Genomic DNA, 55813 nt, shown 5'->3' with positions numbered 1-55813 from the left:
GTGTTGCCTTGCAGGCGGTCGGAACCATCGGCAGCGACGGTGTTGCCTTGCAGACGGTCGGAGCCATCAGCGGCGACGGTGTTGCCTTGCAGGCGGTCGGAACCATCGGCAGCGACGGTGTTGCCTTGCAGGCGGTCGGAGCCATCGGCAGCGACGGTGTTGCCTTGCAGGCGGTCGGAGCCATCGGCGGCGACGGTGTTGCCTTGCAGGCGATCCGAGCCATCGGCAGCGACTGTGTTGCCTTGCAGACGATCAGAACCATCAGCAGCGACGCGATTCTCGATCAGGCGATCCGAACCGCCTTCAGCTACACGATTCTCGACCAAACGATCCGAACCACCTTCAGCGACAACAGGCTGAACAGAGGTAGCGGCAAAAGCGTTAACTGCAAAAACCGAGAATGCGATGCTGAGGAGGGTTTGGCGTTTCATGATCGTGTGCTCCGGGGTGTTGTTGGTTGGTATGGAGCTGATGTTACGCCGCGGATTTTTTAAGAGAACTTCATTGACGTGATGTTGAACATCGATGCGATTGATAGGGCCAGCGCGAGCCCCCTGGTGAGCGTGATGATATGGCACGGAGCATTGATTACATTGCGTATCAACTGTAATGCCCGATCACGCCGTTATCATTAATGCCAATCGCCCATAGAGTCAGCCTGACGATTTTGTTTATGGCGTAGTCAAGGTGCCTCTCATGGTTCAAAGCATTATGAAAACAACTGCCCTGGCAGCACTTCTTGTCGCAAGCGCAGCCATCCCGCCCGCACAGGCACAACCCTTGCCACTCGATAAAACCGGCGCCTTGCATAATGAAGACGTGGAATGGCGCAGCTTCCCCGCCTTCCCCAAAGAAGTAAGACTGGCGGTTATCGCCGGCGACCCGGGCAAACCAGCCCCCTACGTGGTGCGAGTCAAAGTGCCGAACGGCACCCGATTAATGCCCCACACCCATCCGGAAAACCGTATCTACACCGTCATGTCCGGCGTTTTCCATATTGGCTTCGGAACGGTGTTTGATCCGGACAAGCTGGTTGCCTATGGGCCGGGCAGCGTCGTGATACTCCCGGCCAATACGCCACACTTCCATTGGGCGAAATCAGGAGAGTACATCTCACAAGTCTACGGGACGGGGCCGTTGGGGCTTGAGTACGTGGATGGCCATGATGATCCTCGTAATGCGTCGAAGCGATAAGGATTCAAAGTTCCTGACAACTATTCCCCGACGCCAACACCCGATCCTCCCAATTCTTTCGGCACATCCCTCAGCTTCGGCAACCCGTCCTTAATACGCAGCACCGACTCCTGATAATGCACATGAACCCCAGGCGTGTACTCAAGATCCGGGATGACCGCGGCATACACATCGATGAGCCCCATCCCCGGGTGCTCGGTGAAGAGATGCCCGCCGCAAATCTTGCACCACTTGCGGTAACTCTGGGGTGTCTTGTTGTAGGTGCCGATGTTGTCGGCCCCGCGAGTCACTTGCAGCGCCTCGGGTTTCCACAGGGTGAAGGCATTGACCGGCCCTGCGGACCAGTGCCGGCACGACTCGCAATGGCAATAGCCCATCGCGGCCGGCTCACCGCTCACGGTGAACTCGACGGCACCGCAAAAACAACGGCCTTTGTAAGATTGTTCAATGTTCATGGCATGACTCCTTGATCAATGGTCAGGCGATTGCTCGCACGAACGTTACCTGCCTTCATTCGTCGACGTAGTGCACCGTTGTTGCCGGTGTGCGCCGCACCTGCAGGCTGAAAATGTCCGGCCGCGCATAGTGCCCGGTGACGTCGAGGGCCCGTCGTGCCGGGGCCACGAGTGAGACGTCGATGTCCGCGTACAGAATGCCTGCCTCTCGGTGCAATGGGCCGGCGACGATCCGGCCTTGTGGATTGACCACCACCGAGTCGCCGTCATTGATCCATTCGTCCGGATCGGCAAACAGTTGCGCACGGGACGGGAAGTCGTCGGGGATGTCGCTGCCGCGCAGTGCGGAGCCACTGCCGAGCACCCAGCAGCGGCCCTCGAGGGCAATGTGGCGCATCGTACAGATCCAGCCCTCGCCGGTGTCGTAGGTGGGCGCGACGTAGATTTCCACCCCTTGGGCATACAGCGAATAACGCGCCAGCGGCATGTAGTTTTCCCAGCAGATGAGCGCGCCCACGCGGCCGACCGGAGTATCGACCGGACGCAACCCGGACGCATCACCAAAGCCATGCACCATGCGCTCGGGATTGGTGGGCATCAGCTTGCGGTGTCGATTGAGCACGGCGCCACTCGGGCCGATAACGACTACGCTGTTATAGAGCGTGCCGCCACCATTGCGCCGGTCGCACTCATTGATGCCGCACACGATCGTCACCGCGTGGACGCGGGCCGCCTCGCACAATTGGCTCAGGTCACCGTTGGCGATATCGACGGCGTTGGCCAGCAGCCGGGCATGCAACTGGCCCATTACCGCCCCGTCCTTTCCCGCCGCCAGTCGCCAGATCCACGACGGGTAACCTGGAATGAACGATTCGGGCAGAACAATCAGCGAGGCGCCCGCCGCCGCGGCCTCGGCGACCGATTGCACGGCCCGGGCGATCGTCGCACTGCGATCGAGCAGCACGGGCGGGCGCTGAATGATGGCGATCTTGGTCATGGCGTTCTCCTGGGGCGGTTGGCTGTCGGAGACTTGAGCGTGCGCGTGGCAGAGTCGCGGGGCTAGTTCAGAATCTGAAGCGTTGCAGCGGTGGGAGTGCAGGCGATGGACGAAAGCTATGGTCAGTTCTGCACGGTTGCGCGCGGTGCCGAGGCGCTGTGCGAGCGCTGGACGCCCTTGGTGGTGCGCGAACTCTTGTGCGGCAGCAAACGCTTCAATGAACTGCACCGCGGCGTACCCCGGATGTCCACCGGTTTGCTGGCACAGCGGCTGCGCCATCTGGAAGAAATCGGTGTGGTGCATCGCACGGCGGTCGGCAAAGTCTGGGAATACAGCCTGACCGAGGCGGGCGAGGAATTGCGCCCCATCATCATGGCGCTGGGGCATTGGGGCGCGCGCTGGATCGGCAGTCGCCTGCGCGACGACCAACTCGACGCAGGCCTGCTCATGTGGGACGTGCGCCGGTTCGTGTGCCTCGAGACGTTCCCGTCCCGGCCGGTGGTCATCCAGTTCAAGTTCCGCGATGCGCGGTCCGGCGAGCAAGCATGGTGGCTGGTGGTCGAGGAGGGTGTGGCAGACCTGTGCCGCGACGACCCCGGGCGTGAATTGACCCTTGTTGTGGATTCAAGCGTGCGTGCCTTGACCGAGGTTTGGGCGGGCGACCGTACACCCCGGGAGGTGCTTGAGTCGCGAGAGCTGCGTGTAGACGGCTCAGCGCAGGATGCACAAAACCTCTGGCGCTGGCTGGGCACGAGCGCGTTTGCCGGTACCCGGAGCGCGGCGCGTTAGCCATTCAAACAAACGGGCCGCTACAGCCCACTGAACATCCCGATAATCACGGCATTGACCAGATCAATGAAAAAACCGCACACCAGCGGCACGATGAGAAAGGCCTGGTGAGCCGCACCGTATTTCTGGGTCACGGTCGTCATATTGACGATGGCTGTCGCAGTAGAGCCCAGCGCAATACCGCCGAAGCCTGAAGCGATCACGCTGGCTTCGTAATTGCGGCCCATGAAGCGGAACACCAGAAAATACGTATAGAGGACCGTCAACAGGATCTGCAGGGTCAATGCGCAAGCAATGAACAGCAGCGCGCCGCTGAGCTGCCACAGCTGCAAGCCCATCAGCGCCATGGTCAGGAACATGCCCAGGCAAACGTCGGAAATCAGCGACAGGCCCTGGCTGGCGCCGCTCCAGGATTTCAGGCGCTGCTCGCCGAGCACTCCCCGGACAAGGTGGTGAATGACGATACCGGCGAACAGACAACTGACGAACTTGGGCAGGGTGATCCCGCTGTCGACCAGCAGCAGGTTGAGTCCATAGCCGAGCATCAAGGTCAGATTGAGCCACATCCACGCCCAGAGCACGTCGTAGTAGTCCAGTGGCTTGCTCTGCTGTTGCTCGAGAATGCCGACTTCCAGCGCCGCATCCAGGGATGGCGTCAGTTGATGGCGACGGATCAACCGATTGGCGATGGGGCCGCCAATCACACAAGCGGCAATCAGGCCGACAGTGTTGCTGGCGATCCCCAATTCATGTGCGTTCTCGATGCCCAGCCTTTCGACAAACAGCGGTGCCCAGGCCAGGGTCGTGCCCACCCCGCCGGTGAGGGAGATGGAGCCCACCATCAGGCCAGCCTTGGGATCAAGCCCGAATACCTCGGCCATGCCCATGCCCAGCGCGTTCTGCAGGAAGATGAACACTGCGGCGAGCACCAGCAGGATCAACAGCGGTCGCCCACCCTTGACCAGCTGGCGCATGTCCGACCTCAAGCCGATGCCGGCAAAGAAATACAGCAGCATGGTGTCGCGAACTTGCAGGTCGAACTCGACCTGGATGTTGAGACCGAAGTACAACAGGCTCGTGACCGCCGCACAGACAAAGCCACCGACCACCGATTCTGGAATACAGTATTGACGCAGCAAGGTGCTGTGCTGCACCAGCGTCTTGCCCAGGAAGAGCAGCAGGATGGCCAGGGTGAAACTCACCAGGCCATGAACAGCAAAGAGTTGGGCGGTCATCTATAGCCTATTGAAAAACCTGAAAAAAATATTATCCAGAGTCGATCGCACGGCTTTGCGACCTGGATCAATGAAAGTACAGATCGCGGATGAATCCGGATGCAGTCAAGGCCCGGGTTCGCCGAAGTGAGTCAAGCACCTGATCCCGGAACACGCAATCGCCGGGGCAGGGGGGGCGTACATCCTTGAGACTGGCCAGGAGCCCTGAATGAAAGTTGGCGTGATCTCCGATACCCATGGCCTGCTTCGCAAAGAAGCGCTCGCGGCGTTGCAGGGCTGTGAGCGGATCATTCACGCCGGCGACATCGGCAAGCCGGAAATTCTCGATCAACTGGCGTTGATCGCGCCGCTGCATGTCGTGCGCGGGAACAATGACCTGGCGGCTGCGTGGGCGGAACATCTCGCCGACCACCTGAGTTTCGAGCTTGAGGGATGGCAGATTCTGCTGGTGCATGACATTGCCGATGTCCCGGCAGTGCTGGATTCAGGCACGAAGCTGGTGATTACCGGGCATTCCCACAACCCGCGCATTGAGTGGCGCGGTGAACGGCTGTTTCTCAATCCAGGCAGTGCAGGGCCGCGACGGTTCAAGTTGCCGGTGACGTTGGCGTTGCTTGACGTGCAAGCGGGGGTGATTGAACCGCGTCTGGTTTCGTTGCTGGAGTGAGCGTTTTATTAGGGGCGGGTGTTGCATGTCTTTGATAAAGGGGGCGACAAGCAAGGCTGGACTGAGGGGCAAAGGGGGCTGGGAAAGCGTGTATGTTTCAGCCAGTGGCTGAATCAGACCGAAAGGGACTTTTTTGGAAGGCAGCAATCGGCCAGAAGCGGACACGGCTTAAGACAGCTTTCAGCCCGAACGATCAATTCCCATACCCCGTTTACAGGGGGCATGCCCCCAGAGTTGGCTGTATTTCCCCATTAATTTCATTTGCCCATGCTGACAGCATTGCCAAAAAAAATTCAGCTTGCTCCGTCTCAAGCGTTAAAACGTTACAAACACTAGGTGGGTTGTCAACGCGACTAAATCCTGAGTTGTTGGCATAGAGAATGCTGGGACCTCATCAATGATTCTCTGAGTGATTCAAGCGGCTACAACTGGCCAAGCGGCACGCACAGGACACTCCCATGCAAACAATATCAGATCAATTCATACGTCAGCCTCGGGAAGCGGTCGACTCAATTGCGCCGACCAAACCACCCAACCTCCTGCGCTGGTTTTCGATCATCAGCTTCATTCTGATCAGTGCCATAGCTATTGGGCTGGGCTTCGTGTCGACGCGTTTCCTGGTCATCGAAAGCCTGGAGCGCGACGCCCTGTTGTCAGCGCAATTTATTCAGACCATCGCCAAGGGTGAAATCCGTCACCACGGGTTGTCCGGGATGCGTATGGGCGACGTTTTGGCAGCCACCCAATATGGAATGATGTCGGATGAAATGGCACTGAATCGGCAACGGGCGCGTTCGGAGTTCCTCGACCACTTATCACACCTCCCCGATTCACTTTTGATCAGCATCTACTCCCCGCTCAGGACGGTGATGTGGTCAACCAACCCGCAGTTGATTGGGCAAAAAATCTTCAACGACGAGGCACTCGAAGCGGCATTCAGCTCGAAAGACCGGGTTTCGACCAAGTACAGCAATGCTGATGAACTCCGGCCCGAACAGCAGTTTTTACTCGCACCCAAAATGTTCTTCATCGAGAGCTACATCCCCTTGGTCGATGACCTGGGGAATACCCTGGCAGTGGTTGAGATTTACAAAGAGCCAGCCGATTTGATCGAACGACTCAACCGGGGCCACTGGATCATCTGGCTGTCTACAGCGCTGGGCGGTCTGCTGCTTTATTTCGGACTGTATTGGATTGTTCGACGGGCATCGATTCAGCTCGCGTCACAGGAGGCGCAACTTGTCGCCAACAAGACGTACGTGGGCTTGGTCGAGATGTCCACCGCGGTCGCTCACAGCCTGCGCAACCCCCTGGCCTGCATCCGCTCCAGCGCAGAACTGGCGAACGAAATGGATTGCCAACCCGTCAAGAAGAACATCGACGATATTGTCAGCCAAGTGGATCGGATGTCGCAGTGGGTGCATGAATTGTTGCTGTGCTTGCGACCGATTCGTGGAGAGGCGGAACTGGTGGAGCCGATGAATATGGTACAGGCCACTTTGGCCGGCTACAGCGCACAACTGGCTCAATCAAGAATCCAAGTCGAATTCAACAATGAGCCAACCCCCCGGATCATCAGTAATCCACTGTTACTTTCTCAAGTATTGAATAGCGTTATCGCCAATGCCATCGAGGCGATGCCTGGGGGCGGAAAGCTAACTGTCCAGGTGAGTGTCGATGACACCCATCAATGGCTGCATCTCGTAATTGCTGACACCGGAGATGGAATGTCACGGCAACAGGAAATGATGGCTTTCAAGACCTTCTACACCACCAAGCAAGGCAAGCTAGGTATAGGGTTGATCATGGTGAAGCAGATCATGGAAAGTTTTGGAGGAGAAGCCACTCTGACCCGCCATGAAGACAAGGGAACATCCGTGCACCTGAGTTTCAGGGTGGTGGAAAGAAGAGTCAGTGGGTTGCGCTAGTCTTCGCGCAACAGTTCCTCCAGATCGGCAGACAGTGGCATGACGGAAAATGCACTGATGCGCGCTCTTCCCGTGTTGCCGACGGGCCCCAAAATCCTGGAAAACAACAACGCGGCAACGATTCGAGGATCCTGGCCCGCAGTCACCCGCCAATCTTTCGTCATCCGCCCCAGATTCAACATGAACCAATGAGATTTTGCATGAGCCAACGGCATACGCTGGGTGAGTATGTGAGCAGGCTCAATCCAGCAGTAGGCAGCCTGAAAAATTATGGCTCCTCTTAGCGAGCCCAGCCTCATGGAACGCTTCGTTTATGGCGTTACGCAAAACCTCCTTCATCGCGACCTCCAACTCTACTACTTCAGCAATCGAAGTCCGTTGAGCACCACCAACAAGCTGACTCCCCCGTCGGCGAATACCGCCAACCACATGGTGGCCAAGCCCATCAAGGTGATCACCAGAAACACGGCTTTGATGCCTAGGGCGAATCTGATGTTTTGTTTGAGGATCGATGCGGTCTGCCGTGACAGGCGAACAAAGGGCGGAATCTTGCTTAGGTCATCGTCCATCAACGCAACATCAGCCGTTTCAATGGCGGTGCCCGTACCAGAGGCAGCCATGGCAAAACCAATCTGCGACTTCGCCAGTGCCGGTACAGCGTTTATCCCGTCACCGACCATCCCCGCCACGTGGTTGCGGCCCTGCAACTCGCCAATGACCGCCAGCTTGTCAACAGGTAGCAAGTTTTCTCGCGGCTCATCAATGCCAACACGTTGGGCTATAGCCTGATCCGTGCGCATGTTGCTACGTGAAATCCAAGCCCGTTAACTTCTGCAGAAGATAAGGATTTCAATCTCAGACGCGTACTTTTCTGTCGTGGAACCCACGTCCGGCTTTTTCAACGGAATCGGCCGATTGCTGCCTGTCACGAAGGGCTGCAAGCAACTCAATGCGGACAATCAGAGGAATGCGCAGCGATCAATACATTGAACTGAATAGCTGCTCGGAGTTTTTCACTTCACATTCCGTTTCTGCTTCCGCTCGCGTTAAAAATGAAAGGGGCAGGCGACACTTTTCCTTGTTGTCGTAAATGTTGAAGCCAGAAGGCACCGTGCTGGAGTAGAAGCGGGAACCACTACGGATCGATCCCATCTCCGTAGGTATCGCCGGAACGACAACAAATCTCGATGTCATTTCACCACCTGTATTTTGGATCCTAATCCTAATGTTTAGCGGCAAATGGCTATCATATCAACTTTTCGTCATCAGCCTCGACGAGCGGGTCAACAGCAGGAGGCGCAACCAGCCTGAACGCAGAGGGAGCAGGCTCGTGAACCGAAGACTGCTTTTGGCCGATTGTTGCCTGTCGTGAAGAGCAGATCTCACCCTTAGCTGCCCTTCGCGAGGAGCAGCTAACGGCCGAAAACAGACACCCATATTTGCCTAGAAATTCAGGGGCGTGTCTCGCTGACATATTCCGGGCCTAGCCAATAATTTGATCCTGAAAGATATAGATCTGGCAGCTTTCTTCCAGCCCGTTTCTGTTGGTGCTAATTGGCCGTTTTGGGGCGAAGCCGGATTTGGTGAAGGAGGGCGTCTGAAGCAGAAGTTGTATGAGAACAGTGACATTTAACCCTGATTCGAGATTAGCCAAGGGAGTGCTTTCCAAGCGATCAAGCCAATATCATCCCCATGCAGATCCCCTCCGACTCTGGCATTGTAAGTGTCAGGCAGTGAAGCCGTTTTTGTCGGAGTGGACTTGAAAGTGGACTGGGGAAAATCTGGGCTGGACACACAGGAACAGGACACACCGGGCGCGTCTATGTTTCCCCAGCAATGGGGCGTACATCTGCATGAACTGGCTCCAACGACCGTAAATTCGCAGCACGCTCCATTGGGGGCATCTCCATTTTCGTTCAGCGAAATGAGCGGCGAGCAATTCGAGCAGCTCTGTTGGTGGCTGCTTAATAAGGACCATGACCTGGTTGGCTGCCAAGTGCTGGGCAAACAGGGAAAAAAATCTCAGGACGGAATCGATCTGTTTGCCTTCCACCGTTCGCGCCCTGACGCACTGCGAGTCTATGAATGCAAATGCTGGAAACGATTCACTCCTGGCGTGCTAAAGGACACCGTGGATCGTTTTCTATCTGGGCGATGGGCCAGCAGCACCCGGGCATTTACCTTGGTTCTTTCCCGAAGTGGTGTGCAGGGTTTAAGTGACGAGTGGATTGAGGCTCGCAGAAAACTGGCCAACCGAGGGATCGAAGCGGATCTTTGGACCGCCGAGCATCTATCGGAGAGGCTACAAGCAGCTCCTGACGTGATCAGTCGATTCTTCGGTGAGATGGCGGCGGCGCGATGGGGGGCGGATTGGATGCGTCGAGTGGCTTTTCACGATTCGTTGCTTCAGGCGCTTGAAGATTCACGGCCACACGTATCCGAGCTGGCCCGTGACTTTATCGGGCAGGATCGAGGCGCGAACGAGGAACTGGTTACCTACCACGCCAATGACCAAAGCTGGTTCATGAGGAGGCCTTGGATCGAAATTTCGGCGCTGCTACCCGTGGGCAGGAAGTTTCAGTACCCAGGCTCTGCCATCATTTCGCTAAAACTCCCTGACACTGCGGGTGTGGACGTGGTTCTGGACCAGAGGTGGATGCTGAAGAACTTGCTGGGACATTCTGGAAGCCCCGTGTCGTCTGATGCAAGGCCATTCGTCAAGGGTCCCCTGGTTGGGGACAAAGCTGGCGAAATCATCGAGCTCAATCATTGCCGGTTCATTATTCCTCCTGAGGCTCTGAAGCAGATCATCACGGCTTCGGATGCGCTTTCTGATGCGTACCTCAATGCACTGCAGCAGCAAGAGACTGAGTGGGGATCAATAGGTTTTCCGGTCGTGAATTGGAACGGGCCACAGGTAGCACTCTGCAAAGTGGATAGGTGGGCCTGGGACTGGATCCTCGCGTTCGCAAATCACCATGACGTACGTGAAGGCTCAACCCAATGGCATATTTTTCACGAGGCGCGGGATCGGCTGATGCCACAATGTGAGTTGGGCTACAGGGGCATTTTCTGGGGTGTAAGCATCCCCGAGCTTTGTGGCGAGAACGAAATAGCGATTCTTTGGGATCCATCCTTTCTTGATGGTCGCTCGGATCGCCGGGCCGCATGGGCCTGTGATGAAAGCTACACCTGGATTCATAACGAACTTTTACCCGCCATCGGGAAATGGGTTTGCATAAACCGCTTCACGCGTTCGCAGCGTTGGTTGCATCCAAAAGCAACGCGAGACGAGATGGCACAGATCGAAGAGACCTGGAACAGTGCCTGGATATCGAAGGAAGTCCGAAGCGTGCATCTGATGCTTGGAGAGGCCTTCCGCAGCCTTGGGCTCTTTCAGACGTTAAGTCGACTGCAGGGGTTCTACAACAACGCAGAACGTTGTAGTCGGGCGCATTTTAGTCTGGACGTTTGTATGGGGTTGTATCGGACACTGCTCTGCTTGCTTGAGGGGGATCGTGGGTATGCACCTTACATGGCGGCAAACCTGGGGCTAGGAGGTACTTGTCGGGATCACGCTGAACTCAAAACCCGCCTCGTCGAGCAAATGAAGAGCGGGACTATCATCACCGGACCAACTTCGGTCGAATATGTAATGCGAACCATGCTCGAGGCAATCAGCGAGGACGACGGTTGGATTGATCCGCGAACACGCGATGCGGCGTTCGACTCACTAATGCCTTGGATGGCATTTCACGACAGACAATTGCTGATTGAGCGACACAGCCGATACATCTGAGACTGCACATTTCATTTATCGACTGAAAGCGGCGCTCTCCAGTGACCGCTTTTGGCCGATTGCTGCCTGTCGCGATGGGTAGAAAACAACCCTTTGCAGACATACATATCAATCAAGCTAAAAGCCCGTCTTTAGCCGGACCCGGTGAACGTAACGAACGATTTGGCCGCCTTGTCAGGCGCATTCAACGCAATGCTCCCTTTAAAAATCTTCTGCCTCGGGCGCCCGGAAGGCCTTGCTGTAGTAGCCGGACTGGTCGAAACAGCAAACCTGCTTCTTACCGGACGCAAGCATATCGCAGGCATCACCAATACGTTTTGCGCGCGTCTTGAGTTGCTTGGCTGAAGTAATCCAGTGTATCCAGTCTACCCGTGCGAGGGTCGTCGTATTCTTCCAGACTTCATGAGCCTCAGGCGTGGCTGCCAGTACCTCCTGAAAATCGGCTGGGATGTCAGGCTCAGGTTCCTTCTTCACAGGTGTCAGCTCTAGCGTAACGACATCCCCAACGGCCGCGCCTGCGGCTTCGAGCAACTCGCGACCGACCTGCAGCCAATGGCTCAGCTTGCCATCCGGCTCAAGGGTTGCCTGGAAAGGGTGCCCATTGATTGTGCCGTCAACGGTCGTCCTTCCTCGCCTCGGAAGCTGTTCACTCACGTCTCTTGGCAGTACCACGAACGCCCACGGCGTATCACCGCCAGGCTTTGCCGGACGAAGGAGCTTTGCTTCGAATCGGGATTTCACATCGATTGTTGTCATTGCAACGCCTCCAGCTAATTCGCCTGACTACAGGAACGGGGGGAAAGATTTATGTAGTCTTACCTTCGTTTTTTAGCAAATAAAGGGCCCTTTGAGGGCCCTTTACAGTCAGCGTGTTTCAACCATTCCAGGAAGATTTCACTTCCCATCGACAGACCATCGATCGATTAAAGCGCAGCCTCCAGATTCCGCCCAAACACCCGGTTGTATTCAGCCTTGGCAGTCTGCTCGGTGAATTCCCCCGACCATTTGGAAACCACCACCGTCGCCACGCTGTTGCCGATGGTGTTGCAGGTGGCGATGGCCATGGACATGAAACGGTACACGCCAAACAGCAGGGCGAGGCCTTCCACCGGCAATACGCCAATGGCGGTCACCGTGGCGGCGAACACCACGAAACTGCCACCGGAGACGGCTGCCGCGCCTTTGGACGTCACCAGCATGATGGCGATGGTGCCCAACTGTTGCTCCCAGCTCATCGGTACGCCGTAGGCATTGGCGATGAACAGCACGCAGAGCGACATGTAGATGGAGGTGCCGTCCAGGTTGAAGGCATAACCGGTCGGCAGGACCAGGCCGACGCTCTGCTTGGAGCAGCCGAATTTCTCCAGTTTTTGCAGCAGGCGTGGCAGGGCGCTTTCCGAGGAGGCGGTGCCGAGTACGATGAAGATCTCATCCTTGATGTACTTGAGGAAGCGCCACAGGCTGAAGCCTGAAATGCGGCAGACCGCGCCCAGCACCACGAAGATGAAGAAGGCGACGCAGACGTAGAACATCAGCACCAGGTTGGCCAGCGACATCAGCACGGCGCTGCCATTGCTGCCGACGGCGTAGGCCACCGAGCCGAAGGCGCCAAGCGGGGCGAACTTCATGATCAGGTTGATGAACTCGAAGAAGCATTCGGAGACCCGGCTCAAGCCGTCCTCGATCACGCTGCGGCGCTCGGGCTTGAGGGCCAGCAAGGCAAAACCGAACAGTACCGAGATCACCAGCACTTGCAGCAACTGGCCACCGGCGAAGGCGCCGACGAAGTTGTCCGGAAAAATCCCGTAGATGAAATCCATGGTCGACGCCGGCGCGTGGCCCTTGGCGACGGCTGCACTGGCGGCTGCGGCGGTGGCGCTGCTGGGGTGTGCGTCATGCATGCCCGAGCCGATGTTCAGCAGGTTGCCCCACAGCAGGCCGATGGCCAGGGCAATGGTCGAGACGATCTCGAAATAGATCAGTGCACGCAAGCCGACCTTGCCGACCCGCTTGATGTCGCCAGCCGAGGCGATGCCATGGACTACGGTGAAAAACACCAGGGGTGCAACGGCCGTCTTGATCAGCTTGAGAAAGATATCGCCGAGAATCTTGAATTTGGCAGCCAACTCCGGGGCCAGGAAGCCGAAGGCAATGCCCAGCACCATGGCGGCGATGACTTGAAAGGTCAGGTCTTTGTAGAACGGCTTTTTGTTAACAGTGGTCATGTCTGCGATCTCGTTGTTTTTATTGGCGAGCAAAGTGCAGAAGGGCTCGACCCATGGCCGAGCCCCGTGGGATTAGCGCTTGACGGAGCCCTCGCGAGACAGGGCGATATCCACCATTTGCGGGGCAAGACCCAGATAGTTGGACGGGTCGGTAAGGCGCTTGAGTTCCTCGATATCCAGTTGCGCCGTGGCTTCACCCTGAGCGAGCAACGCATCGAGCAGGCTGGTGCCTTCATCGTTCGCCAGGCGGCAGGCGGCATACACCACGTCATGCGCAACCTGACGGCCCAGGGCCGGTGCCAGGCCCATCATCACCGCTTCAGCCACGATCAGGCCCTGGGTCATATCAAGGTTCTTGCGCATGCGCTCGGTGCGTACTTCCAGGCCTGCGAGCATGAATTTGGCTTGGCCGAGCGAGGCGGCGCTCAAGGCGAACGCTTCAGGAATGGCGATCCATTCGGCTTGCCAAGGGCCGGTCGAGCGTTCGAAGTCCTGAATCATTGCATCGAGCATCAGGCCCGCGTGCTGGCGCACACCTTTGGCTGCGGCGTACATCAACTCACAGGAAATCGGGTTGCGTTTCTGCGGCATGGTACTGCTGGCACCCCGTCCCTTGACGAACGGTTCGTACACTTCGCCCAGCTCGCTGGTCATCATCATCATGACGTCCAGGGCGACTTTGCCCAGGGAGCCGGTGACCAGTCCGAGGAAGTTCAGGGTTTCCGCCAGGCCGTCACGGGCGACATGCCACGTGGCTTGCGGCACGCCCAGGCCCAGTTCGGCCATCAACGCTTCCTGGACTTCCAGGCCTTTGTCACCCAGTGACGCCAGTGTGCCTGCGGCGCCGGCGAACTGACCGATTTCCACCCGCGGACGCAGCTCCACCAGGCGTTCGGCGTGGCGGTCGAACATGCTCAACCACACCGCACATTTGTAGCCGAAGGTGATGGGCAGGGCATGTTGCAGGTGGGTACGGCCAGCCATCGGCGTGTCGCGATAGCGCTTGGCAAGATCGGCCAGCAAGCCACGTACGGCCTGGATGTCACGCTCGACCAGTTGCAGTGCCGCGCGCACTTGCAGGACGACGGCGGTGTCCATGATGTCCTGGGTGGTAGCACCCCAATGGACATAGCGCCCGGCTTCGCCACAGGTTTTCGACAGTTGTTCAACCAACGGCAGGATCGGGTAACCGACGATTTCGGTTTCGTGCTGCATCAGCGACAGGTCGAGGGAGGCATAGGTTGCAAGTTCAGCGATCTGTTCGGCGGCCTGGCTCGGGATTACGCCACAGCGCGCTTCGGCGCGGGCCAATGCCACTTCCACCTCGATGTAGCGTTCGATCAGGGCTTTGTCGGAAAACACACCGCGCATCTCGGCGGTGCCGAACATGTCGCGAAAGAGGGCGGAATCGAAGACGGTGCTGGACATGGGGTAATCCTGATATGTTTGTTATTGATCGGACATATTAAATATGTCCGTACATAATAATTACGCCCTCACTGGTACACTGTCAACTCAGGTGAAGCTCGGGACTGATGAAAGGTATGAACCAGACGCGCTATGCGGTCGTTGCAAAAGACTTGATGGAAGGGATTTCCAGCGGGAGATTTCCGGTCGGGACCTTGCTGCCCACGGAGTTCGAGCTGTGCGAGCTGTATGACGTGAGCCGCCACACCGTGCGTGCCGCCATCACCCAATTGCAGAACCAGGGGCTGGTTTCACGACGCAAAAGGGTGGGAACCCGGGTTGAATCTGCCACCCCCAAGGGCGGCTATTCGCAGTCGCTGGCGTCGGTATCGGACCTTGTACATCTGGCTGAAACCCAGGTGCGCAGTATCCAGAGCGTGCAGCACTTCGTGGCCGACATCGCGCTGGCCAAGCGATTGGGCCTGGAACCCGGCGAGCATTACTTTTGCGTGTCCAGCATTCGGGTCGATCAGCAGAACCTGCGGGCACCGCTATGCTGGACTGACGTTTATGCCCAGGACATCTACTCAGAGGTCATCGAACTGGCCGAGCAGCATCCCGACGAGCTGATTGCCGCGTTGATCGAGCAGCACTTTGGTCGACACATCGATGTGGTGGATCAGCAGGTACGCGCGGTACTGCTGTCACCCGAGATTTCAAAGAGCCTCAACGCTGAGGCCGGCTCCCCGGGTTTGAACATTGTTCGCCAGTATCGTGACGAGGAGGGGGCTGTGATGGTGGTGTCGGAAACCACCCACCCTCAGGACAGGTTTACGCTGGTTAGCCAGATGCGCAGGGAAAAAAATCTGGCGTCTTAGGGGGGAGGGGGGCCGAATGGTTGGATCTAACCCCTCAAAGGCCTGAAGAATGCCCTGACCTCTTCAGCCAGGATTTCGGGCTGCTCCAGCGCTGCGAAATGACCACCACGCGGCATATGCTCCCAACGGTGGACATCAAACACGCGCTCGACCCAGCTGCGTGGTGGCATGGGCAGCTCTTTGGGAAACAACGCCACGCCCAACGGAGTTTCCACTCGCTCGTTGTCCTGGAAAACTAGTGGATCAAGTCGATTTTCCTTGTATAGCCGCAAGGTTGCTTGAATGCTCCCGCTGAACCAGTAAAGCGCTATGTCGCTGAGGAGCACGTCAAACGGCACCACTTGTTCAAGATCGTCGGGATGATCTACCCATGCTTGGAATTTTTCGACAATCCAGGCAGCAAGGCCCGCTGGCGAGTCTGCAAGTGCGAAAGCCAGGGTTTGTGGTTTAGTCGCGTGCAAAGCCGCGTAAGCACCTTCGGTCGCCGCAAATTGGCCGCTTCGATTCAGAAAATCCTGTTCTGCTTCGCTCATGGCGTCTTGGGCTCGCCCAAGAGGTGGCCTGAAACTACCCGGGATGTAATTGAGATGGGCACCTATCAACTTGGGGCTGAAGTTACGAGCGAGCCACATCGATACACCCGCACCGATATCGCCTCCCTGAGCGCCAAATCGATCGTAGCCCAGCTCACCCATCAACGATGCCCAGAGTCCGGCGATTTGTCTGGAGCTGATACCCGCTTTGGTCGGAGCAGGAGAGCAACCGTAGCCGGGTAGAGAGGGCACGACTACATCAAAGGCGTCTGAAGCATCGCCCCCGTATTTCGCAGGATCGGTCAGAAGTGCAAGGAGCCGTTCCATCTCCAGGAAAGAGCCCGGCCAGCCGTGGGTAATGATCAGCGGCATAGCCTTGGGCCCAATCCCCCGCTGGTGCAGAAAGTGAATCTGCTCGCCGTCAATTTCCGCCAGGAACTGTGGCAACCGGTTTATTCGCTGTTCATGAACGCGCCAATCAAATTGGTTGCGCCAATAATCCAGGAGGCGTGCAAGAAAATTCGCGCTAGTACCGTCATCCCAACTGTCCGCCGCCAAGGTGTCTGGAAAGCGTGAAGCGCGCAGGCGTCGATCGAGGTCCTCGAGCTGCTCAGGGGTAATGGCAAGCGTGAAAGGGCGGATCGACATGACGATTCTCTGTGCGATGGGATGGGGGACGCCACGGTTTTGTGATCTGCAACCTTGCCTGTTTCGAAGACAACAGGGACACAGGGGGCGGTTGAAAAAACTGCACCTTTTGTGGGCCTTCCAGTGCGGTCAACGCTATTACAAATCCCGAGCCCAGGTCTGGCTGACGAGGTCTTTTCCGAAGCTGTGGACCTGTTCCTCTTCGACCAGTTGAAAGCCTGCCTTCTGATACAGTTTTCGAGCATCGCAAAGCACGCTGGTCGTCCAGAGGATCATGCTCGTGTATCCAGCATGACGTGCAAATCTAAGGCTCTCTTCCAGCAACCGATTGCCGATTCCCATGCCTCTGGCGCTCGCATCTACGTACAGCATCCGCAGCTTGGCGGTTGTCTCGTCATGCCTGACGACAAAAACCGAACCGATGACCTTGCCCTCTTTTTCTGCGATCCAGCAGCGCTCGCAGGACGAGTCGAACTCACGAAGGTACCTGGCAACGATTTCCGCCACCAGCGCTTCGAACTCTGAATTCCAACCGTATTCGCGTGCATACAGTTCAGCTTGCTGCTGAACGACAATCCCCATGTCACCGGCTCGAGGATCGCGCAGAAGGTAGGAGCGATCGCTGCCGCCCAACAGCGTCTGTATCCGTGTCATGGCTTGGGTCAATTGCTCTTGCTGTGATTCCGGTAAGCGTTGCAGCATCTTCACGACTTCCTCACGAGCGGCTTGCTCCAGGGAGGCCAGCACCGTGCGACCAGGGCCGGTGAGCTGGATTTGTGAGGCTCGGGCATCGCTTGCCGAGCGAGTCCTGACGATCAGTCCTTTTTTCTCGAATCCTCCCATGACCCGGCTGAGGTAGCCGGCATGTCAAACCTGAAAATAACCTATTTCTCTGTGTGGGAATATGAGGGCCATCGTAAGTATAGGTATTCGTTAAGTTTTTTTGATTTCGTGCTTGACGCCACAGCAGTAAAGAACGTTTAATTGCGCCGCGGCCCAGATAGCTCAGTCGGTAGAGCAGGGGATTGAAAATCCCCGTGTCGGCGGTTCGATTCCGTCTCTGGGCACCACCTTTCGTTTTCAGGTGATGCCAAGCACACCTGAGAGCACACAAAAAACCCGCCTGGTGCGGGTTTTTTGTTATCTACGGTTCCCGAACTACAGGACCATTACGCTGGCGTGCCCAGGGTCGGCATATCGCAAATGCCCCGCTGGCCGATGCGTCTGCCGCGCCATGCCGACCTGTTTGACGAAATGCTTAAGCAATTGGGAATCGAGCAGGCCGATGTGTTCGGTGTGAGTTGGGGCGGTGCGTTGGCGCAAGAATTCGCCTTGCGTTACCCGAGCGGGGTGCGCCGACTGATCTTCGCGGCGAACGCGACACCCTGGTGCGGCGGCACAGCGCGCACATCCTGCACCGCACCATTCGCCGTGCCGAACTGCACGTCCTGCAGGGCGAGTTGGCTTTTAGCCTTGACTTGAGACCGGCTAATGGGTGTCTCCTTTGTTGCCCGAGCCCTAAAAAATCTGAGAATCACCTAGCCGGCCTTTGTACGTTGTACCTTTGTTCTCGCTCTATTTAGGTTGTACATTTTTTGAGGTTAACGTTTTCGAATGTCATTTTGGTTTTTTTGTAGTTGTGGAGCAGGCATAGCCTTGATTCGCGCAATTTGTTCACTGGAAATTTTACTGATAGCGCCGTGATGAAAATCATCCATCATTTTAAATGATTCTTGCATGCGAATTTTGTTGCTTGGGGTTAAAATGGATTTTTTCTGAGCAAGGTCATACAGGATACTGCCCTGTTCCCGTAGGGAATATTTAACGAGCTCCCGGGTACTAACTACCATGGCTTCCGTTTTTAGAGTCGGTATATCTGTAATGAATGTATCTATGTTGCTTGATACTACCTGCGCTGCCCTGCTAGTCGCGTGATTCACCAAAAAAACTTCGGGATCCATTTTGACAGATTTTGCTATTTCCCTTAAGTTTTTTCCACCGCCAAGATTTTGTTTTGCCGCTCTCAATGCGTCTTCGGTGTGCGCACCAATTGCTCCAAGGTTATCCATGAGTGATTTCACCAATGCATGCCCTGTTGGATCCTTACTGTTTATAGGGTCTGCGAGGCAATAAACGTAGGCATTTATTCCCCCCTTTCCAAACGGACTCAAACTATCCGGGCTGTTGTACCGCATCAACACCGGATTGAATTGCCGATACCCTTTCCCCAAATGATAATGCCCGGTCAGCGGGTCCGGCAGTTCGCCATTAAACCCGAGAAGGCTGAGCAAACCGCTTTCTCGTGGACGGTGGCCGTAGGGTGTGAAGGCAATGGGGTTGGGCTGATTTGCGTCGAGGACGTTCAACACCGACTGCTGTTGATCGGTTGCCAGCAGTATCGTTCTGCGTGATTGAGAAGACATCGGGTGAGCTCCGAGTGAAGTCCAAAAAACTGTTCCCCATCATCGCTCCTAATTCAGCCATTGCCTACTATCAGAACTGCTAGTTTCGACGGAGACTGCCGCGTTTTAACTTAGTCGGATTGAAGTCGGTTCCGGAGACGCAGGGGACAGATTTATTTCGAGACGCAGGGGACAGATTTATTTAGTCAGCTTCTTCGTTTTGAAAAATAAAGCTGTCCCCTGTGCAGTCGAATCGCCATTTGGGCGACGGGGCTGACTAAAGGCGGCTTCGGGATCAGCGGAGTAGGTGAGCACTTCCGAACTTCTTGTAGGATCTGTATCGATAAACCCCAGGCCATTCACATTACTGCGCTGGCATTCCAAACACAGACCTGAGATGGTCATCGCCCGTTGGTTTCAGCCACCGAAGCTATCCTCATTCAACACGCCCGCCGTCGAGATGGACCTCTGCCCAATGCAAACCCCAGCCCAACCGCAACGCGCCCTCTGGAAAACCTACCTGCTGTTCCTCGCCCCCATGGTGCTGTCCAATTTCCTGCAATCCATGTCCGGCACCGTGAACAGTATCTACATCGGCCAGATGCTCGGCACCCAGGCCCTGGCGGCCGTGTCCGGCATGTTCCCCATCGTGTTCTTCTTCATCGCTCTGGTCATTGGTCTCGGCGCTGGCGCTGGGGTGTTGATCGGGCAAGCCTGGGGGGCGCGGGAGACGCATTTGGTGAAGGCCATTGCCGGGTCGACGTTGTTGTTGGGGTTGTTGATCGGGTTGGTGGCGGCGGTGGTGGGGAGTGTGTTTGCGCGATCGTCCTTGGTGGGGTTGGGGACGCCGGGGGATGTGCTGGACGATGCGGTGGCGTATGCCCATGTGATGTTGTGGTTCATGCCGACGTTGTTGGTGTTTGTGTTGTTCACGCAGTTGCTGCGCGGGGTGAGTGATACGTTGTCGCCGTTGTTGGCGTTGGTGGTGTCGACCTGTATCGGCCTGGCGCTGACGCCGGCGTTGATTCGCGGGTGGTTGGGGTTGCCGCCGATGGGGATTCAGAGCGCGGCGTTTGCCGGGTTGGCGGGGAACCTGGCGGCGATGGGGTGGCTGGCGTGGCGTTTGATTCGCAAGGGCCATCCATTGGCGCCGGACCGGGAGTTTTTCGCGGCGATGAGGCTGGACATGGCGATCCTCGGCAAGGTGTTGCGCATCGGCTTGCCCACCGGGTTGCAGATGGTGGTGTTGTCGCTGTCGGAGCTGGTGATCCTGGCGCTGGTGAACCAGCACGGCTCCCAGGCGACGGCGGCATACGGCGCGGTGACGCAGATCGTCAACTATGTGCAGTTCCCGGCGCTGTCGATCGCGATCACGGCGTCGATCCTCGGCGCGCAGGCGATCGGGGCCGGGCGCATCGAGCGGATCGGGCCGATCCTGCGCACGGGGTTGATGATCAACGTGTGCCTGACTGGTGGGCTGGTGGTGTTGGGGTATTTGCTGTCGCACTGGTTGCTGGGGTCGTTCCTCACCGAGGACGCGACGCGCAGCATGGCCGAGCACTTGCTGCACATCATGCTCTGGAGCCTGTTGGTGTTTGGCTTCCAGGCGATCATCGGCGGCATCATGCGCGCCAGCGGCACGGTGATGGTGCCGGTGGCGATTTCGATTGTGTGCGTGGTGGGGGTTCAGTTGCCGGTGGCGTATTTGCTGGATGCGCGGTTTGGGTTGCAAGGGGTGTGGATGGCGTTTCCGGTGGCGTATCTGGGGATGCTGGCGTTGCAGACGCTGTACTACAAGCTGGTGTGGCAGCATCAGAAGATTGAGCGGTTGGTGTAGGGAGGGCCGGCGCCGAGATCGCTGCCTTCGGCAGCTCTTGCGGGGGAAATGCGTACAACAACTCGACTAGGCCGGCCGGTCGGCCGCCTCTTTTTTGCTGTGGCTGTGGCTGTGGCTGTGGCTTTTGAATTTGATTTTCTTGCCACCTCACACGCTGAGCCTGTCCGTCAACGTCAACGTCTGTGGGCGATTGTTGTCTGAGTACATATCCATTGCTACGGTAACCGCGGCTTATGGTTTCGCCCTTACGGCGAGTCCCTTTTTCAAACGCCAAAAAGGAACCAAAAGGCTTTGCCCCACCACTCGGTGCCTCGCTAGGGCTCGGCATGCCCTCTCTCCGGCATTGCTCCGTGGGTCGCCGCGATGGGCCATCCATGGCCCAGCGCGGCTAAACCGGCGTCCTGCCGGTTTACCCACTGCGCAATGCCTGCGTTCGGCCATCGTGGTTAACGGGGCACCCAGATCAAAAGCCAAAGCGAGGCGGCCTTAAAGCCGACCTAATTGGGAGCCGTACGTAATTCCCTGTAGGAGCCAGGCTTGCCGGCGAAGAACGATAACGCGGTACAACAGATACACCGCAGCGCCTGGTTCGCCGGCAAGCCTGGCTCCTACAGGGGATTGGTGTATCGGCAAAGATCAGGTCGGCTTTAAGGCCGCCTCGCTTGCGCGTTTGATCTTGATCTGGCTTTTGATTTTCTTGCCCCATCGAGAGGCCGAGTGGAGGTTCTGCGCAGTGGCTAAACCGGCAAGGATGCCGGTTTAGCCACGCTGGGCCAAGGATGGCCCATCGCGGCGGGCCCACGGAGCAGGACCGGAGCGAGGGCATGCCGAGCCCTAGCGAGGCACCGAACGCCAGGGGCAAGAGCCCTTGGTTACTTAGGGCCGGGCGGCGTTCCGTTTTTCCAAGTGACTCGCCGTAAGGGCGAAACCCTAGGTGGCCGTTACCGCAGGAATGGATATGTACGCCTGAAAGAGAATTGGTCGGCTGTGAGACGGCCTTCGCCGGCAAGCCTGGCTCCTACAGTGGATGGGGTACAGCCGTGAGAGCCTCGTCGGCTGTGGGGCCGTCTTCGCGGGCAAGCCTCGCTCCCACAAGGAATTGCGGTTGAGCATTGTCCTCGTGATCGAGCTTGCTGACCCTCACCGTCGAACCGACAATTGATGATGTGATGCGAACCGACAGGCGTTGATCGCCTGGGGAGGTTTCAAATGAATCACTCATCGCAAACCCTCCTGCGCGACCGCACCGACGCCGGTCGACGCCTGGTGGAGCCGCTGCTTCCCTATGCCCAACGCGCCGATGTGATTGTCCTGGCCTTGCCCAGGGGCGGGGTGCCGGTGGCCTATGAAGTGGCCACGGCGCTCGGTCTGCGCCTGGACCTGATGCTGGTGCGCAAGCTGGGTGTTCCGTCCCACCCGGAGTACGCCATGGGCGCCATTGCCAGTGGCGGTATCGAAATTCGCAATGAGCAGGCGCTGCGGGCACACCCCATTGACAAAGCCGCGTTCGAGGCCGTGGTCGCCCGGGAAACCAGGGAGCTGTTGCGTCGCGAGCAGGTTTACCGAGGCTCGCGGGCGCCGGTGCAGCTCAAGGACCAGGTGGTGATTCTGATCGACGACGGGTTGGCGACAGGGGCCTCGATGCTGGCGGCGGTGCGGGCGGTGCGTGGGCAGACGCCGGCGCGCATCGTAGTGGCAGTGCCGTTGGCGCCGGTTGAAACGGTCGAGTCGTTGCGCCGTGAAGTCGATGAGCTGGTGTGTCCGATCATGCCCGATTGGTTTACGTCGATCGGGCATTGGTACATGGATTTTTCCCAAACGTCGGACAAAGAGGTCATCGATCTGTTGCAGCGGGCGTGGCAGCGTGAGGCCTGAAATCGCCTTCGCAGGCAAGCCAGCTTCTGCAACAGATGGTCGCAAATCCGTGCCGCCAGTGGAATAAACGGCCGTTCTTTGCTTTAGTCCTCCTACTGCTGGCTTGCGTGTGTTCGACACTTTCCCATGAGGGCGCCCCGGCCCGGAGTGTTCCATGAACCCTCGATTCCTGCGTTTCATATCCCTGGTCGCCCTGCTTGCGTTGGGCGTTCCTGTGCAGGGTGGTGCAGTTGAATACTCGGATGTGAATGCCAAGGCCAGCACCATCAGGTTCACCTACAACCAGATGGGCACGCGAGCCTTTGGCACTTTCAAGGAATTCGTCGGGGACCTTGATTTCGATACCGCCCACCCCGAGGCAGCCCACGCCAACTTGACCATCGATCTGACCAGCATCGACGCCGGTAGTGACGACGCCAATACCGAGCTGCAAAAGCCTGCCTGGTTCGATACCGAGCGCTATCCGCAGGCCACCTTCGAATCAACGCGCGTCAAGGACCTCGCCAACGACCGCTACCTGATTACCGGCAATCTGACGCTGCGAGGCCTGACACGCAAGGTGGATGTGCCGGTTCTGCTCAAGGCCGACGGCGGTGTCGGGATCTTCGTCGGCGAGCTGACGCTCAAGCGCAATGACTTCAAGATCGGCGAGGGGGAGTGGGCCGACAGTTTTGTTTCCAACGACATCAATATCCAGTTTCGCATGGTCGCGCCACAGCGCTAGCGAGTATGCAGGGCGTGAACAAGATCGGTTGATGGCTTGGTTGTGCGGCGCCCGGTCCACATGGCGTGGACCGGGCACCAAGCGCTTCAGTGCGCCACTATCGGCACCGTAACTGTCTGCCCGAAGACCGAACGTATGGTCGCGGTCGGGCTCGGTGTCGGGCCGGCGCCGGTGGTACTCACCGACACCCTCCAGCGCGCTCCGGAGCCGGTTGGCGTGAGGATCGCGTTACCGAGGCTGAGCGGGCCGGCGGTGGTGGTGACGGTCACCGCCAACGTGTTGCCCGTGCCCTTGGACGTAGTCCCGGCCAGGTCCCAGGTGTAGCGATTGTTGCTGCGCACCGTGACAGTCGCACTGGTCGCCACCAGCTCTTCGTTGACCGTCGGTGCCGGCGTCACCGCCACGGACACCGTTGCCGGTTCCGACACCGCGTTCTTCGCGTCGCTGGCTTGATAGGTGAAGGCTGCGGTGAACGGTGCGGTGATGCTGGCCGGTGGTGTGTAGATCACGCGCACACCGTCGGTGCTGACCACGCCCTGGCCGGAGTCCGGCTGGCTCAGGCCCACCACTTTGAGCGGCAGGTTACCGTCCGGGTCGGTGTCGTTGGCCAACACGTTGATGGTCACCGGCTGGCCGTTGCTGCTGGCGGCGCTGTCGGGGTTGGCGACCGGTTTCTGGTTCTGGTTTTCGTCATCGTCACCGTTGCCATCACCGTTGCCCGGTGTACGGAAAGTCGGCAGCGCTGCGGAAGCCACATAGGTGACACCGTCCCAGCCGGGCAGGGGTGTCGGCATCAGCTGGAACTGCCCTGGATGCTCGATATCCCAGCGCAGCAACATCGAGGTGTCCTCGTGCTGGGTGTTGTGGCAGTGCTCCATGTAGGTCCCGGCGAATTCGCGGAAGCGGATCGCCATTTCCACGTCCACCGAACTGTCGATGCCTTCGCCGATGCGATACACGTCCTTGCGCGCCCATTTTTCCCATTCCGGTGGCGCCTTGCCGTCGCGGCTGAGGATAATGCCTTCTTCGAAATGCACGTGCACCGGGTGGTTCCAGCCGTTGCCGCCGTTCTTGATTTTCCACACCTCCAGCGTACCGTCGCCGCTGTAGCCGCCATCGGTCGGGCCGGTGGACAACTGCGCCGCGGCACTGATGCGCCGAGCGTCCATGTCGTAGCCAAAACCGCCGTCGGTCTTGATCGTCCACGGCGCTTCGTCGGTGCCGTCGGAACGGCCGAAAATGAACTCGCGATGCCGCGCCACTTTGATTTTGGCAAGGTCGGCGGCGTTATCGCGATCGAGGGTCAGCGGGATCATTTTCTTGCCCGCCGGTTTGCCCGGTTTGGCCGGTTCATAAGCGACCGGGTCCATGCTCAGGTCCTGGCCGGTGTAGGGCTGCACGATCATTTGCATGAACTTGCCCACCACCGGGTCGCCCTTGTCCCATTCCGGTCCTTTGCTGCCCTGTTTGATCACCGCCTTGTACTTCTCGGACAGCACATCGGCCAGGCTCAGGACATTCTTCTCCGGACCCTTGCCGGTCTTGTGTTCCATCAGGTTGACGAAGTACAGCTTGTCGCCGGTCTTGATCCCGTTTTTCGCGAAGTTGACGATGATGTCGAAGCGCTCGGCGATGCCCTGGGTCGGCAGGATGCCGTTGTGGTTCTGTTTATCGCCATCACCGTCCAGGTCCATGCTGCCGTCGAACGGCACGGCGTGTTCCATGATGTTGCCGTCGTTGCCGATCAGGTGGAACGGCACCCGGCTGTAGGACACCCCGGAACCGGAAGGCCCTGGGAACTCACCACCGTTGCCGGCGATTTCACGCACCAGGGCGATGCGGAAGTAGCGCGACACCGAGCCGTTGAGAATGCGGAAGCGGTAACTGCGGGCGCGTACTTTCAGGCGTGGCTCGTACTGCCAGTTGACCAGGATCTGATCGCCGAGGAAGCCGTCGGTGTTGAACGGGTTGAACCACAGCTGGCCGTTTGCGTCCCAGGCCTTGTCGGCGACCACCAGGTTGACGTCGTAGTCGCGGTTGCCCCATGGCATGGCCGAACCGCTGGGCAGGCGCAGGTTGACGCCGTCTTCGATCGCTTCGTTGCCGCGGTCCAGGGCGCTGTAGTAGTTCATCATCACCGCGTTGCCCTTGTAGACGTTCTGCGCGGTGAAATCGAGCATGTGGTCGTGGAACCAGTGGGTGCTCATGGTTTCGCGCCAGTCGCCACGGATCTTGATCGTGCCGTTTTCACAGGTCTTCAGGCCTGGGCTGGCGTCGTTGACGAACAGCTTCTCGCCCGGTGCGCAAGGGAACGCCGCGCGCGGGTCTTCGGCCTTGGTGTTGATGGTGTCGTAACCGGCCAGTTGCAGCGGCCAGCGATAGTCGTAGTACTGCCCGGGGAAGAAAAACGCATTGGTGTAGCCGTCGCTTTCAGCCGGGGAGTGGCCGTTGTGCTCGTGGGTGCTGATGGTGTGCAGGCCGAAACCCATGTTGGCCGCAGGGTCGATCGGCAAGGCATTGTAGTGACGCATCAGCACCGGCTGGCCATAGCGGACCATCAGCAGTTTGGCCGGGAAGGTGCCGTCGAAGGTCCATAGCGCATTGTGATTTTGCAGCGGGAAATTCGGATGGAAGCGGGTGTCGATGCCTTTGGTCGTGCCGGTCGTGGTCGGGATGTCCGAGGTCTGGTAGTAGAGTCCGCCGGGGCCGAACTCACCGACGGCGTAGTTGTGCAGTTGCCGGCGGTCGCGCATGCCGGTATTGACCCGCGCGCCGACTTGCACAGTCTTGTACGCGACCTGCGGGTAGAACTCGTTCCAGCGCTGGTGCGACCAGCCTTTTCCCGGTGGCCGCCCCTCGGCCGGCGAGCCCACGGGTTGGCGGTTGAGGAAGGCTTCGATCTGCGCCTTCCACGGGTTGCGGTCCAGCACATTGGAGAACTGCGACGGAAACGGGAACAGGCCGGGCTGGCGCATGAACGCATCCAGCGCCGAACCCGACGGGGCGCTGCGAGCAATGCTGTTGGGGTCCTGGGCCGGCGCCGGGCCGACAGTGGGTACGGGGAAGGTCAGGGGTGGGGCCGGGATCGTCGGGTCGAGTTTTTCCGTGCCGAATTCCTCGAACAGCAGCAATTGCTGGGTGAACGGTTGAGCGCCGTACAAAGGGCTGGGTTTGCCGTTGGTGGGGTAATTGAACGAGGTCTGCAAGCTCGGTGGCAGCACGTTGTCGGCACGCGGTGTGTTGCGGTCGCCATACGCGCCGTTGGGCAGGGCCAATGCGCCCTGGTTGGTCTCGGGCATGGTTTTCAGGGCTTCGAGCGCTGCCGCGGCGGCGATCGGATCGGCTGGAGGATTGTAGTAGGCCGAGGGGTCGGTCGGTGGCGGTTGGCTTTCATCGTCCAGCGGGGCTGCGCTGACGGTGGCGAGGCTGGCGCTGATCAGCATCAGGGAGGCCACACTCGACCTCCGTAAGTAGCTCAAGGAACGAAATGCGGGTGGTGCATTTTTCATTTGGTTTCCCCTTACGCATGCCAAATTGGCGAAACCCACGTCCCCGAGTGGGGGACGACTGCTGCGGTGCAAGGGCTGGTGCAACAGACGGGCCATGTCAAAAGTGGGAAAAAAATTTGTGATTAATTAGTAAGTTGTTTCAGGGTGTTTCAGTGGTGCATCAGTCGCCGGTGGGTGAAATTCCTCATTAACGGGGAAAATGTCCTTGTTTCATTGGGTTACTTTCACCAATGGCCAAACGCCGTTATGTGCACAAGGTGCTGTCGGTTCTGCTGATGGCGGGCGGGGCGCTACACCGGGATTGAATTCACACGCAGATCCTGGGAACGATCACAGGCGAGTAACCCGCTCCGGCACGCTATGATAGGCAGTCGCGCCCATTTCCCGGAGTCAATCCCAGCAATGCCCCAGATCACCCACTACAAAACCCCGTGCCCCGAGTCGGTCAACAGTCAGATCCTGCAGATGGTGGTCGATAACCTGACCGACATCAGCATGGTCTCCATCGCGCCGAGCAACCTGTTGTACAACGTCTACCAGTACGCGATCGGTTATGAAGTGCACCTGTATCTGGAGGCCTTGAACGGGACGAAAGGCATTGAGGTGGAGTTGATCGTCGCCACGGATCTGGACGATCCGGACAAGGTCGCAGGTTTCCTGTTGTACCTGCCGGTCAAGGACGATCCTGACGCGTGCAGCGTGGCCTATATGGCCGTGGATGCCGGACATCGGCGACAAGGGATTGCGCGCAGGATGCTGCGCGAGATGGTCGGCCGTTACCCGCATGCCGAGCTGGCTTGCGCCGTGGCCAAGGTGCCGTACTTTGAGTCGATGGGCTTTGAGGTGGTGGGCGCGCGCGCCACCCAGGTGCTGATGAACACCCGCGATCACGCCAGCGACGGCTTGAGGGCGCTGCTGGATGTGGCGCCGATCTACAGCTCGCTGGAGGTACGGCAGATTCATACCTACCTGCTGCAAAAGCACGGCAAGCGGGCGATGCTCGATGCTGAAAAACAACGTGACCGGCATCTGGACCAGCTGACGCGCAAGGCCGATGAGTTTGTCCGTGAGCGCTTGGAGAAACGCGGTTAAATTGTAGGAGTGAGCCTGCTCGCGATGGCGCCAGGGCAGTCAACAATGATGTTGAATGTAATACCGCCATCGCGAGCAGGCTCACTCCTACAGGGGATTTTGGGTTGGCGTGTAGAAAGCACAAAGCCCGGCCAGGTGCCGGGCTTTCAGTGTCTGGTTTTCGCGCAGTTAAAAAAGAGCCTCAAAGCTCTTTGATGGGGAGAAGTGGAGCCATTGAGGCTCAAGATGCGCATGAAGCAGGCGGTGAGCTTGATAGGGGTTCAATGCACTCACCACCTACGCAACGGCTTGGACAAGCAAGCGGCTGCGCAACTCCATCGTAGGAAGATGGGGGTTCGGTCTCAAGTACCACTAGTCGAATCCCCCCACAAGTGTCAGCTTCTGCGATTGCGCTCCCCGGGCCAACCGGCCTGGTTCAGGGCCTCCAGCAGCGTTTCGGCATCCAGCCCCGGCACCGCGTGGCCGTTACCTTCCGTCGTTTCGGCGGCGAGCAAGGCGTTGATGATGGCTTCTTCAACGGCCTCGGTGGCCGCCAGGAACAATTCGCTGATGTGATCGTTATTGACCATGCTCAGGTTGTCGCAGGTCGGCGCTTTTTTGCTCTCGTAAGCCGCTGGCGGTACATGCTGGTTGCCGGTGGCGAAAGCGATGAAGATGTCGCCGCTGTGGTCTTCATTGCCGCCGCCGGTGCGGGCCAGGCCGAGGCTGGCGCGCTGTGCCAGGCGCGTGCATTGGTGTGGCAGCAAAGGCGCATCGGTGGCCAGGCACACCACGATCGAACCCATGCCCGGGTGCGGCAGTGAAGCCTTGAGAAACGGTGAGTCGACCTGCTGCATGTAGCGCCCGACCGGGTAGCCATCGACGCGCAACTCATTGCGGATGCCATGGTTGGCCTGGACAATCGCGCCAACCGTCCAGCCGCCCTGGGCACTGTCCAGGCGTCGCGAAGCGGTGCCGATGCCGCCCTTGAACTCGTGACAGATCATGCCGCTGCCGCCGCCGACATTGCCTTCGGCTACCGGGCCGCCTGTCGCCGCGCGCAGGGCCTGGGCGACATGCTCGGGCTTCACGTGGAAGCCGTTGATGTCATTGAGCAAGCCGTCGAAGGTCTCCAGCACCACTGGCATGTTCCAGTAGAGCCGCCCGTCGTCCGGTTGCTGCTCGCGGTCCTGCACGATCAAGGCATCGCGCACCACGCCCAGGCTATGGGTGTTGGTGAAGGCGATCGGGCTGGTCAGCAAACCGGCCTCGCGAATCCACTCCAGACCCGTGGCATCGCCATTGCCATTGAGCACATGGACCCCGGCAAAACAGGGTTGCTGGCTGGTGGAACCGGCACGGGGTTCGATCACGGTCACCCCGGTCAGGATATCGCGACCCTTGGCGGTGCGACCGCGCACATCGCTGTGGCCGACCCGCACGCCGGGTACATCGGTGATGGCATTGAGGGGGCCAGGTTGCAGCTGGCCAAATTGGATATTGAGATCGCGGGCACGTGGTTTCATCGGTTCTCTCGTCTTCGATTCGTGGTGGAAAAATGCTTTTGTGAGCACCGCATCCCCTGTAGGAGTGAGCCTGCTCGCGATAGGGCCAGCAGATCCCACAATGTTGCAATTTGACCCACCGCTATCGCGAGCAGGCTCACTCCTACAGGGGGATGCGGTGTGTCTACTGGCCGTTCTTGACCTTGCTCCAGATCCGCGTACGCACACGCTCGGTGGCCGGCGGTAGGGGTTGCAGGGTGAACAACGTGGCAAGAGCCTCGGCTGACGGGTAAACAGCAGGATTGGTGCGTGTCGCTTCGGCCACCAGCGCGGTCGCGTTGCGGTTGCCGTTGGGGTAGTTGAGGTGATTAGTGACCGGGGCGATGACCTCGGCGCGCATCAGGTAGTCGATGAAGGCCAGGCCCTGTTGCGGATGTGGTGCGTCCTTGAGCAACACCAGCGTGTCGAACCACACCGGCGCGCCTTCCTTGGGCAAGCTGTAGGCGATCTTCACGCCATTGCCGGCCTGCTCGGCGGTGGCCTTGGCTTCGAGCATCGCGCCGGACCAACCCACGGCGACGCAGATGTTGCCGTTGGACAGGTCACTGATGAACTTCGAGGAATTGAAGTAGGCGATGTGCGGACGCAACTTGAGCAGTAGCGTTTCGGCCTTCCTGTAATCCTCGGGATTGGTGCTGTTGGGCGGCAGGCCCAGGTAGTGCAGGGCGACCGGCAGCATTTCCGCGGGCGAGTCGAGCATCGCCACGCCGCATTCGCCGAGTTTGGCCAGGTTCTCTTCCTTGAACACCAGGTCCCAGGAATCCACCGGCGCCTTATCGCCCAAAGTAGCGCGCACTTTGTCCACGTTATAGCCGATGCCGTTGGTGCCCCACAGATACGGCACGGCGTACTGGTTGCCCGGATCGTTGTTGGCCAGTTTCGCCAGCAGGTCGGTGTCCATGTTCTTGAAGTCCGGCATCTGCGCGTGGGGCAGCGGGGCGAGGGCGCCGGCCTTGATCAGAGTCGGCAAACTGAAGTTGCTGGCCACCACCACGTCGTAGCCGCTGCGGCTGGTCAGCAGTTTGCCTTCGAGGACTTCGGCACTGTCGAAGGTGTCGTAGACCGGCTGGATTCCGGTGTCCCGCTTGAAATCATGCAGGGTGGTGGGGCCGATGTAGTCATACCAGTTGTACACGTGCACCGTCGGGCCATCGGCGGCAACCGCTGACAGCGAGGCCACCAGGTAGGTGCCCAGCCCCAGATTGAAATACGAGCGGTGACCACTCATGATGCGGCACTCCTGGCCTGCTGCAGGCCGGTGATGATCAGGAGTGTGCAGCGTATCGAGCGGAGTGGCCGATACCCATTCCCATCATGGGTTACTCAAAAGGGGTAGTGCGTGGACGCGTTGTTGAAAGAGTTACCGCTGCACCAGGGATTGGCACGGGTATTTGGCGCGATCGGCCAGGACGGGTTCTGGCGTGCGCTGGTCGACACCCTGCGCTTGCTGGTGCCGCTGGACAACGCCCTGGTCGCGGTGCTGCGACCGGGAAGGGTGCCGCGCCTGCTGATCGATTTTGACTCCACAGGCAGCGGCGATGAGCACGAAGAACTGGCGGACTACCGCGCCGGCATGTACCTGCTCGACCCGTTTTACCTGGCGGTTTGCGCCGGCATCGCCGATGGCCTGCACAGCCTCGATTCGGTGGCCCCCGACCAGTTCCAGCAGAGCGAGTACTACCTGAGCTACTTTCGCACGGTGGTGGGCGGGGACGAGTTGCAGTTCATGGTCAACGTCGACGGCGCCGTCCTCGGGTTGTCCCTGGGACGCGCGACACGCTTCACCCTGCAAGAGCAGGGCAGCTTGCTGTGCGTGCGCGACTGGGTGCTGGCGGCGATGCGTCGGCACCTGCAATTGCTACCGCCGGAAGGCCCGGCTGTCGAAGCTGTAGCCGGGGACCTGGCGACCTTGCTCGATCGCTTCGATGCTCGCCTGTCGGTGCGCGAAATCGAAACCGCGCGCCTGATCCTCCAGGGTTTCTCCAGCAAGGCCATCGCCCAGCAGATGGGCATTTCCCCGGAGACGGTGAAGGTGCACCGGCGCAATCTCTACCACAAGCTCAACGTGAACGGGCACGGTGAGTTGTTTGCGCTGGTGCTCAATCCGCCAGGGTAAACACCAACGCCTTCAACCCACACTCCACATCGGCATCCGGGAACTCCGGCGGATTGTCCAGTCGCCGTTCAAAGCGCAGGCTCGGCGCTTCGCGGGTCACGCCGTCGATGAGGAAGTCCGCACCGAAGGCCGGGTCGTTCATGCAGGCCAATACCGTGCCTTGGGGGCCGAGCAGTTCCGGCAGGCGACGCAGCACCCGTTGGTAGTCCTTGGTCAGCAGGAAACTGCCTTTCTGGAAGGACGGCGGGTCGATGATCACCAGGTCGTAAGGGCCCTTGCCGATGACTTTGCCCCAGGACTTGAACAGGTCGTGGCCGAGAAAGGTCACCTTGCCCAGGTCATGCCCGTTGAGCCGGTGATTGTCGCGCCCGCGGCTCAGCGCCGGGCTGGACATGTCCAGGTTGACCACGTGGGTTGCGCCGCCTTCGATGGCCGCCACCGAGAAGCCGCAGGTGTAGGCGAACAGGTTCAACACGCGTTTGCCCAGGGCTTCTGCCCGCACCCAGTCGCGGCCATAGCGCATGTCGAGGAACAGCCCTGTGTTCTGTTTGCGCCCCAGGTCCACGCGATACTTCAGGCCGCCCTCGGTGATGGTCATTTCCTCGATGACGTCCCCCAGTAGCCATTCGGTGGTGCTTTGCAGCAGGTAGCGGTGTTGCAGCAGCAAGGTATGCGCGCCCGATTGCGCCCATGCCGGTGACTGTGTGAGCTCAAGCAACAGCTGCTTCAAGGCGTCCAGTTGCGCTTGTTCCGGTTCCTTGAACAGCGACACCAGCACCACGCCCTGCAACCAGTCGACGGTCAGTTGCTCGAGCCCCGGCCAGCAACGGCCGCGGCCGTGGAACAGGCGGCGGGTTTCGGCGGGAGGTGTTGTCAGTGCCGCCAGCAAGTGGTCGTGAAGAGTGGAGAGGGCGTCTGCGTTCATGGGTCTGGGTCGGCAATTTGCGGGGGCGGCATTTAACCATAGTTGCGCGTCGGGTGGACGACACAAAACCCTGTAGGAGTGAGCCTGCTCGCGATCGCGGTGTGCCTGCCAACAGTTGCATCGCCTGACACTACGCCATCGCGAGCAGGCTCACTCCTACAGGTTCTGGTTGGCCGTAATAGGCCAGTTATCACGTTTAATTTAACTTTACGTGAGGATTTGGCGATCTTCCGGCTCCCATACTTGGCTCCAACGAACCACAACCGGGAGCCGGACATGTCGCAGTCAACTGCTTCACCCAAGGCCAGCCATCCACGCTGGCTGCGGCTCACCCACTGGCTGAACGCCCTGGCGGTGCTGGTGATGGTCACCAGTGGCTGGCGCATCTACAACGCCTCGCCGCTCTACGATTTCAGCTTTCCCAAGTCGATCACCCTGGGCGGCTGGCTGGGCGGCGCCTTGCAATGGCACTTCGCGGCGATGTGGTTTCTCGTGCTCAACGGCCTCGTCTATCTGACCATCAACCTGGTCAGTGGCCGCCTGAAGCGACGTTTCTTCCCGGTTTCCCCCAAGGGCGTGCTGCAGGACCTGTGGGCCGCGCTGCGGGGCCGGTTGGCGCATGCCGACCTGAATCACTACAACCAGGTGCAGCGTGTGGCGTACCTGTTCGTGATGGTCGATATCACGCTGCTGGTGATCTCCGGGCTGGTGCTGTGGAAGTCGGTGCAGTTCCCGCTGTTGCGTGAGTTGCTCTGGGGCTACGAAGGTGCGCGCCATGTGCACTTCGTCGCGATGGCGCTGTTGGTGGCATTCGTCGCAGTGCACCTGGTGATGGTGGCACTGGTTCCCAAAACACTGTTGGCCATGATTGTCGGTCGCAAGGAGCCCGTATGAAAAAGCGCATTCAAGACTCCGGGCTGGACGAGTCGTCCATCCTGACCGACGCCCGGAAAATCCTCGCCCCGCAGATCGAAGACCGCTCGCGCCGCGCGTTCCTGCTGCGAGGCCTGACACTCGGCGGCGTGGCCATGTTGTCCGGTTGCAACCTCACCGACAACGACAGCGTCGAGACCGCGTTGTCGTCCATGTCGCGCTTCAACGACCGGGTCCAAGGCTGGCTGTTCAACCCCAATGCCATGGCGCCGACCTACCCGGCGTCGATGATCACCCGGCCATTTCCGTTCAATGCCTTCTACGGCATCGACGAGGCGCCGACGGTGGAGGAGGAGAGCTATCGGCTGGAAGTCACCGGCCTGGTGGCGGACAAGCGCAACTGGCGCCTTGAAGAACTGCGCGCCATGGCGCAAACCGAGCAGATCACCCGGCATATCTGCGTCGAAGGCTGGAGCGCGATCGGTCGTTGGGGCGGCGTACGCTTCAGCGATTTCCTGAAGCGGGTCGGGGCCGATACCGACGCCAAGTATGTCGGCTTCAAGTGCGCCGACGATTACTACACCAGCATCGACATGGCCACTGCACTGCATGCGCAAACCCTGTTGACGCTGACCTATGACGGCGCCGTGCTGCCGCGCGAATACGGCTTCCCGATGAAGCTGCGCATGCCCACCAAGCTCGGCTACAAGAACCCAAAACACATCCAGGCGATTTTCGTCAGCAACACCTACACCGGCGGCTACTGGGAAGACCAGGGCTACAACTGGTTCGGTGGCAGCTGACAAAACCCCGGCAAATCCCCTCGTTCAAACCCCATGTATCAAGGAGTTCCACCATGAAAAAGTTGACCACCGTTGTTCTGTCCATGTGCCTGGCCGTCGGCGCCGCCAGTGTTTTTGCTGGCGATACGATGAGCAAGGACAGCATGAACAAGGATTCGATGTCCAAGGACGCCATGCACAAAGACGCCATGCACAAAGACGCCATGACAAAGGACGCCATGGCCAAGGACGCGATGAGCAAGGACAGCATGTCCAAGGATGCCATGAGCAAGGACGGCATGAAGAAAGACGCCATGTCCAAGGACGCCATGAAAAAGGACCCGATGTCCCAGTAACGCAAACCTGTCATTCGGGGTGTAGCCTGAGCTCATGCCCCCATGACAGTTGATGGCTTGGTGATATTGACCGTCGCGCAAACACCGATTTCGTCGTCTGTTTGTATCAAAAATGAATTTCCGCAGATACCGTTGCTCATACCTGTAGGTCGCGGATTCTGAGCCCGCGAAATCATTGATGCGATCAGGGAGCGGCAAGGTCATGAGTCGAGAATCGACGGCGGGCGGACACCTTCATGGCGGGTTGATTCTGGTGGTTGAAGACGACCCGCTGATCCTGGAGTTTCTCTGCGAAATTCTTCAGGACGAAGGTTATGTGGTGCAACCGCAGACCAGTGCCGACGAAGCGTCGGTGTATTTGCAGGGGCACGCGCCTGAAGTCGGAATGTTGCTGACGGACATCACCATGCCGGGCACGCTCAACGGTGCGGACCTGGCCAATCTGTTCGGTGATCGTTGGCCGGACAAACCGATAGTGATCATGTCCGGCTTCGAAACCCCTGAAAGCTCCGGCGTGCGGCACGATGTCTCGTTTATCAAGAAACCCTGGGCGCTGGGGCAGTTGCTCGATTGCGTGGATGGCGCGCTGAAGTCACGCCGTACCCTGTAGGTTCCTGTACATTTATCAGGACTTAACGCCAGTGAAATAGGAAGGACCCTTTGTCTGCTCCCGAATCCGTCTTGAACGTCCCTTACCGCGCCTTCTTGTTCGACATGGACGGCACCATCCTCACCTCCATTGCCGCCGCCGAACGCGTCTGGGCCACCTGGGCCGTGCGTCACGGTGTCGATGTCGAGACCTTCCTGCCGACCATTCACGGCGCTCGCGCCATCGACACCATCAACCGACTGGCTTTGCCCGGGGTCGATGCCGAGGTCGAGGCGGCGTGGATCACCGAAGCTGAAATCGAGGATGTCGATGGCGTGGAAGAGGTGGCTGGCGCGGCGCGTTTTCTCAAGTCCTTGCCGGCTCATCAATGGGCGATCGTGACCTCTGCACCGCGGACGCTGGCGTTGCGGCGGATGGCAGCCGCGGGGATTCCCGAGCCGGATGTGATGGTCACCGCCGAAGACGTCAGCGCCGGCAAACCTGACCCAGCCGGTTATCGATTGGCTGCGCGGCGGCTGGGTGTCGAGATATCGGATTGCCTGGTTTTCGAAGATGCGACGGTAGGCATTCTTGCGGCCGAGGCGGCGGGGGCGGATTTGCTGATCGTCACAGCGACGCATGATCAGCCGATTCAGACGGCGCATGCCACGTTGGCAGGTTATGACGAAGTTGTGGCCCGCGTAGACGCCTACGGTGTGATTCGACTTCACACGATCTAATGTGGGAGCGAGCCTGCTCGCGATGGCGGTTTGACAGTCGACGTTGCTGCTGACTGAAAAGGCCTCATCGCGAGCAGGCTCGCTCCTACAGTGGATGTGTGCCTCAGTAGACTTTGGGAATCAACCGCCAGCTCCGGGCGCAATAGGCCTCGTATTCACCCCCAAATTGCGCCCGTAGCAGCGCTTCCTCGGAATGAATGCGCGCAATCAGCGGAATCACTGTCAGCGCGGCCAGCAACAGCCCGACCGCCGAACGAAAGGCCAGCGCCCAACCCACGGCAATCACCAACATCCCCAGGTAACTGGGGTTGCGCAAGCGGCGATAGATCCCGTCGGTCACCAGGCGATGCCCCGGCTGGATCGCCACCAGGCCACTGAAACGATTGCCGAGCACGAACACCGGCCACATGCGCAGCACGCCGCCGATAATGAAGAGCAGCGCCCCGAGCCAACGCACGCCCTCGCCACCGAAGGTCCAGACGTCGATCCGGTCGGTGTAGGCCGGCAAAAAACCACTCAACAAACCGATCACGCCGAACGCTGGCAACACCCAGCGATTGGCTCGATCCTCGCGCTCGCCCGAACTCAGGTTGACCTCGGTAAACAGCGAAGCGATGGCCATGGTAAGCGTTGCCAGCGCAACGACCACCAAGGCGGCATGGGAAAAAAACGCCGCGAAGCCGCCCAGCCCCCAAATCGCCAGCCAGAGATAAGCGAGGGTAGAAACGATGGCAAAAAACGCCAGTTTTGCGGAGATTTTCATAGTTTCAGTGTAGCGCCGATCGTTCCCACGCAGAGCGTGGGAACGATCAATGTGCGGCTGATCGCGCATTGCGCCGAATCACCTGCGGCGGCTGCCCGAACACTCGAAGGAATGCTTCGCGCATGCGCCGAGGATCAACAAAACCGGTTTCCAAGGCAATCTGCTCGAGCGTCAGGCGCCCACGTTCGAGCATCTGCCGTGCCGTCTCCAGGCGCAGGTTTTCGATGGCTTTGGCGGGCGACTGACCGGTTTCGGAACGGAACGCACGGCTGAACTGGCGCGGGCTGAGGCGCGCCACTTGCGCCAGTTGTTCCACCGATAAGGTTTGGGCGAGGTGCTCCCTGGCGTAGGTGAGGACGGTCTGGATGCGGTCGGATTTTGGCGCCAGTTCCAGCAGCGCCGAGTGCTGTGACTGGCCGCCGGCACGGCGGTGGTACATCACCAGTTTTTGCGCCACGGAACGCGCGAGTTCGGCGCCGTGATCCTTTTCCACCATGGCCAGCGCCAGGTCGATGCCGGCGGTCATGCCGGCGGAAGTCCATATTGAGCCGTCGATCACGTAGATGCGGTCGGGTTCTACCTTGATCGATGGAAAACGTTCTTGCAGTTGCCGCGCATAGGCCCAGTGCGTGGTCGCCCGCCGACCCTCTAGCAGTCCGGCCTGGGCCATGACAAAGGCTCCGGAGCAAATCGACGCGGTGCGGCGCGCGGTCCTGGCGCTGGCACGCACGTAGTCGAGTACGCCTTCTGGTGCCTGTTCGAGGATGGTGTCGCCACCGACCACGATCACCGTATCGAACACATGCTCGTCGAACGCCTCGGTGCCGACACTCAGGCCGCCGGAAGCGCGCAAGTTGCGGCCATCTTCAGATAGCACGCGCACGTCATACAGGGCTTGCCCGGCGCTGAAATTGGCGTACTCGAACACCGGCATGGCCGCCAGCGCCATGGACTGGAAACCCTCGAAAACCACAAACGCCACGCTGATCATCGCCGGTCCTCAAACTGATGTCCGAAAAACGTAGTTTAAACGTCATTTGCGACGGGCACGAGTCCATTTATAACTGCAAATGGCTGGCGACTTTCTCGCCTCACAGTGAAGGAAATTGAACATGGCTCTCTCCTCCAAAGGCACTGCACTGATCACTGGCGCCTCTTCCGGCATCGGCGCGGTGTATGCCGACCGTCTCGCCCGGCAGGGTTACGACCTGATACTGGTCGCGCGTAGCCAGGCAAAACTCAACGCGCTGGCCAATCGCCTGAGCGACCAGACCGGCCGCACTGTGGAAGTGGTCGCCGCGGATCTCAAGGACAAGGCCGACCTGTTGCGGGTCGAACAGATTCTGCGTAATGACGCGAGCATCACCTTATTGGTCAACAACGCCGGCGTTGGCGCGGTCATGCCGTTGCTCGGCAGCCCCGTGGATGACATGGAAGACATGATCAGCCTCAACATCACCGCGCTGACCCGCCTGACCTACGCCGTAGTACCGGGCTTTGTCGCTCGCTGTACCGGGACCGTGGTCAACATATCGTCGATCGTCGCCATCGCCCCGGAAATCCTCAACGGTGTGTATGGCGGGACCAAGGCATTTGTCCTGGGCCTGAGCCAATCGATGCATCGCGAACTGGCGGATAAAGGCATTCGTATCCAGGCGGTATTGCCAGGCGCGACCGCCACCGACTTCTGGAGTGAGGCCGGCAACCCGGTGGAGAATTTGCCGCAGGAGATTGTCATGTCCGCCGAAGACATGGTCGATGCGGCTCTGGTGGGGTTGGAAAGGGGGGAGGTGGTGACCATTCCGGGATTGCACGACGGGGAGCAGTGGACCCGCTATGAAGCGCAGCGCCAGGTGCTGTCGGGGTTGTTCGGTAATTCCACGGCAGCGGCGCGTTATCGTTAAACGACGATGTGAAGCCTCGCCTAGCCTAACTGTAGGAGCCAGGCTTGCCGGCGAAGAACGATGACGCGGTATGTCTGTATGACCGCGTCATCGTTCTTCGCCGGCAAGCCTGGCTCCTACGGGAGTGAACAGGCGATACGTCGTTCGATCTATTGACCAGCCGGAACGCCTTCCTGGACGAGGATGGCGCGAGCCAGGTCTTCGTCGCTGGCGCTGTTGAGGTCAGGATGTTCCTGACGGACACGCTGCAAAACCTGCTCCAGATAAACGCCACGAATCGCACCGCCACTGGCCACGAAGCTGGAAGCGTCATCCCGGGCGGGAATCATCAGTTTGTCATCCTTGAATGTCGAGTACAGCGAGGCGGAAACCCCGGCTGAGGTGGCGACATCTTTTGCATCGACATCGGCCATCGCAGAGCCGACGGGTAAGCACAGCAAAAGGGAAGAAATGATAATCAGACGGCGCATGACGGTGTCCTCTGAAGACATGACGCAAAAAGGAAGTCTCTCACCTCTAGGATGCATGGCGGTCGTCAGGAGTTCCCTTGTCGTTGCCTTGTGCCCGGATTCAGCGCGAAAACCGGTTGCGATAATCCCGTGGCGAAACCCCGAGGTTGCGCTGGAAGGTCAGGCGCATGCGCTCTTCATCGCCAAAACCACACAGTCGGGAAATTTGATCGATGTTACGTTCGGAGTCTTCCAGCAGTCGCCGCGCGGCTTCCACGCGCAGCACTTCAACGGCCTTGGCTGGCGTGCGGCCGGTCTTGAGCTTGTAGACCCGGGCAAAGTTGCGCGGGCTCATTTGTACCTGTTGGGCGAGTGTCTCGACGGTGAGGTTGGCACCGGACAGGTTCTGCGTGATCCACAGGTGCAGGTCGTCGAAGGCCGCACCTTCGCTGGTTTGCGATTGCAGCAATTGGCTGTACTGGGCCTGGCCACCGGGGCGTTTGAGGAACACCACCATTTCCCGTGCCGTCAGCAGTGCCAGCTCACGCCCGCAATCTTCTTCAACCAACGCCAGCGCCAGGTCGATCCCGGCGCTGACCCCGGCGGAGGTCCAGACTGAACCCTGCTGGACAAAGATCGCATCGTTGTCGACTTCGATGGACGGATGGCGCTCCTTGAGCAGGCCGCACATCGCCCAATGGGTGGCTGCGCGCCGACCTTCGAGCAATCCGGCCTCGGCCAGCAGGAACGTGCCGCTGCACACCGAAGCGGTGCGCCTGGCTGCGCCCGATGCCTGTTTGAGCCAGTCGACCAGGCCCAGGGAATTGTTCATCGCCAGGATGATCGCTGGAGCACCGGGAACGATCAGCGTGTCGATCGTTTGGTCGTCGAAGGTACTCAAGGGCACGGTGTCGACGGCCAACCCCTCTGCCGTGTGAATCAGGCCACCGCTCAGGCTGGCGGTCTGCAGTGTGTAGCCGGGCAAATTGCTGCTGTTGAGGTAGCGCGAGGCGGCCCAGAACACGGTTTGCGCACCGGTCAGGTCGAGCAGGCCCATTTCGGGGTAGGCGAGGAAGACGATCAAGCGCGGTTGGTCGGGCGGGGACTCGGGAGTGCTGACGATATCGTTCATAGGCTTCTGGATTGACGCGTTGGAATAATGATAATTCGCAAACGCTATAAGCGTTATCGCAGCTGGTCGGCTGTCAGGATTTCAGGGTTTTATGGCACCTGGCCGGGAAAACTGCAAGTTCGCCCACTCGTGAAAATCCAGAACAATTGTATTGTCCAGAGCTGTCTGTTTCCGCACAAAAGGGCTGCGTACCTTGGGTTCACTGAAACCAGACAAGGACCTCCTTCATGTTCAATCGCTTGGCCCTGCCTTTTGCCCTGTTGCTCACCTTGAATGTCGCACACGCCGCCGATGGCGAAAATTGGTACCCCTCGAAATACGGCGCCCATGATGAAATCGGTGCGCTGAACCTGCTCGATGCCAACTCGGTGCTCAACGCCGCCAAGCTGATCAAGACCGGCAAGACCTACCCCTTGGCCGTGCCCATCGATAAAAACCTCCCAGCCTTCCGGCATCGCAGTTTTCACCTGACCAACGTCCAGCCCGGTGAAGCCGGCGGCACCACCATGGGCCCGAACAAATTCACCTTCAACGATGAACTGGTGGTGGGCTGGACCGGTGTCGGCACCCAGCTCAACGGCATCGGCCACATCGGCATCGACAACGTCTACTACAACGGCAACCGCGCGGCGGACTTCGTGACCGTGGAAGGGGTGCAAAAACTCGGCATCGAAAAAGTCCCGCCCATCGTCACCCGTGGCGTGGTGCTGGACATGACTGCCGTGTACGGCAGCGCCATCGTGCCGGAGAAAACCGAGTTCACGGTCGCCGATATCCAGAAAGCCCTGAACCTGCAAGGCATCAGCATCGAGAAGGGCGATGTGGTGCTGTTCAACACCGGTTGGCTGGAGCTGTTGGGCAAGGACAACGAGAAATTCCTCGCCGTGGAGCCGGGCATCGGCATGGCGGCAGCCAAATGGCTGGCGGACAAGCAGATCGTCGCGTTCGGCGGCGATACCTGGGCCTCGGAAATCTACCCTGGCACCGACGGCCAGGAGTTCCCGGTCAACCAGTTCATGCTGGCGAAAAACGGCATCTACAACCTTGAGCTGATCGACAGCCGCGCGCTGGTGCGGGACAAGGCCTGGACCTTCATGTTCGTGCTCGGGCAGCCGCTGTACAAGGGCTCGACCCAGGTCAACATCAACCCGGTAGCGATTCGCTGACAAACATCTCCAAGCCAGGGGATGAAAAACGCTCATCCCCCGGCCCGTTGTTGTCATTTGTTTGCCCATGACCCCGGCCCCTAGAGTGAAGCGTGCGTTTTTGGCGCATCCCTTTCATTCCAGTCATCGCCTGGCGAACCCAGGCGAGGGAGATTTTTGATGTCCGATATCTTGGGCCAGCAGTTCATCGACGGGCAGCGTAGTGCCCTGGGCCGCGAGACCCTGCACAGCGTCGACGCCCACACCGGCCACGCGCTGCCGTATGTTTTCCATCAGGCCACCGAGCAGGAAGTGGTGCTGGCGGTAACGGCGGCAACGCGCGCGTTTGCGCCGTTTCGTCAATTGTCGCCGCTGCGCCGAGCCGAATTTCTCGATGCCATCGCCGAGGAAATCGATGACCTGGGGGATGATTTCATCGCCCTGGTCTGCCAGGAAACCGCGTTGCCCGAGGGGCGGATTCGCGGCGAGCGCAGCCGCACCAGTGGCCAGCTGCGCCTGTTTGCCCAGGTGCTGCGCCGTGGTGACTTTCTCGCTGCACGGATCGACCTGGCACTACCTGGGCGCACACCGTTGCCACGGCCGGATCTTCGCCAGTACCGCATCGGCGTCGGCCCGGTCGCGGTGTTCGGTGCGAGCAATTTCCCCCTGGCGTTTTCCACCGCTGGCGGCGACACCGCCTCGGCCCTGGCCGCCGGTTGCCCGGTGGTATTCAAGGCCCACAGCGGACACATGGCGACGGCCGAGCGGGTGGCGGGCGCCATCGTTCGCGCGGCGCAACGCACGGCCATGCCGTCGGGGGTGTTCAACATGATCTACGGCGCGGGCGTGGGCCAGGCGCTGGTTATGGCCGATGGCATCAAGGCCGTGGGCTTCACCGGCTCGCTCAAGGGTGGTCGGGCTTTGGCCGATCTGGCTGCCGCGCGGGTGCAACCGATCCCGGTGTTCGCCGAGATGTCGAGCATCAACCCGGTGATCGTGCTGCCCGAAGCCTTGGGCCAGCGTGGCCAGAAAATCGCCGAGGAACTGACCGCTTCGGTCAACCTCGGCTGTGGCCAGTTCTGCACTAGCCCCGGCTTGATCATCGGCCTGCGCTCGCCGCAGTTCAGTGAGTTCCTGCAGGCGTTCGCGCAGAATATGGGCAGTCAACCGCCGCAGACCATGCTCAACGCAGGGGTGCTCAACAGTTATCGCGCAGGCCTTGCGCACATCGCGGCGCACGACCTTGTCGATCATCTGGCCGGCCAGCCCCAGGGCAATTCCAAGGCGCAACCGCAGTTGTTCAAGGCCGATGTGCAGCTGTTGCTCGACGGCGATCCGCTGTTGCAGGAAGAGATTTTCGGCCCGGCCACGGTGGTGGTCGAGGTGGCTGACCAACCCCAGTTGCGCGCGGTGCTCGACGGTTTGCACGGGCAACTGACCGCCACGCTGATCGCAGAACCGGCGGATCTGGATCGCTTCAGTGAACTGCTGCCGCTGCTGGAGGACAAGGTCGGGCGCTTGCTGCTCAACGGGTATCCCACCGGTGTCGAAGTCAGCGATGCGATGGTGCACGGCGGGCCTTATCCGGCGACGTCGGATGCACGTGGCACTTCGGTCGGCAGCCTGGCCATCGATCGCTTCCTGCGTCCTGTGTGCTACCAGAACTATCCTGATGAATACCTGCCGGCCGCGCTGCAAAACGCCAACCCGCTGGGCCTCGATCGACTGGTCGACGGCCAGTGGAGCCGGTTGCCCCTGAACTGACCCGCCGCCCACGTCGGCGCGGCTGGCGTGGGCCTTGATGGATAACACATTGAATCGAGTACACACCGATATGGTTCCTTCCCTTGGCAGCATCGCTTCACGCTTGCGCCTCAAACAGCTGCGCTTGTTGATCGCGCTGGATGACCGCGGCTCCCTGCACAAGGCCGCCGAGCAGATTTCGATTTCCCAGTCCGGCGCCACCAAGGCCTTGCATGAGGTCGAGTCGTTGCTTGGCATGCCCTTGTTCGAACGCCAGCCCAAGGGCCTGGTGGCCAATGAAATGGGGCGTTGCATGATTCGTTATGCGCGGCTGATCTACAGCGATGTCGAGCATTTGCGCGAGGAAATGCTCAGCATCATGCAGGGGCAGGGCGGGCGGTTGTCGGTGGGGGTGATCATGGGCGCGGTGCCGTTGCTGACCCGGGCCTTGACCGAGTTGCGGCTCAAGCAACCGGACTTGTCGGTGGAACTGGTGGAAAACACCAGCGCGACCTTGCTCGGGTTGCTGGATCAGGGGCGCCTGGACCTGGCGATCTGTCGGACCAGCGTCGGCCAGCGCTCTGATGCCTATGACTGCATCGAGCTGAGCGAAGAGCCGTTGGCCGTGGTCGCCAGCAAGGATCATCCGCTGGCCAGCGCCGAGTCGCTGCAGCTGGCGCAATTGAGCGATTACCGCTGGGTGGTCTATCCCAAGGACATGCCGATGCGCCAGGCCCTGGAGCGCGAACTGAACGAGGCGGGGCTGGAGATTCCGCGTTATCCGCTGGAAACCTCGTCGACCTTCGCCACCATTTTGCTGGTGCAACAGGACCCGACGTTGCTGGCGGTGATCCCGGTGGAAGTGGCCGAATTCTGCGAACAACACGAGTTGCTGGTGAAGCTGCCGGTTTCCATGCGTGCGCTGATCGAACCCTATGGCGTGATCAGCCGGGCCGGCGCCGATCTGTCTCCGGCGGCGACCCTGTTGATCAACGAGTTGCAGCGGGACCTGCTTACTTGATGACGATCGGGTTCACCGGTGCCCCCGTTCCGCCCACGATCTTCAGCGGCGCGGCGGTGTAGAGGAACTGCCACTGACCGTCTGCGGCGCAATCGCTGGCCAGGTCATCGAGCATCGCGACTTCGGTGAAGGTCACGCCAAGGTTGCGCATCAAGGCGTTGTGCAGCGGGATCAACACCCCTGTGGCCGGGTCGACCGCCACTTCGTTGGCCATGGTATCGGTCACCAGGTTGGGGATTTCCATCTGGTGAAACCACTCCACCAGCTCCCGGCTGAAGGTCAGGCCCGGCTCGGCGAAATCCTTGTAGAACTCCTCGGGTTCACGTTCATAGAACGAACCGATCCAGCCGGTGCGGATGATCAGGATGTCGCGCTTCTGGATCTCGATACCCTGGGCTTTAGCAGCGGCGAGCAGGTCGAAGTGATTGAAGGTTTCGCCCTTGTCCAGCACCGCTTTGCCGCGATGGCGGGCCATGTCGATCAGTACCGCACGCCCGACAATCCCGCGCTCGGCAATCGGCAGGATGCTGGCCTTGTCCATGCCACCGATGGTGCTCATGGCGTCGTAGCCGTTCCACAGTTTGTTGTCGTGCCAGACGTGGCCGAGGGCGTCGTATTGGGTCGAGCCTTGCAGGTGCATGAAGATCACGTCGTCGGCGTATTCGACGTGCCCGTCGAAGTGGGTCTTGCCGGCCAGGAAGTGGCCTTTGTCCAGCACATTGACCCGCATCGACGGACGCCGGCCAGGCCACAGCGGTTCACCCTTGGGATGGCCGATCTGCACTTGCAGGGTGAAGGTCTTGCCCTGTCGTACGGCAGCGATACCGCGCAGGATCTCGGCGCTTTGCAGGTAATTCAGGGCACCGACTTCATCGTCCGGCCCCCATTTGCCCCAATTGGTGGGCAGGCCTTCGAGCAATGCCTTGATGTCGGGAGAACGGTCGGCGGCGGTGTTATTGGTGTTGTGGTCGCACATGGGATCTGTCCTTGTTCGAGCGGCTTGCGCAGTCCCTGTAGGAGTGAGCCGGCTCCGGGCGGCGTTCCGACGATGGCGGCGTCTCAGGCACATCAATGGTGTCTGACACACCGCCATCGCGAGCAGGCTCGCTCCTACAGGGGAGGTGGATTCAGGAACTATTTGATCGGCGAAAACTGCGCCGGCATCAGCAGCTTCGATTCCATCTTTTCCAGCATTGGGAATGCGATCGGCACGAAGCCTTCGAGCCAGTCGGGGTCTTGATACAGCGCGGCGCGTTTCTTGATGCGTTCGTCCAGGCTCTCGTAGGCCCAGATGTGAATCACCTGGTTCAGCTCGCCGATTTCGGTGTACCACCAGCCCACCAGCGTGGCGTAGCGGGAGATCACCGGCAGGCCGTTTTCCTCGAAGTGCTTGAGGTAGGTTTGCATCTTGCCGATCTGCAGGGTGTAGGTGCGCATCTCGTAGAACATGGGATTTCTCTCTCAGGAATGAATGCCGTGGAAGGCGTTGCCGATGATTCGCTCGACGTCGGCAGCACGGGTCAGGCGCGGGTTGACCAGCACGTTGCCGCTGCGCATCGAGTCGCTGACCATTTGCGGCATGTAGTCCAGGTCCACACCCAGGTCCTTGATGTTGTCGGGAATGCCGATGGCCTTGTTCAGCGCCATCACGTGCTCCACCACCTTGTGCCCGGCACGGGCGGGGCTCAGGCCGCTGACGTCCTCACCCATGGCCAGGGCGATGTCGCGGAACAGCTCCGGGCAGGCCGGCAGGTTGTATTCGATGACGTAGGGCAGCAGCGTGGCGTTGGCGATGCCGTGGGGGATGTTGAACACGCCGCCGAAGGTGTGGGAGATCGCATGCACGTTGCCCAGTTTCGATTGGGCGAACGCGACCCCGGCGAGGAACGAGCCGAGCAGCATCTGCTCCCGGGCGTGCAAGTCGCTGCCGCTGAAAAACGCTTTCGGCAGATGCGTGCAGATCATCTTGATCGCCTGCAGGGCCAGGGCCTGGCTGACCGGATTGGCCTGCTTCGATACGTAGGACTCGATGGCGTGGGTCAGGGCGTCCATGCCGGTAGCGGCGGTGATCGACTGCGGCAGCTTGAGGGTCAGTTCAGCGTCGAGAATCGCCAGTTTTGGAAACAGTGCCGGGCTGATGATCACGGTCTTGAACAGGGTTTTGGTGTTGGTGAACACCGTGGACGCCGTGCACTCACTGCCGGTGCCCGAGGTGGTGGGAATGACAAAGATCGGCAGGGGCGGGTGCAGCAGTTTGTCGTAGCCTTCGTAGTCGAGGATGTTGCCGGGGTTGGTGGCCATGGCCGCGACACCCTTGGCGGTGTCGATGCTGCTGCCGCCACCCACGCCGATCACCGCGTCGCAATCGTGGTTTTTCAGGAAGGCCACGGCGCGCTCCAGCACATCCGTGGTGGGGTTGGGTTCGACGCCAACGAACACTTCAAAGCCAATGTCACTCTCGGCCAGCGAGGCGAAAAAACTTTCCATCACCCCCGACGCCATCAAGCCTTCGTCGGTGACCACCAGCAGTTTTTTTCCAACATGGGGCTTGAGCAACGCGCCGGCCTGACGCACCAGGCCGTTGCCGCTTTTCAGGGTCGTGGGGAAATAGAACTGGAACGGGTTCATGTGAGTCTCCGGTTTCTTATTGGGTCTCGAAACAGTAATCAGCGCCGCCGCCTGTCGATAATGAAAAGACCTGATCCAGCGATCACCCTTTGTCATCCCCCGAGTGGCGGGTTTGCGGTGGTAACGTGAGCGCTTTGAACAGTCGGGAGCATCGTCATGGATTTGGGTATTTCGGGGCGCTGGGCGATCGTCTGCGCCGCCAGCAAGGGCTTGGGCCTGGCTTGTGCACGGGCCTTGGCGAAGGAGGGCGTGAACCTGGTGATCAACGCCCGTGGCGACGAAACGTTGCAGGCGGCGGCCATTGAACTGCGCTGCCTGGCGCCGAACATTGAAGTGCGAACCGTAGCCGGGGACATCAGCACATCTGAGGTGCAGGCACAGGTGCTAGCGGCGTGTCCGCAGGTGGATATCCTGGTCAACAACGCCGGTGGTCCGCCACCGGGGGACTTTCGCGACTGGCATCGCGAAGACTGGCTCAAGGCGCTGGATGCCAACATGCTCACGCCCATCGAGCTGATCAAGGCCTGTGTCGACGGCATGGCCGAGCGCGGTTTTGGCCGCATCGTCAACATCACCTCCGGCGCCGTGAAGGCACCGATCGACGTGTTGGGCTTGTCCAACGGCGCCCGCAGTGGCTTGACCGGTTTCATCGCCGGGCTGGCGCGCCAGGCCCGCTTGGCCGGCAACAACGTTACCGTCAACAACCTGCTGCCGGGGCCGTTCGAGACCGAACGCCTGCACAAGACCCTCAATGCCGCCGCCGAGGCCAAGGGCACCAGCGTCGAAAGCATCGCCGAGCAACGGCGTAAAAACGTCCCGGCCCAGCGCTTCGGCCAGCCTGATGAGTTCGGCGCTTATTGCGCGTTCATTTGCAGTGCCCAAGCCGGTTTCCTCACCGGGCAGAACCTATTGCTGGATGGTGGCAGCTACCCAGGGACTTTCTGACTAATCTGCTGGATGGATGTCGACTCATCTGGCCTCTTCGCGGGCAAGCCCGCTCCCACAGTGGGCGATGGCGTTCATAGAATTTCTATACACCGCCGATCCCTGTGGGAGCGGGCTTGCCCGCGAAGAGGCCAGTGAATCCAACTCAAATCCTTCAGGCATTTCCAGGGGATGACCGTTGGTGATCCCCCAATCAGATCCCATCATTATTCAGCATTCGGGGGCGTGATTAGAGTGGGGCCGCTTGTTCCACAACAATAAGAGCGCCCCACATGAACAATCCGAGTGCCGAAAGCCTGGCGTTGCCAGCAGCAAACGCAACGATGCGTGCGACCAACGTGCGCTGGCGAATTTTCCTCATCATGTTGTTGCTGACCGCGATCAACTACATCGACCGCGCCTCGCTGTCGGTGGCGTTGCCGCTGATTTCCAGCGAGTTCCAGATCCCGCCGGCCCTCGAGGGCCTGATGCTCAGCGCGTTTTTCTGGTCCTACGCCTTGATGCAGATCCCCGGCGGCATGCTGCTGGACCGTTTCCACACCCGCCGTGTCATCGTCGTCGCGACGGTGGCCTGGGGGGCGTTCCAGGCCCTGGCCGCCGGGGCGCACAACTGGATCACCCTGTTGCTCACCCGCATGGGCCTGGGCATCGCCGAGTCGCCGATCATGCCCGCCGGCGCCAAGCTCAACGGCGCCTGGCTGACACCCAACGAACGCGGGCGCGGCGCGGTACTGGTCGACGGCGGTGCGCCGCTGGGCAGTGCCTTCGGCGCGATCATCATTGCCGGGCTGATCGGCTGGTTCGACTCCTGGCGCATCGCGTTCGTGATCGCCGGGGTCGGCACCATGCTCGCCGGTGTGCTGGCCTGGAAGTACATTCGCAACCACCCCAGCGAACACCCCGGCGTCAATGCCGCGGAACTGGCGCACATCACTGAGGGCAACGCCACGGTCAGCCAGCCCGGCGCGGTCACCAGCATCCCGTTCAAGGAACTGCTCAAGGACCGTTCGGTGCTGGCGATGTTCGCCGGTTATTGCTGCATCCTCAGCGTGTTCTACGGCCTGTTGACCTGGATGCCGAGCTACTTGCACCAGACCCACGGCCTGAACATTTCCGGCATGGGCGGCGCGACTTTCCTGATCTTCATGTGCGGCTTCGTCGGCGAACTGGTCGGCGGTTACCTGGGGGATAAATGGAAATCCAGCGGCGCCTCGCCCAACCTGGTGATGCGCAGCATGTTCAGCGGTTCGGCACTGGTGGCGGCGCTGTGCATGCTGGGAACGGCTTACGCCTCCGAGGCCAGCCAGGCGATCGGCCTGCTGTGCGTGGCGATGTTTTTCATTCGTTGGTGCGGCATGTATTGGTGCATTCCGTCGATCCTCGGCGGCACGTCGAAGACCGGTGTACTGGCCGGCACCATGAACTTCTGCGGCAACATGGCCGGGGTGATCGTGCCGATCCTGATCGGGTTGATCGTGCAGTTCACCGGTTCGTATTTCCTGGTGCTGATCTTCTTCGTGGTCATGGCCATGCTGCTGGCGATATTCTCCAGCCTGATCGATTACCGGGAGCGAGGGCTGGTGTGATGAGCGTTGATGTCGACTGCGTGGTGGTCGGGGCCGGTGTGGTCGGGCTGGCGGTGGCCAGGGCCCTGGCCATGGGCGGGCGCGAAGTGATCCTGGTCGAGGCCGGCGAAGGGATTGGCGTGGGCATCAGCTCACGCAATTCCGAGGTGATCCACGCCGGTATCTATTACCCGAGCGGCAGTCTCAAGGCGCAGTTGTGTGTGGAGGGCAAGCAACGCCTTTACGCTTTCTGCGACGAGCGCAGCGTCAGTTATCAAAGGCTGGGCAAGTTGATCGTCGCCACCGATGATGCGCAGCGTGTGGCCTTGCAGGGTTTGCTGGAGCAGGGCCGGCGCAATGGCCTCGATGACCTGCAATGGCTGGAGGCCGGTCAGGCGCGGGCGCTGGAACCTGAGTTGTCCTGCGTTGCGGCGCTGTGGTCGCCGTCCACTGGCATCGTCGACTCCCATGGCCTGATGTTGGCGCTGCAGGCCGATGCCGAAGCCTGGGGCGCGTCACTGGTCTTTCATACGCCGCTGTTGTCGGCCCGTTGTACTGAAGAGGGTTTCGAGGTGCACATGGGCGGCGTCGAGCCCATGACCTTGAGCTGCCGCGAGCTGATCAACTGTGCGGGATTGTCCGCGCCGGAGGTGGCGAGCCGCATTTCTGGCCTGCCACGGCAATACGTACCCCAGGCGCGATTGTGCAAGGGCAGCTATTTCAGTTTCAGTGGCCGTGCGCCGTTCCGGCATCTGGTGTACCCGGCACCGGAAAGCGCCGGGCTGGGCGTGCACATGACCCTCGATCTCGGTGGCCAGGCGCGTTTCGGGCCGGATGTGGAATGGGTCGACAGGGTCGATTACCGGGTGGATCCAGCCCGGGCCGAGGGCTTTTACGCAGCCATCCGGCGCTACTGGCCGGGCTTGCCGAATGACAGCCTGCAACCGGCTTACAGCGGCATTCGCCCGAAAATCAGCGGCCCTAGCGAGCCGGCCGCGGACTTTCGCATCAGCGGTCCGGCCGAGCATGGGGTGCCGGGGCTGGTCAATCTGTTCGGCATCGAATCGCCGGGGCTGACCAGTTGCCTGGCGCTGGCCGAGCACGTAAAGAACGCCCTGCACCTGTAGGAGCGGCGCGACCGATAATCAGCGCCCGCGCCGCAACGCGCGGATAGCGCTATCCTTGGAAGATGTGCTCTTCGCCATCGGAGACATCTGATGATCAACGTACGCACTGCCCGCATGCTTACCGATTACAAACAATGGGCCAACCAGCGCCTCTTCGACAACCTGGCGTTACTGCCACCCGGCGAAGTCGAAAAAGAACGCGCCGGGGTCTTCAAGAACATGATCGGTACGCTCAATCACATCTATGTGGTGGACCGAATCTGGCAGGCTCACCTCGAAGGCCGAGGGCACGGCTTCAACACTTCCCATGACCTGGTGCACCCTGAACTGGCCGTGCTGCGCCTGGCGCAACAGGACGTGGATCGCTGGTACTGCAACTGGAGCGCGAGGCAGACCGATGCCTCGCTGGACAAACCCCTGAGGTTCACTTTCGTTTCCGGCGAAAGCGGCACCATGACGGCCGGCGCGATGCTCATGCACGTGGTCAACCACGCCAGTTACCACCGTGGCTGGGTGATCCAGATGTACTTCGAAATCCCGGCCATGCCGCCGATGACGGACATGCCGATCTACCTGCGCGAGACCGACCCGCACTTCAACGCGCTCAATGCCCCGGCAGTGGGGCTGACATGTGCTCCACTATTCGCGAGCGCAACCAACGTTCTGCCGGATCGTTATCGTTGACGCCGTTCCAGACCATGGACAGTTCGGACAGGTTGATCTCGAACGGCGGGTCGTCGGCGCGCAGCTGGCTGCTGCCCTCGATCAGCGCGCAGGCTGCGTAATCGGGCACCGAGGCCAGCATGTCGGTGCCCGCCAGCAAGGCGCGCAGGCCCGAGAACTGCGGCACTGCCAGCACCACGCGGCGGGAGCGGCCGATGCGCGCCAGGTCATTGTCGATGGCCCCGCTCAAGTCCCCGGAAAACGACACCAGCGCGTGGGGCCGCTCGCAGAACTCATCCAGGGTCAGGGTGCCCGGCCGGTCATCGCCGCGCAGCACCTTGACGCTCAGGTCCCGCAGCTTCTTGCGCTTGGCGTTGGCCGGCAACTCGGTGGTGTAGCTGATGCCGACGGAAATCTCACCGCTGGCAAGCATCGACGACATCAACAGGTAATTGACCCGGCGCACCACCACCACGACGTTCTGCGCTTCTTCGCGAATCTGCTTGAGCAACGGCGGAAACAGGCCGAACTCGGCATCGTCGGACAGGCCGATGCGAAACACATCGCGGCTGATGGACGGGTCGAAATCCTTGGCCCGGCTCACCGCCCCGGAAATGGTGTCCATGGCCGGTTGCAGCTCCTTGAGAATCACCAGCGCCCTCGGCGTCGGCTCCAGCACCCGACCGTTGCGCACCAGCAACGGGTCGTCGAACAAATCGCGCAACCGCGCCAGCGCCGCACTGACGGCGGGCTGGCCGAGGAACAGCTTCTCCCCGGCCCGGGTCAGGTTCTTTTCGAACATCAGCGTCTCGAAAATCACCAACAGGTTCATGTCCACGCGGCGCAGGTCGTTGCGGTTCATGGGGCAGGCTCGCTGGGGTTGGGGACCTTTTCAGTAAAGCACCAAACCTGGTAGGAGCGAGCAGGCCCGCTCCCCCAGGCATCAGCAGGGGGGGCAGCTTAAGGCGGGTCGAGCTGATCCAGTGCGCGGTTCACCGCTAGTTCGCCGAGCATGATGACTTGGGCGATGCCCAGCAGCGTATTGCGATGAGTTCCCTGCAGAAAACCCGCCAGATCGTTGGCCATGACATTGGCCGAGGCCAGTGATTCGCACGCATGGGCAAGCAGGGTTTCGGGGTTGATGTGCGGGTTGATGGTGAACATCGTGGAGGGGGTGTGTGGTGGATCGGGTGTGATCTTGAGCATAGATGAAACTCCATATGGGTTTAATGGAGCCATCACTTTCGCTACCAAACGAAGGGTGGTGGCCATACGAAGGTTGGTAGACCGGCCCATATGGAAAAACCGGCGCGCCCAAGGGCGCCCTGCGCATAGCCACCATTGAATCAAGTACCGAAAAAGGACCTGAAAAGGGTGGCGCTATACGCCATATGAGGGGGCGGGCTACCAAACCCGATCACTGTGTTTTCAGCGACCGACAAACGATAGAGCCCCGACCCAAGGCGCACAAGCCGGCGGATTCTGGCGTACCCGTAGGCAATGACGCAAGGCGTTGTGGCTTTCAGGAAGTAAATCTGAAAGTCATTAAACAAACACTTACACGCTACCTTTCCAGCGAGCACGAAATCCACATCCGACACCGATCAAATGTGCAGGCTTGCTCGCGAAAGCGGTGTGACGAATAACATCATTTTCGCCCGGCAGTCCGCCATCACGAGCAAGCTTGTTCCGATTTGGGTGATTTACAACTAAAGAGTATCAGTCAGACCGACCCCAGTTCGTGAGTACTCGGTGGTGTTCGAAAGATGACGTATTAATCCGCGGGCTCTTTTTTGTGTCCTGATGTGGTTTGGTTAAGAGGTTTAATTTATGAGGGTTCATCTGTTTTTGCGTGGGTTTCAACATCAATAAAAGAGACTATAAAACATGTTGCCTTTTGGGCCTTGAGTGCCAGAGTAAGTTATTTTGTCTCCCTTGGTGTACCGTTTCCCAATATCATTGCCAGAAAAAGTTATGGCGCTTCCTCCGCCATCAGGGGCGATCGTGACGGCGTACTGGGTCGTGTTGATCGGAGCATCGGGGAATGGGTTGTATGTGGTGAAGGATTCAACTGTCCCTGTGTAGTTTGGCATGGTGTCACCTCATTCGTTGAAAAATTACGGAGGGGATTTTTTTGATACGGGCAACAAGGGCTTGCATTGCGAGCCGTAATAATGATTGTAGTGACTTGAGATTAAGCGTGAACCTGTAATAAGTACCAGTTTTTGGATTTTTTTTGTTATAGGTGAAATAGCTAAATAGAAAATCTTCCTTTCTCCCAATTGCAGTTTCTTACATTAAGTTATCTCGCGGTTTACGGTTTTGAGGCCACTTCGCGCCCTGACAGGGATAAATCCCTTCGCCACACAGAGATTTGGGCACTAGGCAGGAACCGGCTCCGGCTCCGTCAACACCTTCCTGAACGTCTCAACCAATGGCCGCAAATTGATCCGGTGCCACGCCGCCCACAGCGGCCTGGTGAGCGGAATCCACGGCACTTCCCGCAGCACCACGCCCGGCGGTGCGTTGCGGCTCAGGCCTTTCTGGATCATGGCGATGCCCAGCCCCGAGGCCACCAGCGCCATTGCCGTGAAGGGGCCGGTGGCTTCCATGCGGATGTCCGGGGTGAAGCCTGCGCGGATGCAGGCGCTGACGAAGTTCTCGCGGCCGGTGACATTCTGGTGCTGCACGCCGATCCACTCCTGTTCGGCCAGGTCGGCGGCGGTCAGTTGTGCCTGGCTGGCCAGCGGGTGATGTTCGGGCAGGGCCAGCAGCATCGGGTCGTCCAGCACCTGGAAGCCCAGCAGGTCAGGGTCGTCATCGGTCGGCGGTTCACTGACCAGGGCGATATCCAGACTACGCTGTCGCAGACCTTCGAGTTGTTCGCTGGAGCTCAGGTTGTACAGCGCGACGTGCACGTTCGGCCGGTCGCTGCGCAGCACGCGCAAGGCATTGGGCAGGACGCCGGCGTGCATGGCGTTTTCGATGTAGCCGATGCACAGGCCGCCTTCCTCGCCGCGACCCAGGCGTTTGCCCAGGGATTCCAGGCGGTTGGCGTGGGTCAGCAACGCGCGGGTTTCGGCGAGGAAGGTCTGGCCGTCGCGGGTCAGGCGGATGCGTTGCTGGCTGCGCTCGAACAGGGTCAGGCCCAGGCGTTCTTCGAGCTGGGCGATCTGCCGGCTCAGGGGTGACTGGGAAATGTGCAGGCGCTCGGCGGCGCGACCGACGTGTTCTTCCTCGGCGACGGCGACGAAGTAGCGCAATTGGCGGATGTCGATCATGTCAGACCTCTAGGGACTCAAGTGCTGCGCATTATGTCTTGGACGGTCCGATAGTCGCAATCTAGGATCTGCTCAACGGTCACCACCTGACCTCTGAACTGACGAGGATTTAGATATGAGCTTGAAAGACAAACTGCCCGGCGCACTGGGTTTCGGCACTGCACCGCTCGGCAACATGTTCCGCGCCATTCCCGAAGAAGAAGCGCAAGCCACCGTGCATGCCGCCTGGGATGCCGGCGTGCGTTACTTCGATACCGCGCCGTTCTACGGTTCGGGCCTGTCGGAAATTCGCCTGGGCCAGGCACTGTCGCGCTACAACCGCGATGACTATGTACTGAGCAGCAAGGTCGGCCGGGTGATTCTCGACGAAGTCGAAGACGCCGCGGCCCGTGATCTGGGCGAGAAGAGCGGGGTGTTCGAACACGGTCTGCCGAACAGGATCGTCAACGACTACAGCGCCGATGCGACCCTGCGTTCCATCGAAGACAGCCTCAAGCGTTTGCAAACCGATCGCCTTGACATCGTCTGGGTGCACGACATCGCCCAGGACTTCTACGGAGATCAATGGCTGGAGTACTTCAACCAGGCCCGCACCGGCGCGTTCAAAGTGCTGACCCGCCTGCGTGAAGAAGGCGTGATCAAGGGCTGGGGCCTGGGCGTGAACAAGGTCGAGCCGTGCGAATTGACCCTGGACTTGAGCGAAGCGCAGCCTGACGGCTTTCTGCTGGCGGGTCGCTACACTCTGCTCGACCATGATCGTGCCTTGCAGCGCCTGATGGACGCGGCACTGGCGCAGAACGTCGAGATCGTGGTCGGCGGTCCGTACAGCTCGGGGATCCTGGCCGGTGGCGCGCACTTCGAATACCAGAAGGCCAGCCCGCAGATCATCAATAAAGTCGAGCAGATCAAGCGCATCGCCGCTGCCCACGGCGTCAGCATCAAAGCGGCTGCCTTGCAGTTCTCCCTGGCCAACCCGGCGGTGGCGGCGGCGATTCCAGGTGCCAGCCGTCCCGAGCGGATTGCCGAAGATGTCGCCGCATTGTCCGAGGTGATTCCCGCCGCTTTCTGGCAGGCACTGCGTGACGCGAAGCTGATCTGCGAGCGTGCCCCATTACCCATCATTGGAGCTTGAGCATGAAAATCGATCTGAGTGGAAAACTGGCGATTGTCAGCGGCAGCACAGCCGGTATCGGCCTGGGCATCAGCAAGGCGCTGGCCGAATGCGGCGCCACGGTGGTGGTGATCGGCCGCGATACGGCCAAGGTCGAGCAGGCGCTGGCGAGCATTCGTCAGCAAGTGCCCGGTGCCCAACTACGCGGGCTGACCGC

53 protein-coding genes, 1 tRNA gene and 2 pseudogenes (2 of these 56 running past the window's edge) are annotated in these 55813 nt (G+C 59.8%); 28 read left to right on the top strand and 28 right to left on the bottom strand.

All coding sequences use genetic code 11. The annotated features are described in order from the left end of the window. On the bottom strand, positions 1 to 431 hold the 5' portion of the coding sequence (locus tag OH720_RS20860; protein ID WP_272602736.1) for a hypothetical protein. 49 nt of this gene lie to the left of the window's left edge; only the first 431 of its 480 coding nucleotides appear in the window; the start codon lies at positions 429 to 431; the stop codon falls past the left edge of the window. A gap of 265 nt (positions 432 to 696) precedes the next feature. Here OH720_RS20860 and OH720_RS20855 point away from each other — a divergent pair, with 265 nt between their 5' ends. Then, the gene (locus OH720_RS20855; protein ID WP_272602735.1) at positions 697 to 1194 is read left to right on the top strand and encodes a cupin domain-containing protein; all 498 of its coding nucleotides are present in this window, start codon (positions 697 to 699) and stop codon (positions 1192 to 1194) included. Between the two features lie 20 nt (positions 1195 to 1214). Here the strand turns inward: OH720_RS20855 and OH720_RS20850 are convergent, their stop codons facing one another. Further along, positions 1215 to 1649, bottom strand: a complete 435-nt coding sequence (locus OH720_RS20850) for a GFA family protein (RefSeq protein WP_272602734.1) — start codon at positions 1647 to 1649, stop codon at positions 1215 to 1217. Between the two features lie 55 nt (positions 1650 to 1704). After that, positions 1705 to 2646: a carbon-nitrogen hydrolase family protein gene (locus OH720_RS20845; protein ID WP_272602733.1), complete on the bottom strand. Its 942-nt coding sequence runs from the start codon at positions 2644 to 2646 to the stop codon at positions 1705 to 1707. Positions 2647 to 2751: 105 nt separating this feature from the next. Here OH720_RS20845 and OH720_RS20840 point away from each other — a divergent pair, with 105 nt between their 5' ends. After that, the gene (locus OH720_RS20840) at positions 2752 to 3435 is read left to right on the top strand and encodes a winged helix-turn-helix transcriptional regulator (protein WP_272602732.1); all 684 of its coding nucleotides are present in this window, start codon (positions 2752 to 2754) and stop codon (positions 3433 to 3435) included. A gap of 20 nt (positions 3436 to 3455) precedes the next feature. Here OH720_RS20840 and gltS read toward each other — a convergent pair whose 3' ends face one another. Then, positions 3456 to 4670, bottom strand: a complete 1215-nt coding sequence (gene gltS / locus OH720_RS20835) for a sodium/glutamate symporter (RefSeq protein ID WP_272602731.1) — start codon at positions 4668 to 4670, stop codon at positions 3456 to 3458. A 208-nt stretch (positions 4671 to 4878) separates the two neighbouring features. Here gltS and OH720_RS20830 point away from each other — a divergent pair, with 208 nt between their 5' ends. Both OH720_RS20830 and OH720_RS20825 read left to right on the top strand, forming a co-directional pair. Beyond that, positions 4879 to 5337, top strand: a complete 459-nt coding sequence (locus tag OH720_RS20830) for a metallophosphoesterase family protein (protein ID WP_272602730.1) — start codon at positions 4879 to 4881, stop codon at positions 5335 to 5337. A 458-nt stretch (positions 5338 to 5795) separates the two neighbouring features. Beyond that, entirely contained in the window at positions 5796 to 7265 is a 1470-nt protein-coding gene (locus OH720_RS20825) for a sensor histidine kinase (protein ID WP_272602729.1), read from the top strand. On the opposite strand, the gene OH720_RS31715 is transcribed toward OH720_RS20825, so the two are convergent. Both OH720_RS31715 and OH720_RS20815 read right to left on the bottom strand, forming a co-directional pair. Continuing rightward, positions 7262 to 7480: a DUF3703 domain-containing protein gene (locus tag OH720_RS31715; RefSeq protein WP_336299072.1), complete on the bottom strand. Its 219-nt coding sequence runs from the start codon at positions 7478 to 7480 to the stop codon at positions 7262 to 7264. The genes OH720_RS20825 and OH720_RS31715 overlap by 4 nt on opposite strands. A gap of 141 nt (positions 7481 to 7621) precedes the next feature. Then, a pseudogene (locus tag OH720_RS20815) lies at positions 7622 to 8062 on the bottom strand (HAD-IC family P-type ATPase); the annotation flags it as partial. A 962-nt stretch (positions 8063 to 9024) separates the two neighbouring features. Between OH720_RS20815 and OH720_RS20810 the strand changes: the two are divergent. Further along, a complete protein-coding gene (locus OH720_RS20810) occupies positions 9025 to 11064 on the top strand; it encodes a hypothetical protein (protein ID WP_272602728.1) in 2040 nt (679 codons plus the stop codon). A 201-nt stretch (positions 11065 to 11265) separates the two neighbouring features. Here OH720_RS20810 and OH720_RS20805 read toward each other — a convergent pair whose 3' ends face one another. From OH720_RS20805 to OH720_RS20795, 3 genes are all read right to left on the bottom strand, one after another. Then, the gene (locus tag OH720_RS20805) at positions 11266 to 11820 is read right to left on the bottom strand and encodes a YdeI/OmpD-associated family protein (protein ID WP_272602727.1); all 555 of its coding nucleotides are present in this window, start codon (positions 11818 to 11820) and stop codon (positions 11266 to 11268) included. Positions 11821 to 11987: 167 nt separating this feature from the next. After that, positions 11988 to 13289: a C4-dicarboxylate transporter DctA gene (gene dctA, locus OH720_RS20800; RefSeq protein WP_180203359.1), complete on the bottom strand. Its 1302-nt coding sequence runs from the start codon at positions 13287 to 13289 to the stop codon at positions 11988 to 11990. Positions 13290 to 13361: 72 nt separating this feature from the next. Further along, positions 13362 to 14717, bottom strand: coding sequence for a class-II fumarase/aspartase family protein (locus OH720_RS20795; protein ID WP_272602726.1), 1356 nt, complete (start codon positions 14715 to 14717; stop codon positions 13362 to 13364). Positions 14718 to 14833: 116 nt separating this feature from the next. Here OH720_RS20795 and OH720_RS20790 point away from each other — a divergent pair, with 116 nt between their 5' ends. Continuing rightward, positions 14834 to 15574, top strand: a complete 741-nt coding sequence (locus tag OH720_RS20790; protein ID WP_272602725.1) for a GntR family transcriptional regulator — start codon at positions 14834 to 14836, stop codon at positions 15572 to 15574. A 26-nt stretch (positions 15575 to 15600) separates the two neighbouring features. Here the strand turns inward: OH720_RS20790 and OH720_RS20785 are convergent, their stop codons facing one another. Together OH720_RS20785 and OH720_RS20780 are read right to left on the bottom strand one after the other, a co-directional pair. Next, positions 15601 to 16755, bottom strand: coding sequence for an epoxide hydrolase family protein (locus OH720_RS20785; RefSeq protein ID WP_272602724.1), 1155 nt, complete (start codon positions 16753 to 16755; stop codon positions 15601 to 15603). 138 nt (positions 16756 to 16893) lie between these two features. Beyond that, a pseudogene (locus OH720_RS20780) lies at positions 16894 to 17619 on the bottom strand (bifunctional helix-turn-helix transcriptional regulator/GNAT family N-acetyltransferase); the annotation flags it as partial. Positions 17620 to 17749: 130 nt separating this feature from the next. Between OH720_RS20780 and OH720_RS20775 the strand changes: the two are divergent. Beyond that, positions 17750 to 17825 (top strand) — tRNA-Phe (locus OH720_RS20775). Positions 17826 to 17958: 133 nt separating this feature from the next. Continuing rightward, a complete protein-coding gene (locus tag OH720_RS20770) occupies positions 17959 to 18237 on the top strand; it encodes an alpha/beta fold hydrolase (protein WP_272602723.1) in 279 nt (92 codons plus the stop codon). 119 nt (positions 18238 to 18356) lie between these two features. On the opposite strand, the gene OH720_RS20765 is transcribed toward OH720_RS20770, so the two are convergent. Beyond that, positions 18357 to 19178 (bottom strand): RHS repeat-associated core domain-containing protein, encoded by an 822-nt coding sequence (locus OH720_RS20765; RefSeq protein ID WP_272602722.1) that lies wholly within the window; start codon positions 19176 to 19178, stop codon positions 18357 to 18359. A gap of 454 nt (positions 19179 to 19632) precedes the next feature. On the opposite strand from OH720_RS20765, the gene OH720_RS20760 reads away from it, so the two are divergent. Beyond that, positions 19633 to 20994, top strand: a complete 1362-nt coding sequence (locus OH720_RS20760; RefSeq protein ID WP_272602721.1) for an MATE family efflux transporter — start codon at positions 19633 to 19635, stop codon at positions 20992 to 20994. A 1018-nt stretch (positions 20995 to 22012) separates the two neighbouring features. Here OH720_RS20760 and OH720_RS20755 read toward each other — a convergent pair. Next, positions 22013 to 22216 carry a hypothetical protein gene (locus tag OH720_RS20755; RefSeq protein ID WP_272602720.1) on the bottom strand — a complete coding sequence of 68 codons (204 nt, stop codon included), beginning with the start codon at positions 22214 to 22216 and terminating at the stop codon, positions 22013 to 22015. On the opposite strand from OH720_RS20755, the gene OH720_RS20750 reads away from it, so the two are divergent. Together OH720_RS20750 and OH720_RS20745 are read left to right on the top strand one after the other, a co-directional pair. Further along, positions 22204 to 22869 carry a phosphoribosyltransferase gene (locus tag OH720_RS20750; protein ID WP_272602719.1) on the top strand — a complete coding sequence of 222 codons (666 nt, stop codon included), beginning with the start codon at positions 22204 to 22206 and terminating at the stop codon, positions 22867 to 22869. The genes OH720_RS20755 and OH720_RS20750 overlap by 13 nt on opposite strands. A 154-nt stretch (positions 22870 to 23023) precedes the next feature. Beyond that, positions 23024 to 23593 carry a YceI family protein gene (locus OH720_RS20745; protein WP_272602718.1) on the top strand — a complete coding sequence of 190 codons (570 nt, stop codon included), beginning with the start codon at positions 23024 to 23026 and terminating at the stop codon, positions 23591 to 23593. A gap of 86 nt (positions 23594 to 23679) precedes the next feature. On the opposite strand, the gene OH720_RS20740 is transcribed toward OH720_RS20745, so the two are convergent. Then, on the bottom strand, positions 23680 to 27102 hold the full coding sequence (locus OH720_RS20740) for an Ig-like domain-containing protein (protein WP_272602717.1): 3423 nt from the start codon (positions 27100 to 27102) through the stop codon (positions 23680 to 23682). 402 nt (positions 27103 to 27504) lie between these two features. On the opposite strand from OH720_RS20740, the gene OH720_RS20735 reads away from it, so the two are divergent. Then, positions 27505 to 28194, top strand: a complete 690-nt coding sequence (locus OH720_RS20735; RefSeq protein ID WP_272602716.1) for a GNAT family N-acetyltransferase — start codon at positions 27505 to 27507, stop codon at positions 28192 to 28194. Positions 28195 to 28568: 374 nt separating this feature from the next. Here OH720_RS20735 and OH720_RS20730 read toward each other — a convergent pair whose 3' ends face one another. Continuing rightward, the gene (locus OH720_RS20730) at positions 28569 to 29699 is read right to left on the bottom strand and encodes a DmpA family aminopeptidase (protein ID WP_008054521.1); all 1131 of its coding nucleotides are present in this window, start codon (positions 29697 to 29699) and stop codon (positions 28569 to 28571) included. Positions 29700 to 29862: 163 nt separating this feature from the next. Continuing rightward, on the bottom strand, positions 29863 to 30966 hold the full coding sequence (locus tag OH720_RS20725; protein ID WP_272602715.1) for a polyamine ABC transporter substrate-binding protein: 1104 nt from the start codon (positions 30964 to 30966) through the stop codon (positions 29863 to 29865). A gap of 111 nt (positions 30967 to 31077) precedes the next feature. On the opposite strand from OH720_RS20725, the gene OH720_RS20720 reads away from it, so the two are divergent. Then, positions 31078 to 31854, top strand: a complete 777-nt coding sequence (locus OH720_RS20720; protein ID WP_272602714.1) for a helix-turn-helix transcriptional regulator — start codon at positions 31078 to 31080, stop codon at positions 31852 to 31854. Here OH720_RS20720 and OH720_RS20715 read toward each other — a convergent pair. Next, positions 31838 to 32779: a class I SAM-dependent methyltransferase gene (locus OH720_RS20715; RefSeq protein WP_272602713.1), complete on the bottom strand. Its 942-nt coding sequence runs from the start codon at positions 32777 to 32779 to the stop codon at positions 31838 to 31840. The genes OH720_RS20720 and OH720_RS20715 overlap by 17 nt on opposite strands. 276 nt (positions 32780 to 33055) lie before the next feature. On the opposite strand from OH720_RS20715, the gene OH720_RS20710 reads away from it, so the two are divergent. The 5 genes from OH720_RS20710 to OH720_RS20690 all read left to right on the top strand — a co-directional run bounded on the left by OH720_RS20710 (position 33056) and on the right by OH720_RS20690 (position 36119). Further along, on the top strand, positions 33056 to 33673 hold the full coding sequence (locus OH720_RS20710; RefSeq protein WP_272602712.1) for a cytochrome b/b6 domain-containing protein: 618 nt from the start codon (positions 33056 to 33058) through the stop codon (positions 33671 to 33673). After that, positions 33670 to 34455, top strand: a complete 786-nt coding sequence (locus OH720_RS20705; protein ID WP_272602711.1) for a molybdopterin-dependent oxidoreductase — start codon at positions 33670 to 33672, stop codon at positions 34453 to 34455. The genes OH720_RS20710 and OH720_RS20705 overlap by 4 nt, the downstream gene beginning before the upstream one ends. A gap of 53 nt (positions 34456 to 34508) precedes the next feature. After that, positions 34509 to 34790: a pentapeptide MXKDX repeat protein gene (locus OH720_RS20700; protein ID WP_272602710.1), complete on the top strand. Its 282-nt coding sequence runs from the start codon at positions 34509 to 34511 to the stop codon at positions 34788 to 34790. Between the two features lie 202 nt (positions 34791 to 34992). Then, entirely contained in the window at positions 34993 to 35400 is a 408-nt protein-coding gene (locus tag OH720_RS20695) for a response regulator (protein WP_272602709.1), read from the top strand. Positions 35401 to 35450: 50 nt separating this feature from the next. Further along, complete coding sequence (locus tag OH720_RS20690) at positions 35451 to 36119, top strand: HAD-IA family hydrolase (RefSeq protein ID WP_272602708.1); 669 nt, start codon at positions 35451 to 35453, stop codon at positions 36117 to 36119. A gap of 103 nt (positions 36120 to 36222) precedes the next feature. Here OH720_RS20690 and OH720_RS20685 read toward each other — a convergent pair whose 3' ends face one another. After that, on the bottom strand, positions 36223 to 36882 hold the full coding sequence (locus OH720_RS20685; RefSeq protein ID WP_272602707.1) for a methyltransferase family protein: 660 nt from the start codon (positions 36880 to 36882) through the stop codon (positions 36223 to 36225). Between the two features lie 46 nt (positions 36883 to 36928). Next, entirely contained in the window at positions 36929 to 37873 is a 945-nt protein-coding gene (locus OH720_RS20680) for a GlxA family transcriptional regulator (protein ID WP_272602706.1), read from the bottom strand. 121 nt (positions 37874 to 37994) lie between these two features. On the opposite strand from OH720_RS20680, the gene OH720_RS20675 reads away from it, so the two are divergent. Continuing rightward, positions 37995 to 38786, top strand: coding sequence for an SDR family NAD(P)-dependent oxidoreductase (locus tag OH720_RS20675; protein ID WP_272602705.1), 792 nt, complete (start codon positions 37995 to 37997; stop codon positions 38784 to 38786). Positions 38787 to 38935: 149 nt separating this feature from the next. Here the strand turns inward: OH720_RS20675 and OH720_RS20670 are convergent, their stop codons facing one another. After that, a complete protein-coding gene (locus OH720_RS20670) occupies positions 38936 to 39256 on the bottom strand; it encodes a DUF2388 domain-containing protein (protein ID WP_008054509.1) in 321 nt (106 codons plus the stop codon). A gap of 100 nt (positions 39257 to 39356) precedes the next feature. Continuing rightward, a complete protein-coding gene (locus OH720_RS20665) occupies positions 39357 to 40367 on the bottom strand; it encodes a GlxA family transcriptional regulator (RefSeq protein WP_272602704.1) in 1011 nt (336 codons plus the stop codon). 227 nt (positions 40368 to 40594) lie between these two features. Here OH720_RS20665 and OH720_RS20660 point away from each other — a divergent pair, with 227 nt between their 5' ends. The 3 genes from OH720_RS20660 (at position 40595) to OH720_RS20650 (ending at position 44276) form a co-directional block, all read left to right on the top strand. After that, on the top strand, positions 40595 to 41533 hold the full coding sequence (locus tag OH720_RS20660; protein WP_272602703.1) for a cyclase family protein: 939 nt from the start codon (positions 40595 to 40597) through the stop codon (positions 41531 to 41533). A gap of 159 nt (positions 41534 to 41692) precedes the next feature. Further along, positions 41693 to 43276, top strand: coding sequence for an aldehyde dehydrogenase (NADP(+)) (locus OH720_RS20655; RefSeq protein ID WP_272602702.1), 1584 nt, complete (start codon positions 41693 to 41695; stop codon positions 43274 to 43276). Between the two features lie 70 nt (positions 43277 to 43346). Further along, positions 43347 to 44276 (top strand): LysR family transcriptional regulator, encoded by a 930-nt coding sequence (locus OH720_RS20650; protein WP_272602701.1) that lies wholly within the window; start codon positions 43347 to 43349, stop codon positions 44274 to 44276. Here the strand turns inward: OH720_RS20650 and OH720_RS20645 are convergent. The 3 genes from OH720_RS20645 to OH720_RS20635 form a co-directional block, all read right to left on the bottom strand. Further along, entirely contained in the window at positions 44269 to 45252 is a 984-nt protein-coding gene (locus tag OH720_RS20645; protein ID WP_272602700.1) for a cyclase family protein, read from the bottom strand. The genes OH720_RS20650 and OH720_RS20645 overlap by 8 nt on opposite strands. A gap of 158 nt (positions 45253 to 45410) precedes the next feature. Beyond that, positions 45411 to 45725 (bottom strand): NIPSNAP family protein, encoded by a 315-nt coding sequence (locus OH720_RS20640; RefSeq protein ID WP_008054497.1) that lies wholly within the window; start codon positions 45723 to 45725, stop codon positions 45411 to 45413. Positions 45726 to 45737: 12 nt separating this feature from the next. Continuing rightward, positions 45738 to 46904, bottom strand: a complete 1167-nt coding sequence (locus OH720_RS20635; RefSeq protein ID WP_272602699.1) for an iron-containing alcohol dehydrogenase — start codon at positions 46902 to 46904, stop codon at positions 45738 to 45740. A 156-nt stretch (positions 46905 to 47060) separates the two neighbouring features. Between OH720_RS20635 and OH720_RS20630 the strand changes: the two genes are divergently transcribed. The 4 genes from OH720_RS20630 to OH720_RS20615 all read left to right on the top strand — a co-directional run bounded on the left by OH720_RS20630 (position 47061) and on the right by OH720_RS20615 (position 51225). Beyond that, positions 47061 to 47849 carry an SDR family oxidoreductase gene (locus OH720_RS20630; protein ID WP_272602698.1) on the top strand — a complete coding sequence of 263 codons (789 nt, stop codon included), beginning with the start codon at positions 47061 to 47063 and terminating at the stop codon, positions 47847 to 47849. A gap of 272 nt (positions 47850 to 48121) precedes the next feature. Then, a complete protein-coding gene (locus OH720_RS20625) occupies positions 48122 to 49435 on the top strand; it encodes an MFS transporter (RefSeq protein WP_272602697.1) in 1314 nt (437 codons plus the stop codon). After that, positions 49435 to 50541 (top strand): NAD(P)/FAD-dependent oxidoreductase, encoded by a 1107-nt coding sequence (locus OH720_RS20620; protein WP_272602696.1) that lies wholly within the window; start codon positions 49435 to 49437, stop codon positions 50539 to 50541. Before OH720_RS20625 ends, OH720_RS20620 begins: the two co-directional genes overlap by 1 nt. A 90-nt stretch (positions 50542 to 50631) precedes the next feature. After that, on the top strand, positions 50632 to 51225 hold the full coding sequence (locus tag OH720_RS20615; RefSeq protein WP_272602695.1) for a DinB family protein: 594 nt from the start codon (positions 50632 to 50634) through the stop codon (positions 51223 to 51225). Here OH720_RS20615 and OH720_RS20610 read toward each other — a convergent pair. The 4 genes from OH720_RS20610 to OH720_RS20595 form a co-directional block, all read right to left on the bottom strand. After that, complete coding sequence (locus OH720_RS20610; protein ID WP_272602694.1) at positions 51146 to 52066, bottom strand: LysR substrate-binding domain-containing protein; 921 nt, start codon at positions 52064 to 52066, stop codon at positions 51146 to 51148. The two genes, OH720_RS20615 and OH720_RS20610, sit on opposite strands and share 80 nt — an antisense overlap. A gap of 98 nt (positions 52067 to 52164) precedes the next feature. Next, positions 52165 to 52410, bottom strand: coding sequence for a DUF6124 family protein (locus OH720_RS20605; protein WP_272602693.1), 246 nt, complete (start codon positions 52408 to 52410; stop codon positions 52165 to 52167). A 659-nt stretch (positions 52411 to 53069) separates the two neighbouring features. Continuing rightward, on the bottom strand, positions 53070 to 53297 hold the full coding sequence (locus OH720_RS20600; RefSeq protein ID WP_272602692.1) for a hypothetical protein: 228 nt from the start codon (positions 53295 to 53297) through the stop codon (positions 53070 to 53072). 288 nt (positions 53298 to 53585) lie between these two features. Continuing rightward, positions 53586 to 54485, bottom strand: coding sequence for a LysR substrate-binding domain-containing protein (locus tag OH720_RS20595; RefSeq protein WP_272602691.1), 900 nt, complete (start codon positions 54483 to 54485; stop codon positions 53586 to 53588). 115 nt (positions 54486 to 54600) lie between these two features. Between OH720_RS20595 and OH720_RS20590 the strand changes: the two genes are divergently transcribed. Continuing rightward, the gene (locus OH720_RS20590) at positions 54601 to 55617 is read left to right on the top strand and encodes an aldo/keto reductase (RefSeq protein ID WP_272602690.1); all 1017 of its coding nucleotides are present in this window, start codon (positions 54601 to 54603) and stop codon (positions 55615 to 55617) included. Between the two features lie 2 nt (positions 55618 to 55619). Next, on the top strand, positions 55620 to 55813 hold the 5' end (the start) of the coding sequence (locus OH720_RS20585; protein ID WP_033044549.1) for an SDR family NAD(P)-dependent oxidoreductase. It continues 604 nt past the right edge of the window; only the first 194 of its 798 coding nucleotides appear in the window; its start codon is at positions 55620 to 55622; its stop codon lies beyond the right edge, outside the window.

This window comes from Pseudomonas sp. WJP1, from assembly GCF_028471945.1.
In the GTDB taxonomy this organism is placed as follows: domain Bacteria; phylum Pseudomonadota; class Gammaproteobacteria; order Pseudomonadales; family Pseudomonadaceae; genus Aquipseudomonas.
The sequence above is the reverse complement of the archived record's forward strand: the minus strand, read 5'-3'. Positions and strand labels throughout refer to the sequence as shown.

What these genes read in the sequence shown, in the direction of transcription:
- OH720_RS20855 (WP_272602735.1), top strand. Translation starts at nt 697, where the DNA reads ATGGTTCAAAGCATTATGAAAACAACTGCCCTGGCAGCACTTCTTGTC.
- OH720_RS20850 (WP_272602734.1), bottom strand. Translation starts at nt 1,649, where the DNA reads ATGAACATTGAACAATCTTACAAAGGCCGTTGTTTTTGCGGTGCCGTC.
- OH720_RS20845 (WP_272602733.1), bottom strand. Translation starts at nt 2,646, where the DNA reads ATGACCAAGATCGCCATCATTCAGCGCCCGCCCGTGCTGCTCGATCGC.
- OH720_RS20840 (WP_272602732.1), top strand. Translation starts at nt 2,752, where the DNA reads ATGGACGAAAGCTATGGTCAGTTCTGCACGGTTGCGCGCGGTGCCGAG.
- gltS (WP_272602731.1), bottom strand. Translation starts at nt 4,670, where the DNA reads ATGACCGCCCAACTCTTTGCTGTTCATGGCCTGGTGAGTTTCACCCTG.
- OH720_RS20830 (WP_272602730.1), top strand. Translation starts at nt 4,879, where the DNA reads ATGAAAGTTGGCGTGATCTCCGATACCCATGGCCTGCTTCGCAAAGAA.
- OH720_RS20825 (WP_272602729.1), top strand. Translation starts at nt 5,796, where the DNA reads ATGCAAACAATATCAGATCAATTCATACGTCAGCCTCGGGAAGCGGTC.
- OH720_RS31715 (WP_336299072.1), bottom strand. Translation starts at nt 7,480, where the DNA reads ATGCCGTTGGCTCATGCAAAATCTCATTGGTTCATGTTGAATCTGGGG.
- OH720_RS20805 (WP_272602727.1), bottom strand. Translation starts at nt 11,820, where the DNA reads ATGACAACAATCGATGTGAAATCCCGATTCGAAGCAAAGCTCCTTCGT.
- dctA (WP_180203359.1), bottom strand. Translation starts at nt 13,289, where the DNA reads ATGACCACTGTTAACAAAAAGCCGTTCTACAAAGACCTGACCTTTCAA.
- OH720_RS20795 (WP_272602726.1), bottom strand. Translation starts at nt 14,717, where the DNA reads ATGTCCAGCACCGTCTTCGATTCCGCCCTCTTTCGCGACATGTTCGGC.
- OH720_RS20790 (WP_272602725.1), top strand. Translation starts at nt 14,834, where the DNA reads ATGAACCAGACGCGCTATGCGGTCGTTGCAAAAGACTTGATGGAAGGG.
- OH720_RS20785 (WP_272602724.1), bottom strand. Translation starts at nt 16,755, where the DNA reads ATGTCGATCCGCCCTTTCACGCTTGCCATTACCCCTGAGCAGCTCGAG.
- OH720_RS20770 (WP_272602723.1), top strand. Translation starts at nt 17,959, where the DNA reads ATGCCCCGCTGGCCGATGCGTCTGCCGCGCCATGCCGACCTGTTTGAC.
- OH720_RS20765 (WP_272602722.1), bottom strand. Translation starts at nt 19,178, where the DNA reads ATGTCTTCTCAATCACGCAGAACGATACTGCTGGCAACCGATCAACAG.
- OH720_RS20760 (WP_272602721.1), top strand. Translation starts at nt 19,633, where the DNA reads ATGCAAACCCCAGCCCAACCGCAACGCGCCCTCTGGAAAACCTACCTG.
- OH720_RS20750 (WP_272602719.1), top strand. Translation starts at nt 22,204, where the DNA reads ATGAATCACTCATCGCAAACCCTCCTGCGCGACCGCACCGACGCCGGT.
- OH720_RS20755 (WP_272602720.1), bottom strand. Translation starts at nt 22,216, where the DNA reads ATGAGTGATTCATTTGAAACCTCCCCAGGCGATCAACGCCTGTCGGTT.
- OH720_RS20745 (WP_272602718.1), top strand. Translation starts at nt 23,024, where the DNA reads ATGAACCCTCGATTCCTGCGTTTCATATCCCTGGTCGCCCTGCTTGCG.
- OH720_RS20740 (WP_272602717.1), bottom strand. Translation starts at nt 27,102, where the DNA reads ATGAAAAATGCACCACCCGCATTTCGTTCCTTGAGCTACTTACGGAGG.
- OH720_RS20735 (WP_272602716.1), top strand. Translation starts at nt 27,505, where the DNA reads ATGCCCCAGATCACCCACTACAAAACCCCGTGCCCCGAGTCGGTCAAC.
- OH720_RS20730 (WP_008054521.1), bottom strand. Translation starts at nt 29,699, where the DNA reads ATGAAACCACGTGCCCGCGATCTCAATATCCAATTTGGCCAGCTGCAA.
- OH720_RS20725 (WP_272602715.1), bottom strand. Translation starts at nt 30,966, where the DNA reads ATGAGTGGTCACCGCTCGTATTTCAATCTGGGGCTGGGCACCTACCTG.
- OH720_RS20715 (WP_272602713.1), bottom strand. Translation starts at nt 32,779, where the DNA reads ATGAACGCAGACGCCCTCTCCACTCTTCACGACCACTTGCTGGCGGCA.
- OH720_RS20710 (WP_272602712.1), top strand. Translation starts at nt 33,056, where the DNA reads ATGTCGCAGTCAACTGCTTCACCCAAGGCCAGCCATCCACGCTGGCTG.
- OH720_RS20705 (WP_272602711.1), top strand. Translation starts at nt 33,670, where the DNA reads ATGAAAAAGCGCATTCAAGACTCCGGGCTGGACGAGTCGTCCATCCTG.
- OH720_RS20700 (WP_272602710.1), top strand. Translation starts at nt 34,509, where the DNA reads ATGAAAAAGTTGACCACCGTTGTTCTGTCCATGTGCCTGGCCGTCGGC.
- OH720_RS20695 (WP_272602709.1), top strand. Translation starts at nt 34,993, where the DNA reads ATGAGTCGAGAATCGACGGCGGGCGGACACCTTCATGGCGGGTTGATT.
- OH720_RS20685 (WP_272602707.1), bottom strand. Translation starts at nt 36,882, where the DNA reads ATGAAAATCTCCGCAAAACTGGCGTTTTTTGCCATCGTTTCTACCCTC.
- OH720_RS20680 (WP_272602706.1), bottom strand. Translation starts at nt 37,873, where the DNA reads ATGATCAGCGTGGCGTTTGTGGTTTTCGAGGGTTTCCAGTCCATGGCG.
- OH720_RS20675 (WP_272602705.1), top strand. Translation starts at nt 37,995, where the DNA reads ATGGCTCTCTCCTCCAAAGGCACTGCACTGATCACTGGCGCCTCTTCC.
- OH720_RS20670 (WP_008054509.1), bottom strand. Translation starts at nt 39,256, where the DNA reads ATGCGCCGTCTGATTATCATTTCTTCCCTTTTGCTGTGCTTACCCGTC.
- OH720_RS20665 (WP_272602704.1), bottom strand. Translation starts at nt 40,367, where the DNA reads ATGAACGATATCGTCAGCACTCCCGAGTCCCCGCCCGACCAACCGCGC.
- OH720_RS20660 (WP_272602703.1), top strand. Translation starts at nt 40,595, where the DNA reads ATGTTCAATCGCTTGGCCCTGCCTTTTGCCCTGTTGCTCACCTTGAAT.
- OH720_RS20655 (WP_272602702.1), top strand. Translation starts at nt 41,693, where the DNA reads ATGTCCGATATCTTGGGCCAGCAGTTCATCGACGGGCAGCGTAGTGCC.
- OH720_RS20650 (WP_272602701.1), top strand. Translation starts at nt 43,347, where the DNA reads ATGGTTCCTTCCCTTGGCAGCATCGCTTCACGCTTGCGCCTCAAACAG.
- OH720_RS20645 (WP_272602700.1), bottom strand. Translation starts at nt 45,252, where the DNA reads ATGTGCGACCACAACACCAATAACACCGCCGCCGACCGTTCTCCCGAC.
- OH720_RS20640 (WP_008054497.1), bottom strand. Translation starts at nt 45,725, where the DNA reads ATGTTCTACGAGATGCGCACCTACACCCTGCAGATCGGCAAGATGCAA.
- OH720_RS20635 (WP_272602699.1), bottom strand. Translation starts at nt 46,904, where the DNA reads ATGAACCCGTTCCAGTTCTATTTCCCCACGACCCTGAAAAGCGGCAAC.
- OH720_RS20630 (WP_272602698.1), top strand. Translation starts at nt 47,061, where the DNA reads ATGGATTTGGGTATTTCGGGGCGCTGGGCGATCGTCTGCGCCGCCAGC.
- OH720_RS20625 (WP_272602697.1), top strand. Translation starts at nt 48,122, where the DNA reads ATGAACAATCCGAGTGCCGAAAGCCTGGCGTTGCCAGCAGCAAACGCA.
- OH720_RS20620 (WP_272602696.1), top strand. Translation starts at nt 49,435, where the DNA reads ATGAGCGTTGATGTCGACTGCGTGGTGGTCGGGGCCGGTGTGGTCGGG.
- OH720_RS20615 (WP_272602695.1), top strand. Translation starts at nt 50,632, where the DNA reads ATGATCAACGTACGCACTGCCCGCATGCTTACCGATTACAAACAATGG.
- OH720_RS20610 (WP_272602694.1), bottom strand. Translation starts at nt 52,066, where the DNA reads ATGAACCGCAACGACCTGCGCCGCGTGGACATGAACCTGTTGGTGATT.
- OH720_RS20605 (WP_272602693.1), bottom strand. Translation starts at nt 52,410, where the DNA reads ATGCTCAAGATCACACCCGATCCACCACACACCCCCTCCACGATGTTC.
- OH720_RS20600 (WP_272602692.1), bottom strand. Translation starts at nt 53,297, where the DNA reads ATGCCAAACTACACAGGGACAGTTGAATCCTTCACCACATACAACCCA.
- OH720_RS20595 (WP_272602691.1), bottom strand. Translation starts at nt 54,485, where the DNA reads ATGATCGACATCCGCCAATTGCGCTACTTCGTCGCCGTCGCCGAGGAA.
- OH720_RS20590 (WP_272602690.1), top strand. Translation starts at nt 54,601, where the DNA reads ATGAGCTTGAAAGACAAACTGCCCGGCGCACTGGGTTTCGGCACTGCA.